This window comes from Mycobacterium sp. E2497, from assembly GCF_001668695.1.
In the GTDB taxonomy this organism is placed as follows: Bacteria; Actinomycetota; Actinomycetes; order Mycobacteriales; family Mycobacteriaceae; genus Mycobacterium.
Window position 1 is genome coordinate 1 of sequence record NZ_LZKD01000231.1, and the last position, 57,475, is coordinate 57,475.

Here is a 57,475-nt window from a genome sequence, read left to right on the forward strand (position 1 = left end):
TCGGTCTCGAAATTGGCCTCGGTGATTGCGGATACCCCAGGGCCGCCGTCACCGGCCGCCGGTGCGCCGCCGGCCGGCTGCTGCTGGGCCCGCTGCTTGAGGCCGGACAAGTCGACCGCACCGGCAAGCGCGGGGCCAATCGAGGGTCGCGGACGCGTCACGACGTCAAGTTTGGCATGCGCGTCGGCGACCGATCCACCCGGCCGGGTGGCGCCTCGGCGGACCGGAAATCAGTCCCGAGGGGCCTCGATCAGGATGTATGACGAAGATCACAAAAGTCCCCGCGTGGGCCGACCCAGCAACCTCGTTGAGAGTCGACCCACGCCGACGAAACCGGCTACTTCGCGTTTGCCCGCAGGATCAGGGCGTCGCCCTGACCACCCGCGCCGCACAGGGCGGCGACGCCGTAGCCGGAGCCCCGGCGGGCCAGTTCCAGCGCCACATGCAGTGTTATCCGCGCGCCCGACATGCCGATCGGATGCCCGACGGCGATCGCCCCGCCGTTGACGTTGACGATGTCGGGATCGAGGCCGAGTTCGCGGGTCGAAGCCAAAGCGACCGCCGCGAACGCCTCGTTAATCTCCACCACGTCGAGCTGGTCGGCGGAGATGCCCTCGCGGCCGAGCGCCTTCTTGATCGCGTTGGCCGGCTGCGACTGCAGGGTCGAGTCCGGTCCGGCCACGACGCCGTGTGCACCGATTTCTACCAGCCAGGTCAGCCCGAGCTCTTCCGCCTTGGCCTTGCTCATCACCACCACGGCCGCCGCCCCGTCGGAGATCTGAGACGCCGAACCGGCGGTGATGGTGCCGTCGCGACGGAATGCCGGCTTGAGGCCCGACAGGGACTCGACGGTGGTGTTGGCGCGGATCCCCTCGTCCTCGGTGAACTGCAGCGGATCACCCTTGCGCTGCGGAATGTTGACCGGCACCACTTCGTCGGCGAAGACGCCGTCCTTCCACGCCGCGGCCGCCTTCTGATGCGACCGCGCAGCGAACTCGTCCTGCTCCTCGCGAGTGAACTTGTCCACGTCATTGCGTTGCTCGGTGAGCGCGCCCATCGGCTGGTCGGTGAACACGTCGTGCAGGCCGTCGTAGGCCATGTGGTCCAGGACCGTGACGTCGCCGTACTTGTAGCCCGCCCGGCTGTCCATCAGCAAATGCGGCGCCTTGGTCATGGACTCCTGCCCGCCGGCCACCACCACGTCGAACTCCCCGGCGCGGATCAGCTGGTCGGCGAGCGCGATCGCGTCGATGCCGGACAGGCACATCTTGTTGATGGTCAGCGCCGGAACGTCCCAGCCGATGCCGGCCGCCACGGCCGCCTGGCGGGCCGGCATCTGGCCGGCCCCCGCCGTCAGCACCTGGCCCATGATCACGTACTCGACCGCGGAGGCGGGCACGTTGGCCTTCTCGAGCGCGCCTGCGATGGCAATGGCCCCCAGATCGCTGGCCGAGAAATCCTTCAACGAACCCATCAGCTTGCCGATCGGCGTCCGCGCTCCAGCAACGATCACCGAAGTCGTCATTACTCTCTCCTAAGGGCTACTAACGCTCCCCTGGACGGCCGATTTGGCCTCCCGGAGAAGCGCAATCTTTGCCGCCAGGTTACCTTTATGTGATGACGACCGATCAAGTTGACGCCCGTCAGGTCCTGGCCACCGCGCTGGTGACGGCGATCGATCACGTCGGCATCGCAGTCGCCGACCTGGACGCGGCCATCGCGTGGTATCACGACCACCTCGGCATGATCGTCGCACACGAGGAAGTCAACGAGGAGCAGGGAATCCGCGAGGCCATGCTGTCCGTGCCGGGCGCCCCGGCCGGTACCGCTCAGATCCAGTTGATGGCACCGATCGACGACTCCTCGACCATCGCCAAGTTCATCGACAAGCGCGGGCCCGGCATCCAACAGATGGCCGTCCGGGTGAGCGACCTCGACAGCGTGATCGAGCACCTGCGCTCTCAGGACATCCGGCTCCTCTACGATGCGCCCCGCCGCGGTACGGCAAACTCGCGGATCAACTTCATCCACCCCAAGGACGCCGGCGGCGTTCTCATCGAGTTGGTCGAACCGGCCACCTGAGGCTCAGCGGTCAGGACCACTTCCGGGTAGGCCCGCGCGTGGCGCGGTGGGTCCAGCACGAGGCATGCCAATGGCGTCGATCGTCGGCCCCTCCGAGGGTCGGATCAGTCGGCCAGACCACCAGATGAGCTGTGCCCGCGCGTATTTCGTGATCGCAACCGGGACAGCGGTAGGTCTTGACCGCTCGGACCGCCGCGACGGGACGCACCTCGTACTCGTGGCCGTCCGGCCCGGTCTCCACCCGGAGCGGCGCCGGCGGCGAAGGTGACGGGCGCCGCCGACGTGGCGGTGTACGACGCCGGGCCATGCCGCCAGCCTAGCCGCGAGGCTCAAAACAGCCGGTATTCGTCGCTGTCCATTCCGCGCATCTTGTCGTAATCCAATGTGATGCAACGGATCCCCCGGTCGGTGGCGAGCGTGCGCGCTTGCGGCTTGATCTGCTGGGCCGCGAACACCCCCTTCACCGGTGCCAGCACGCTGTCGCGATTGAGCAACTCGAGGTAGCGGGTGAGCTGCTCGACGCCGTCGATCTCCCCCCGCCGCTTGATCTCCACCGCGACGGAACCGCCCTGCTCGTCACGGCAGAGCAGGTCGACCGGCCCGATCGCGGTCATGTATTCGCGACGAACCAGCGTGTAACCCTCGCCGAGCAGTTGCACGTGCTCGGCGAGCAACGCCTGCAGGTGGGCTTCGACGCCGTCCTTGACCAAGCCGGGGTCAACGCCGAGGTCGTGGCTGGAGTCGTGCTCGACCACCTCGACCGTGATGCGCAACTGTTCGCCGGCCTTGTTCTGTACCACCCACACGGGCGCCGGATCACCGGCCTCCTCGCTGAGCCAGCAGGGCGGACTCATCCAGTTCAGCGGCTTGTAGGCGCGGTCGTCGGCGTGCACGCTGACCGAGCCGTCCGCCTTGAACAACAGCAACCTGCGCGCCGACGGAAGATGCGCGGTCAGCCGGCCGACGTAGTCCACAGTGCACTGGGCTATGACTAGACGCACCCGACTCACCTTAGAGCGTGGCCGACAAATTAGGCTGACGCCACCATGTCGGCCAACCAGAGCTTGGCAAAACGCATCGGCCGGGTGCTCGAGACGGTCACCCGTCAGAGCGGCCGGCTACCGGAGACCCCGGCGTACGGCTCCCTGCTGCTGGGCCGAGTCACCGAGAGCCAGCGACGGCGCCGCATCCGCATCCAGCTCATCCTGACCGTGCTGGTCCTTGGCGCCAACCTGATCGGTATCGTGGTGGCGCTGCTGCTGGTGATAGTCGCCATCCCGCAGCCAAGCATCTTCCACGACGCGCCTGCCTGGATTACGTTCGGGGTCTCACCGGCCTACATCGTGTTGGCCCTGGCGGTGGGCACCTATTGGATCACCCGCCGGACGGTGTTCTCGCTGCGCTGGGCGATCGAGGAGCGCTCGCCGAACGCGGAAGACGAGCGCAACACCTTCCTGGCCCCATGGCGGATCGCCCGCTTCGACCTCATCCTGTGGGGTGTCGGCGCGGTGGTCTACACAATGCTCTACGGCCTGGTCAACACGCTGTTCATCCCGCGGTTTCTCATCGCGGTGGGCATCTGCGGCATCTTGGTGGCCACCGCCAGCTATCTGATCGCCGAGTTCGCCCTGCGCCCCGTCGCAGCGCAGGCACTGGAGGCGGGGCCACCGCCACGACGTTTCTCGGCCGGGATCATGGGCCGGACGATGGTGGTCTGGTTCCTCGGGTCCGGCCTGCCCGTGCTCGGCATCGCCTTTCTCGCGGGCTTCCAGGCCCTGATGCGGAACCTGACCGAGACCGAGTTCGCGGTCGGCGTGTTGATCGTGTCGATGGCCACGGTGATCTTCGGTTGCCTCTTGATGTGGATCCTGGCCTGGCTCACCGCAACTCCGGTGCGCGTGGTCCGTACGGCATTGCGCCGCGTAGAGCGCGGTGATCTGCGGGGCGATCTCGTCGTTTTCGACGGCACCGAACTCGGTGAGCTCCAACGCGGTTTCAACGCGATGGTCGACGGGCTGCGCGAGCGCGAACGCGTCCGCGACCTCTTCGGACGGCACGTCGGGCGCGAGGTCGCCCTCGCCGCGGAACGCGAGCGGCCGCAGCTGGGCGGCGAAGAACGCCATGTCGCAGTCGTATTCATCGACATCGTCAGGTCTACCCAACTGGTGACCAGCCGGCCTCCGGCCGAAGTCGTTTCGGTGCTCAACCAATTTTTTGGCATCGTCGTCGAGGAAGTGGACCGACACTGCGGCCTGGTCAACAAGTTCGAGGGCGACGCGACGCTGGCCATCTTCGGAGCCCCCAATCATCTGGACCGTCCGGAAGACGAGGCGCTGGCCACCGCGCGCGCCATCGCCGAGCGGCTCGACAACGAAATGCCCGAGTGCCAGGCCGGTATCGGTGTGGCGGCGGGGCAAGTGGTCGCCGGCAACGTCGGCGCCAGGGAACGCTTCGAGTACACCGTGATCGGGGGGCCGGTCAACGAGGCGGCCCGCCTGTGCGAGCTGGCCAAGTCACACCCCGGCCGGCTGCTTGCGACGGCCGGCGCGCTGGAGGGCGCGAGCGAGAAGGAACGCGCCCGTTGGAGTTTGGGTGAGACCGTGACGCTTCGCGGACACGAGCGCCCCACCCGGTTGGCTTCGCCCGCCGACTCGCCTGCGTGACGCGATTGATTTTCGGCCCGAGTGGGTAACGGGATTAAGGACATCGCCCCTCATAGAGATTTGGTGTTGACATGCCCGGTAGTACAACAGCCCGCCGTGTTTCCCTCGCCGCGGGCGTCGCGGCGGCCATCGCCTTGAGTTCGCTGACAGCGGGTTGCGGCTCGAGCAACAACAAGAATCCGACGACGTCGACGGTCACCACCACGGTCACGACGCCGACCAGCGTCACCACGACCCCCCCGGCCGCGACCACTACTGCCGCCCCGGGTGGCGGGGGGCCCGAGACCGGGCCCGGCGGTGCCACGACCGCCGGACCGGGTGGGTCCGGCGCCGGCGCCGGACCCGGCGGGGCCAGCGCGGGTGTGCCGGGCGCGGGGGCATCTGCCGGCCCCGGCGGCGCGGGCGCCTGCGCCGGTGGCGTCTGCGTCGGGACCCCTCCCAGCCCGTAGGCCTCACGCGCTATGACGCCGGTCCCACCGGCGTCATAGCGCCATGGCGCAAGGCGGTGCCCGCGTAGGGCCTACGCGGGCACCCACGCACCACTCACGTCGTAGATCTGCGTCTGCGGTGCTCGTCCGGACAGGTCTCGTTCGGCCGCGCATACCACACGAGCCGATATAGTGCATCTTGCACGGTGTGCCAAAACCCTTCTGGGTCAATACATTTCCTCTATTGAGCGATAGAAGATCGTGAATTGACCCGCAGATCCACCCGCAACGATAGTTGCGACGGGCCAAGGCGTCGGCCGGGCGACCTGAGAAGGGTGCATCGTGACAACCAATGGACTGCTGGACCGTGCGAGGATCGTCGCAAGGCCGGGATGGAGCCGCTGGCTGGTTCCCCCCGCCGCGCTGTCGATCCATCTGGCCATCGGCTCGGTTTACGCGTGGAGCGTCTTCAAGATCCCGCTGGAGAAATCGCTACATGTCTCCGGTACGGCCAGCGCCATGCCCTTCACCATCGGCATCGTGATGCTGGGAGTGTCGGCTGCGGCTTTCGGCACCCGCGTCGACCACTACGGGCCCCGCTGGGCGATGTTCGTTGCCACCGTCTGCTTCTGCGGCGGGCTGCTGATTGCGGGATTGGGAGTTTCGGTCCGTCAGTACTGGATCGTCTTGTTGGGCTATGGCGTGGTTGGTGGCGTCGGGCTGGGTATCGGCTACATCTCTCCGGTGTCCACGTTGATCAAGTGGTTCCCCGACCGCCCGGGCATGGCCACCGGCCTGGCAATCATGGGCTTCGGCGGCGGAGCGCTGATCGCGTCGCCGTGGACCAACAGCCTTCTCGCCGCGTTCGGAAGAAACAGCAGTGCGGGTGTCGCCAAGACCTTCCTGGTGATGGGCTGCACCTACGCGGTGTTCATGTCGATGGGGTGCGTGCTGATCCGGGTGCCCGCACCCGGATGGGCGCCCAACGGCTGGAAACCCAAGCCGGACAAGACCGTATCGTCGGCCAGCGTCGCCGGCGTGGCGGCGGCGAACGCGATCAAGACGCCCCAGTTCTGGCTCTTGTGGGCGGTGCTGTGTTTCAACGTGACCGCCGGGATCGGCATTCTGGAGAAGGCGTCACCGATCTACCAGGACTTCTTTCCGGCCGCTCCCAGTGCGGCCGTGCTGGCTTCCGCGGCCGCCGGGTACGTCGCGCTGCTTTCGCTGGCCAACATGCTCGGCCGCATCGGCTGGTCATCGTTGTCGGACCTGGTGGGCCGCAAGGCGATCTACCGGCTCTATCTGGGCGGCGGCGCCCTTCTGTATCTGACGCTGCTCCTGACGACCAACTCCAACAAAATTGTGTTCCTGCTGTGCACGCTGCTGATCCTGTCGTTCTACGGCGCGGGGTTCTCGACGGTTCCTGCTTACCTGCGTGACCTGTTCGGCGTCTTCGAGGTCGGTGCCATCCACGGCAGGTTGTTGACCGCGTGGTCGGTTGCGGGCGTGTTAGGCCCACTCACCGTCAACGCGATTGCGGACTCGCAGAAGGCGGCCGGCAAACACGGCCCGGAGCTGTACACCGTGTCATTCGCGGTGATGATCGCCCTGTTGGTTCTCGGCGTGGTTTGCAACGAGCTGATCAGGCCGGTAGCCGAGAAACATTACCGGGAAGCATGGTCCGACGACACCTCGTCGGCAGCCGAGACGACGTCCCCCCGACAGCCCGAAAGGCAACCATGACCACACCGACGGCGGACACTCCCGGCCGGCGCGTCAGTCTCGTCCTCATACTCCCCTGGCTGTGGGTGGCCGTCCCGTTCGCGTACGGGGTCTGGCAGCTCTGCACCAAGATCACCCAGCTATTCAGCGTCTGACCACCCGAGCCGCGCCCGGGCCGCCAGCGCCCCGCACTACGATGTCGTTTTTCCGCCAGTTTTGTCAGTCGGTGGGTGTAAGTCTTGAAGCGTGCATGACGACCTCGAACGTTGCTACCGCGCCGTCCAGTCCAAGGACGCCCGGTTCGACGGCTGGTTCGTCACGGCGGTCCTGACCACCCGCATCTATTGCCGCCCCAGCTGCCCGGTGCGGCCGCCGTTCGCCCGCAACGTGCGGTTCTACCCGACCGCGGCGGCCGCTCAGCGCGCGGGGTTCCGGGCCTGCAAACGGTGCCGCCCCGACGCGTCGCCGGGTTCACCGGAATGGAACGTACGCGGCGACGTCGTCGCGCGGACGATGCGGCTCATCGCCGACGGCACGGTGGACCGCGAGGGTGTCGGCGGTCTGGCAGCCCACCTCGGCTATACCACCCGCCAGCTGGAGCGGCTGTTGCAGGCCGAAGTGGGTGCCGGCCCGCTCGCGCTGGCCCGCGCCCAGCGAGCGCAGACCGCTCGCCTGCTGATCGAGACCACGGCTTTGCCGTTCGGCGACGTCGCCTTCGCGTCGGGGTTTTCCAGCATCCGCCAGTTCAACGACACCGTGCGCCTGGTCTTCGAGAACACGCCGACGGAACTGCGCCGGCTGGCGGCCGCCCGGCCCGGGTCGGGCGCCGCTTCGGCGGGAACGGTGTGCCTTCGCCTGCCGGTTCGCACCCCGTTCGCCTACGAGGGAGTCTTCGGCCACTTGGCCGCCAGCACAGTGCCCGGTTGTGAGGAAGTTCGCGATGGCGCCTATCGACGCACCCTTCGCCTGCCGGTCGGCAGCGCCGTCGTCACGCTGACACCGGCCGTCGATCACGTCCGCTGCGTGCTCACGCTCGATGACTTTCGCGACCTCACAACGGCGATCGCCCGCTGCCGGCGGCTGCTCGATCTCGACGCCGATCCCGAAGCGGTGGACGAGGCGCTCGCCGGTGACCCCGGCCTGCGTCCCGCGATCGTAAAGGCACCCGGACAACGCATCCCCCGCACTGTCGACGAGGCCGAGCTGGCCGTGCGCGCGGTTCTGGGCCAACAGGTCTCGACCAAAGCGGCGAGCACGCACGCCGGCCGCCTGGTCGCCGCCTACGGGCACCCGATCGCGGACCCGGACGGCGGGTTGACGCATACTTTCCCGTCGGTGGAGCAGCTCGCCGAGATCGACCCGGTCCACTTGGCGGTCCCCAAAGCCCGCCAACGGACCCTGAGCGCATTGGTCGCCGGCCTCGCCGACGGCAGTATCGTCCTGGACAGCGGGAGCGACTGGGAAGCCTCCCGCAGGCAATTGCTGGATCTGCCCGGGGTAGGCCCCTGGACCGCAGAGGTGATTGCCATGCGCGGTCTCGGTGACCCAGATGCCTTCCCCGCCACCGACCTTGGCCTTCGCTCGGCCGCCAGACAGCTGGGCTTGCCGACGGACGAAGGGGCGCTGGTCACGCATGGCACCCGCTGGCGCCCCTGGCGCTCGTACGCGACCCAGTACCTTTGGACCACCCTCGAGCATCCGGTTAACCAATGGCCACCACAGGAGCCCCAAAAGGAGACAGCATGATCGAGTACCGCACCATCGAAAGCCCGGTCGGGCCGCTGACGTTGGCGGGACAGGACTCCGTTTTGACCATGCTTCGGATGGTCGACCAGACCTACGAACCCAGCCGGACCGGCTGGACACCGAACCCGGCCGCATTCCAAGAGGCCACCGAGCAACTCGACGCCTACTTCGCCGGCGAGCTGACCGACTTCGATTTCGAATTCGAGCTCCGCGGCTCCGATTTCCAGCGGCGAGTGTGGTCGGCGCTACAAACAATTCCATATGGCGAAACGAGGTCGTACGGAAAGATTGCGGACCAGATCGGAGCTCCCGGCTCCGCACGGGCGGTGGGGTTGGCCAACGGCCACAACCCCATTGCGATTGTCGTTCCCTGCCATCGAGTGATCGGCGCCAACGGCAGCCTCACCGGTTACGGCGGCGGCCTCGAGCGAAAGCAAACGTTGCTCGGGTTGGAGAGAAAACACGCATCCGCGAATGCGACTTTGACATTGTTCGACTAGAAATCGCCGGCGCCGTAAATGCAAAAACACCCCCGTCGCCGGGGGTGTTTTTGTGTATGTTCGGCGGTGTCCTACTTTTCCACCCGCATGGGCAGTATCATCGGCGCTGACAGGCTTAGCTTCCGGGTTCGGAATGGGACCGGGCGTTTCCCTGTCGCTGTGGCCGCCGTAACTCTATTTAAATTTGGTTTCGGTGGGGGGTGTGGTGTCCAAGTTTCCGCGGCTATTGCCGCTGGAAATGGAAAGTGGTTGCGATTGTGTGTTGGTAAGTTTTCGGCCGGTTAGTGCCAGTTCCCTGCACTCATTGCTGAGCTTCCAGGTCTGGCCTATCGATCCCGTGGTCTGCGGGGGGCCTTATCCCTCTAAAAGGGTGAGAAACCTGATCTTGGAGAAGGTTTCCCGCTTAGATGCTTTCAGCGGTTATCCTGTCCGAACGTGGCTATCCAGCGGTGCCCCTGGTGGGACAACTGGTATACCAGAGGTTCGTCCGTCCCGGTCCTCTCGTACTAGGGACAGGTTTCCTCAAGTTTCTGACGCGCGCGGCGGATAGAGACCGAACTGTCTCACGACGTTCTAAACCCAGCTCGCGTGCCGCTTTAATGGGCGAACAGCCCAACCCTTGGGACCTGCTCCAGCCCCAGGATGCGACGAGCCGACATCGAGGTGCCAAACCATCCCGTCGATATGGACTCTTGGGGAAGATCAGCCTGTTATCCCCGGGGTACCTTTTATCCGTTGAGCGACACCCCTTCCACTCGGGGGTGCCGGATCACTAGTCCCGACTTTCGTCCCTGCTTGACTTGTAAGTCTCGCAGTCAAGCTCCCTTGTGCACTTACACTCAACACCTGATTGCCGTCCAGGTTGAGGGAACCTTTGGGCGCCTCCGTTACATTTTAGGAGGCAACCGCCCCAGTTAAACTACCCGCCAGGCACTGTCCGTGAACCCGATAAGGGTTCGACGTTAGGTGTCCAATACGATCAGAGTGGTATTTCAACAACGACTCCGCCCCAACTGGCGTTGAGGTTTCACAGTCTCCCACCTATCCTACACAAACCGTACCGAACACCAATACCAAGTTGTAGTGAAGGTCCCGGGGTCTTTTCGTCCTGCCGCGCGTAACGAGCATCTTTACTCGTAGTGCAATTTCGCCGAGTCTATGGTTGAGACAGTTGGGAAGTCGTTACGCCATTCGTGCAGGTCGGAACTTACCCGACAAGGAATTTCGCTACCTTAGGATGGTTATAGTTACCACCGCCGTTTACTGGGGCTTAAATTCTCCGCTTCACCTTACGGTTAACGGGTCCTCTTAACCTTCCAGCACCGGGCAGGCGTCAGTCCGTATACATCGTCTTGCGACTTCGCACGGACCTGTGTTTTTAGTAAACAGTCGCTACCCACTGGTTTCTGCGGCCGAATCCCGCTCCCACCGCAAGGGTGTTCACAGTATTTCGGCCCCCCTTCTCCCGAAGTTACGGGGGCATTTTGCCGAGTTCCTTAACCATAGTTATCTCGTACGCCTTGGTATGCTCTACCTGACCACCTGTGTCGGTTTGGGGTACGGGCCGTGTGTGTGCTCGCTAGAGGCTTTTCTTGGCAGCAGAGGATCACCGAATTCGCCTCAATCGGCTATGCATCACCTCTCAGGATTAATGAGCGACGGATTTACCTATCGCTCTCCCTACGGGCTTGCCCCAGTATTACCACTGACTGGTACGGCTACCTTCCTGCGTCACCCCATTGCTTGACTACTACCAGCGAAGGTCCCACGCAGCCGGCGATCCTCGCACCCCGAAGGGATTGATAGACCACCATTTGGGTGGTTAGTACCGCTGATTCGTCAGGGACGCCCACACACGGGTACGGGAATATCAACCCGTTGTCCATCGACTACGCCTGTCGGCCTCGCCTTAGGTCCCGACTCACCCTGGGCGGACTGGCCTGGCCCAGGAACCCTTGGTCTTACGGCGGGCAAGGTTCTCACTTGCCTTATCGCTACTCATGCCTGCATTCTCACTCCCCCAAACTCCACCACACGGTTACCCGGTAGCTTCGCTGCATGGGGGACGCTCCCCTACCCAACCTTACGGTTGCCGCGGCTTCGGCGGTGTGCTTGAGCCCCGCTACATTATCGGCGCACAATCACTTGACCAGTGAGCTATTACGCACTCTTTCAAGGGTGGCTGCTTCTAAGCCAACCTCCTGGTTGTCTCTGCGACTGCACATCCTTTTCCACTTAGCACACGCTTAGGGGCCTTAGCCGGCGATCTGGGCTGTTTCCCTCTCGACGCACGGAGCTTATCCCCCGCCGTCTCACTGCCACGCTATACACCACGGCATTCGGAGTTTGGCTGACGTCAGTAACCTAGTAGGGCCCATCGGCCATCCAGTAGCTCTACCTCCGTGGTGAAACACGTAACGCTGCACCTAAATGCATTTCGGGGAGAACCAGCTATCACGGAGTTTGATTGGCCTTTCACCCCTACCCACAGCTCATCCCCTCAGTCTTCAACCTAAGTGGGTTCGGGCCTCCACGCGGTCTTACCCGCGCTTCACCCTGGCCATGGGTAGATCACTCCGCTTCGGGTCCAGAACACGCCACTACACCCCAAAGGGGATGCGCCCTATTCAGACTCGCTTTCGCTGCGGCTACCCCGCACGGGTTAACCTCGCGACGTGTCCCTGACTCGCAGGCTCATTCTTCAAAAGGCACGCCATCACCCCACAAGGAGGCTCTGACGGCTTGTAGGCACACGGTTTCAGGTACTATTTCACTCCCCTCCCGGGGTACTTTTCACCATTCCCTCACGGTACTAATCCGCTATCGGTCATCGAGAAGTATTTAGGCTTACCGGGTGGTCCCGGCAGATTCACAGCAGATTCCACGGGCCCGCTGCTACTCGGGTGTTGATACAAGGTAGGTGCCGGGTTTTCGCGTACCGGGCTTTCACCGTCTACGGCGGGCCGTCCCAGGCCACTTCCGCTAACCACGACACTTTCTGACTACCCCTCAGCCAGGTAGAGCTGAGACATATCAATCCCACAACCCCGCACACACAACCCCTACCCGGTTATCCATGCATGCGGTTTAGCCTGTTCCGCGTTCGCTCGCCACTACTAACGGAATCACAATTGTTTTCTTCTCCTACGGGTACTGAGATGTTTCACTTCCCCGCGTTACCTCCCGCACCCTATATATTCAGATGCGGGTAACACGACATCACTCGTGCTGGGTTTCCCCATTCGGAAATCCTCGGATCAATGCTCGGTTGACAGCTCCCCGAGGCATATCGCAGCCTCCCACGTCCTTCATCGGCTCTCGATGCCAAGGCATCCACCATGCGCCCTTAAACACTTACTTACACACAAAAACCAAAGAAGAAATTACACATTTCAACGAACACGCGACCGTTGCCGGCAACGCATCCGTTTAGATGCTCGCAACCACTATCCAATACTCAAACACCACACCCCACCACCAAGATGGAGGGACACCACACGGACTGGCCGAGTGTTGTCTCAGGGCCCAATAGTGTGTCTGGCAATCATTTGCTGTTGTGCACCCGGATCCCGCCCACTACAGGCGGAAACCCCTCACGGCTCGCACCCCACCAATTGGAGTGCTTTTCGTGGTGCTCCTTAGAAAGGAGGTGATCCAGCCGCACCTTCCGGTACGGCTACCTTGTTACGACTTCGTCCCAATCGCCGATCCCACCTTCGACAGCTCCCTCCCAAAGGGTTAGGCCACTGGCTTCGGGTGTTACCGACTTTCATGACGTGACGGGCGGTGTGTACAAGGCCCGGGAACGTATTCACCGCAGCGTTGCTGATCTGCGATTACTAGCGACTCCGACTTCACGGGGTCGAGTTGCAGACCCCGATCCGAACTGAGACCGGCTTTAAAAGGATTCGCTTAACCTTACGGCATCGCAGCCCTTTGTACCGGCCATTGTAGCATGTGTGAAGCCCTGGACATAAGGGGCATGATGACTTGACGTCATCCCCACCTTCCTCCGAGTTGACCCCGGCAGTCTCTCACGAGTCCCCGGCATTACCCGCTGGCAACATGAGACAAGGGTTGCGCTCGTTGCGGGACTTAACCCAACATCTCACGACACGAGCTGACGACAGCCATGCACCACCTGCACACAGGCCACAAGGGAACGCCTATCTCTAGACGCGTCCTGTGCATGTCAAACCCAGGTAAGGTTCTTCGCGTTGCATCGAATTAATCCACATGCTCCGCCGCTTGTGCGGGCCCCCGTCAATTCCTTTGAGTTTTAGCCTTGCGGCCGTACTCCCCAGGCGGGGTACTTAATGCGTTAGCTACGGCACGGATCCCAAGGAAGGAAACCCACACCTAGTACCCACCGTTTACGGCGTGGACTACCAGGGTATCTAATCCTGTTCGCTCCCCACGCTTTCGCTCCTCAGCGTCAGTTACTGCCCAGAGACCCGCCTTCGCCACCGGTGTTCCTCCTGATATCTGCGCATTCCACCGCTACACCAGGAATTCCAGTCTCCCCTGCAGTACTCTAGTCTGCCCGTATCGCCCGCACGCCGAGGGTTAAGCCCCCGGTTTTCACGAACAACGCGACAAACCACCTACGAGCTCTTTACGCCCAGTAATTCCGGACAACGCTCGCACCCTACGTATTACCGCGGCTGCTGGCACGTAGTTGGCCGGTGCTTCTTCTGCAGGTACCGTCACTTGCGCTTCGTCCCTGCTGAAAGAGGTTTACAACCCGAAGGCCGTCATCCCCCACGCGGCGTCGCTGCATCAGGCTTGCGCCCATTGTGCAATATTCCCCACTGCTGCCTCCCGTAGGAGTCTGGGCCGTATCTCAGTCCCAGTGTGGCCGGACACCCTCTCAGGCCGGCTACCCGTCGTCGCCTTGGTAGGCCATCACCCCACCAACAAGCTGATAGGCCGCGGGCCCATCCCACACCGCAAAAGCTTTCCACCACAAGGCATGCGCCAAGTGGTCCTATCCGGTATTAGACCCAGTTTCCCAGGCTTATCCCGAAGTGCAGGGCAGATTGCCCACGTGTTACTCACCCGTTCGCCACTCGAGTACCCCCGAAGGGGCCTTTCCGTTCGACTTGCATGTGTTAAGCACGCCGCCAGCGTTCGTCCTGAGCCAGGATCAAACTCTCCAAACAAAATCTCCTCGCGGACGAGGTGAATTCAAATCAGAGAAAATCTGACCTAACAAAAAGACACCAAATAACTGGCATCAAAAGTTGCCATACCCACACACGGGGAGTGCTAGGTATGGCCAAAAAACAACAACAAATAAAAAGACCAAACACACTATTGAGTTCTCAAACAACACTTGTTTCGCCCGTTTTGGGGCAACCCTGCCAGCTTAATACAAGTCCGGCAGCGAAGTCAACTCCCAGTTTTGGTCTTCCGGAGACCGTTTCGGGAGCAGCCGTGCAAGGCTAGTACCAATCCAGCGAGGGAGTCAAGGGCCCGGGGTGTCGGCCGCCTGGTGTGGCGACCGCCCCTGTGGGGCACTGACTTTGGTTACTCTACCCGCTCGATCTCCGCTCCCAAAATCGCCAGGTTCTCCACGAACAACGGGTAGCCCCGATCGATGTGGAAGACGTCGTGGACCTCGGTGTCACCGTCGGCGACGAGCCCCGCCAAAACCAGCCCCGCACCGGCCCGAATGTCCGAACACCACACCGGGGCGCTCGACAATTGCGGCAGGCCTCGCACGACTGCGTGGTGACCATCGGTGCGGGCGTCCGCGCCCAGCCGGATCATCTCTTCGACAAAGCGGAAACGGGCCTCGAAAACGTTCTCCGTGATCATCGAGGTGCCGTCGGCGATCGACGCCAGGGCGATCGCCATCGGCTGCAGATCCGTCGGGAACCCGGGGAACGGCAGGGTCGCCACGTTGACGGCCTTGGGCCGTTCGTACTGGGTGATCCGAAAGCTGTTGTCCGTCTGGGTGACGGTCGCGCCGGCGTCGTGCAGCTTGTGCAGCACCACCTGGAGGTGGGCCGGGTCGACGCCGGTCACCGAGATGTCTCCACGGGTCATCGCGGCGGCGATGCCCCAGGTGGCGGCAACGATGCGATCCCCGATCACCCGGTGCTCGGTCGGGTAGAGCCGTGGGACTCCGGTGATGGTCATGGTCGACGAGCCGGCACCTTCGACCTGCGCGCCCATCTGGTTCAACATGGTGCACAGGTCCACGACGTCGGGTTCGCGCGCCGCATTGTGGATCGTGGTGACGCCCTCGGCCAGCACGGCGGCCATCAGGATGTTCTCGGTGGCCCCCACCGAGGGAAACTCGAGCTGGATCTCCGCGCCGCGCAAGGTGTCGGCGTGGGCGACGACGCAACCGTGTTCGATGTTGCACTGGGCGCCCAGCTGCCGCAGGCCCGCCTGATGCATGTCCAGTGGACGGGAACCGATCGCGTCACCGCCCGGCAGCGCCACCCTGGCCCGCTTGCACCGGCCGACCAGCGGCCCGAGCACGCAGACCGACGCCCGGAACTGTCGCACCGCCGCGAAGTCGGCGTCGTATTTCGGCTCGTCGGGTGAGGTGATGCGGGCGACGTCGCCGTCGAGTTCGACGGTGGCGCCCAGGCCGCGCAAGACCTCTGCCATCAACGGCACATCGAGGATGTCGGGGCAGTTGGTGATGGTGCTGGTGCCCTCGGCCAGCAGCGTTGCCGCCATCAGCTTGAGCACGCTGTTCTTGGCGCCCCCCACTGCGACTTCGCCGGACAACCGGTTGCCGCCGGTCACCACGAATCGCTCAGCCACCCGCGTCAGTCTAGTGAAGCGGTATCGGGTTGTCAGTCAGCCCGCTTGGCGACGATGCGCTCCGCGGAGCGGAGCGAGGTGGGGGCGCCCCCAGCCGTGCAGCGACGAGGGGTCAGCCGAGGCTCGGCACCATCGCGAGCCGCAGTACCGTTTTGGTCATGGCGATACACCTGACCCGCATCTATACGCGAACCGGTGACGACGGCACGACGGGATTGAGTGATTTCTCGCGGGTCTCCAAGAACGACCCCCGACTGGTCGCCTACGCGGACTGCGACGAGGCCAACTCGGCGATCGGCGTCGCGATCGCCCTTGGTCAGCCCGACCAGGAGATCGCCGGTGTGTTGCGGCAGATCCAGAACGACCTGTTCGACGCCGGCGCGGACCTGTCGACACCGGTGGTGGAGAACCCCGAATATCCAGCCCTGCGGGTCACCCAGCCCTACATCGACCGGCTCGAGGGCTGGTGTGACAAATATAACGAGAACCTGACTGCGCTGAATTCCTTTGTGCTGCCGGGCGGTTCGCCGCTGTCGGCGCTGTTGCACGTCGCCCGCACCATCGTCCGCCGGGCGGAACGCTCGGCCTGGGCGGCGGTCGAGGCCGCGCCGCAGCAGGTCAACGTCCTCCCGGCGAAGTACTTGAACCGCCTGTCGGATCTGCTCTTCATCCTGGCGCGCGCGGCCAATCCCGACGGTGACGTGCTGTGGAAGCCCGGGGGCCAACCCGGCGGCGACGCGCCACCTCCCAGTTAGCCTGCGGGGCAAGGCCTAAACGCTGCGGCGGCGAGCGCGCGGTGACGGGCGCGATTCCAGCCAGGACAGGAACGCGGTCAACGCGCCCTTGTCGAGCGCGATCTCATAACCGGTCCGACGATCCTGCGTCGTGTCGCGCAGCTCCAGCACAACGATCTCGTCGGTCATGATGTCGAACTCGTCGCCGCGGGGTGCGCGGCGGGAGACGATCTCGACTCCCCTGCGGCTGAGTCGGCGATCGGGCCACAGCCGCAGGCTGGAGAGCCGGTAGAACGCGGCCTCACCGCCGCGGTAACGGATCACGCCGTGACGCCAGCCGTGACCCCCGACCGCGGGAATGTCTCGCATGATCCCCGCGGTGCCGCCCTGGCGCAGCTTCCACAACCGATAGCTCAACGCGACGACCGCGCCCGCCAGGACGACGACGAGCACGACCATGCCGATCATGGGCGCGCTCATCGGCGATTAGTCGATCGCGCCGACGGCGCGCAATCTGCCGCGCCCCCGCGCCGCGATGCGCGGGTCGTCGGACTCCGAATCCTCCCTCGCGGCGCTTTCGTCGATCTCCGACTCGAACGCGGCGGACTCGGCCAGAACGGTCACCGACTCCTCGGTGACCGACAGGAATCCACCTTCGATGGCGACGCGCAGATCGTCGTCACCCTCGCGTTCCACGCGCACCATCGCGTCGTCGACCAGCTGGGCGACGATCGGGATGTGCCGGGGCATGATGCCGATTTCGCCGACGGTGGTGCGGGTGAACAAAAACGTTGCCTCACCCGACCAGATCTTGCGGTCTACGGCAACTATCTCAACGTTCAATTCGGCCATGCCACAGAGCCTTTCAGAGCCTTTCGGTTACGCCTTTAGGAATCCAACTTGGCGCCGAAGCTTTCGGCTTTCTTGGCCAAGTCGTCCAGGCCGCCGATCAAGAAGAACGCCTGTTCCGGGATGTGGTCGAAGTCGCCCTTGGTCAGGCGGTCGAACGCCTCGATGGTCTCCTTCACCGGCACCGTCGAACCCGGCTGCCCGGTGAACTGCTCGGCCGCCATCATGTTCTGCGACAGGAACCGCTCGATGCGCCGGGCGCGCTGGACCAGCTGCTTGTCCTCCTCGGACAGCTCGTCGATACCGAGGATCGCGATGATGTCTTGAAGGTCCTTGTAGCGCTGCAGGATTCGGATGACTTCCTGCGCCACCCGGTAATGCTCGTCACCGACCACGCTGGGGTCGAGGATCGTCGAGCTCGATGCCAGCGGGTCCACCGCGGGGAAGATGCCTTTGGAGAACACCGAGCGCGACAGCTCGGTGGTGGCGTCCAGGTGCGCGAACGTGGTCGCCGGCGCAGGGTCGGTGTAGTCGTCGGCGGGCACGTAAACCGCCTGCATCGAGGTGATCGAGCGGCCTCGCGTCGAGGTGATGCGCTCCTGCAGCTCACCCATCTCGTCGGCCAGCGTGGGCTGGTATCCCACCGCGGAAGGCATACGGCCGAGCAGCGTCGATACCTCCGACCCGGCCTGGGTGAACCGGAAGATGTTGTCGATGAACAGCAGCACGTCCTGGCCTGCCTCGTCGCGGAACCACTCGGCCATCGTCAGGGCGGACAGGGCCACGCGCATACGGGTGCCGGGCGGCTCGTCCATCTGACCGAACACCAGCGCGGTGTCCTTGAGCACGTCGGCTTCCTTGAGCTCGACCCAGAGGTCGTTGCCCTCACGGGTGCGCTCGCCCACGCCGGCGAAAACCGAAGTACCACCGAAGTTTCGGGCGATACGGTTGATCATCTCCTGGATGAGCACCGTCTTGCCCACGCCGGCACCGCCGAACAGCGCGATCTTGCCGCCACGCACGTATGGCGTGAGCAGGTCGACGACCTTCAGACCAGTCTCGAGCATCTCGGTGCGGGGCTCGAGCTCTTCGAACGGCGGCGGCTTGCGGTGGATCGACCAGTGCTCGAAGTCCTCACCGTAGCCCGGCTCGTCCAGGCAGTCACCCAGCGCGTTGAAGACGTGACCCTTGACCTCCTGGCCGACCGGCACGGAGATCGGCTTGCCGCTGTCCGTCACCTCGACGCCGCGGACCAGCCCGTCGGTGGGCTGCAGCGAAATGGTGCGCACCAGGTTGTCGCCAAGGTGCTGTGCGACCTCCAGGGTGAGGGTCTTCTTGAGCTCCTCGAACGTGATCTCGGCGTTGAGCGCGTTGAACAGTTCAGGCACAGAACCGCGCGGGAACTCGACGTCGACCACGGGACCGGTGATTCGCACCACGCGGCCGCTGGTCTCGGAGTTCGTGGCCTTCTCGGCCTTTTCTGTCGTTGCAGTAGTAGCAGCCATTTATTTTCTCTTCCTCGTGTGCTACTTAGCGTCGGCGAGCGCATTTGCGCCGCCGACGATTTCGCTGATCTCTTGGGTGATCTGGGCCTGACGCTCGCGGTTGGCCATCAGCGTGAGCTCTTTGATCAGGTCGTCCGCGTTGTCGGTTGCCGACTTCATCGCTCGTTGGCGCGAAGCGAGCTCCGACGCCGCCGATTCGAGCAGCGCGGCGTAGACGCGGGTCGTCACGTAACGCGGCAGCAGCGACTCGAAAAGCGTTGTCGCGTCTGGCTCGAACGAATACAGGGTGCGCACTTCCGGCGGCTCCTCGACGTACTCGACCACCATGGGTGCGATCCGGTGAGCTACCGCCGCCTGCGACATCATCGACTTGAACTCCGAGTAGACGACGTGCAGTTCGTCGACGCCCTGGTCGTCCTGCGACTCGTCGCCCGTGCCCTTCATGAAGGCATCGACCAGGGTCGAAGCGATCTCGGCGGCGTTCTCGTACTGAGGTTGCTCGGAGAAGCCCGTCCACGAGTCGGTGATGTCCCAGTTGCGGAACTTGAAGTAGTTCAGCGCCTTCCGGCCGACCGTGTACACGACCGGCGTCTTGCCTTCCTCGCGCAGCAGTGAGAACAGCTCCTCAGATCGACGGAATATGCTGGAGTTGTAGGCGCCGCAGAGACCACGGTCGGAAGACACCACCAAGACGCCGGCCCGCTTGGGTTCTTCCCGCTCGACCAACAGGGGGTGATCCAGTGCGGCTTCGGACGACAGCGTGGTGAGCATCGCGGTGATCTGAAATGCGTAGGGCCTGGCGGCTTGCAGCCGGGCCTGCGCCTTTCCGATGCGCGATGTCGCGATCATCTCCTGGGCCTTGGTGATCTTCTTGATCGACCCCGCCGAGCGGATCCGGCCGCGTAATTCGCGAAGTGTGGCAGCCATTGGTTGCTACTTGTTCTCTTTCTTTGCCTTCTTCTCCGGCGCAGGCTTTTTCACCTTCACCGATTCCTTCCCGAGGTCTTCTTCGTCCAGCGGCTCGACGTGCTCGTCGGGCACGACCGATCCGCCGCCCGTGGCTGCGAAGCCCTTCTTGAAGTTGTTGATGATGTCGGTCAGCTGCTTTTCGGCCTCTTCGGGAAGCTTTCCGCTGTCGCGGACACCGGCCAGGAACTTCTCCTCGGACGCCCGCATGTGGTCGAGCAGCTCGGTTTCGAAACGCCTGACGTCCTCGACGGGCACGGAGTCCAGGTGACCTCCGGTACCCAGGAAGATCGAAACAACCTGCTCCTCAACCGGCATGGGCTGATACTGCGGTTGCTTGAGCAGTTCGACGAGCCGCTCACCGCGCTCCAGCTGCGCCTTGGAGGTGGCGTCCAGGTCGGAAGCGAAGGCCGCAAACGATTCCAGTTCGCGGTACTGGGACAGGTCCAGACGCAGCGAGCCTGCCACCTCCTTCATGGCCTTGATCTGTGCCGCACCACCCACGCGGGACACCGACACACCGACGTTGATGGCGGGCCGCACGCCCTGGTTGAACAGGTCGGACTCCAGGAAGCACTGCCCGTCGGTGATCGAGATGACGTTGGTCGGGATGTAGGCCGAGATGTCGTTGGCCTTGGTCTCGATGATCGGCAGGCCGGTCAGCGACCCACCCCCGAGTTCGTCGGAGAGCTTCGCGCAGCGCTCCAACAGCCGCGAGTGCAGGTAGAACACGTCTCCGGGGTAGGCCTCGCGGCCCGGCGGCCGACGCAGCAGCAGCGAGATCGCCCGGTACGCCTCGGCCTGCTTGCTCAGGTCGTCGAAGACGATCAGCACGTGCTTGCCGTCGTACATCCAGTGCTGGGCGATCGCCGAACCGGTGTATGGCGCAAGCCATTTGAAGCCTGCCGAGTCGGACGCCGGGGCCGCGACGATGGTGGTGTAGTCCATAGCGCCGCCCTCTTCGAGCGCTCGCCGGACCGACGCGATCGTGGTGCCCTTCTGACCGATGGCCACATACACGCAGCGGACCTGCTTTTTCTCGTCGCCGCTCTCCCAGTTCTCCCGCTGGTTGAGGATGGTGTCAACGCACACGGCGGTCTTGCCGGTCTTGCGGTCGCCGATGATCAGCTGCCGCTGGCCTCGACCGATCGGGGTCATCGCGTCGATGGCCTTGATGCCGGTCTGCAGCGGCTCGCTCACACTCTGCCGCTGCACCACCGAAGGCGCCTGGATCTCCAGCGCGCGGCGGATGTCGGTGTCGATGTCCCCCCGACCGTCGATGGGCTGGCCGAGCGGATTGACCACACGCCCCAGGAAGGCGTCGCCGACCGGGACGGACAGGACTTCCCCGGTGCGCTTGACCTGTTGGCCCTCTTCGATTTTCTCGAAGTCACCCAGGATCACCGCGCCGACGCTGTGTTCGTCGAGGTTCAGGGCGACGCCGAGAACCCCGCCGGGGAACTCGAGCAGCTCCTGCGTCATGACGGAGGGCAGGCCTTCGACGTGCGCGATGCCGTCCCCGGCCTCGACGACGGTACCGACCTCTTCGCGTGAGGTGTCGGAGGTGAAAGAGCCTACATACTCCTCGATGGCGCTTTGGATGTCATCAGCGGAGATTGTCAACTCGGCCATGGCTTTTCGTCTTCCTACTTGATCTTGGTTCGCGTGTGCTTGTGAATGGTTGGTGTCAGTCGGGCAGTTGCGCCTGGGCTGCGGCAAGGCGCGAAGCGAGTGTCCCGTCAATCACTTCGTCGGCCACGGAGATGAGCAGCCCGCCCAGCAGTTCGTCGGAGATCTGCAGCTGCACCGTCACCGGGTGGCCGTAGATGCGGCCGAGGACGTCGGTGAGGCGGGACCGCTGGGCATCGCTGAGCTCGGCCGCCGCACCGACCTGTGCGACGATCTCGCCGCGACGTGCCACGGCGACTTCCGCCAGGAACTGGACGGCCTCCTCGGCCGACTCGCCTCTGAGCAGTTGGACGGTCTGGGTCAGCAGCGCCTGCACGATCGGGTTGACTCTGTCGCTCGCGCTGTCAAGCACCTTGCGCAGCAGGCCGATTCGTCCTTCCACCGGGACGCCGTAGTCGCCCAGCAGGATGGCGAGCCGCGGCTGCGAGTCCAGGATGCGCGAGAACCGGAACAACTGCTCTTCGACTTCGTCGACCTTGTTCTCACGCTCGGCGACTTCCAGCAGCGCCTGCCGCGAGATGTGCTCGATGGCGGCGGCCAGGTCGGAGTTGGCCGACCAACGCTCCGAGACGGCCAGCCGCAACACGTCGAGAGTGGCGTCAGCGACCTTGCCGGAGACCAACCGCTCGATCAACCGGACCCGGGGCGCCGCGTCCTCGGCGGGCACAGTCAGATACCGGGTGACGACGATCTCCCGGTCGAGCATTTCGGCTACCGAGACAAGCTCGGCTGACAGATCGGAAAGGGCTTTGTTGTCAAGGCCTTTGGCGATGTCACTGAACCGCTCCGACAGCCCCGCCACCGCTGCGCGACTGGCGGAGCGCATCTTCGCCAGCAGCGGATATTGGACCTCCGCGGGCGCAGGGGCCATCGCTTCGAGGTCGTCCAGGAACCGATCGACGGTGGCCGATTGCTGCGCCGGCTCGGCGACGTAGTTGCGCACCAATTCGCCGGCCTGACGCACCGCTTCGTGGCCGAGCTCCAGGCGAAGCTGGCGGCTCAGTTGCGTACGCAGCAGGTCGACCTGGCGGCCGCCCTGTGCGGTGATGCGCTCGGACTCGACCGCGGATTGGGCCCGGAACTGCTCGGCGATGCGGCCAGCGTCCGTTTGGGCCTCCTCGACGAGCCGTTCGGCTTCGACCTTGGCGGATTCCACGGCCTTGCTGTGGGCCGTGGTCGACTCACTCAGCCGATCGGCCGCCGCCGCAGAGTCTTTCAACTGCTGGCGGACGGCGTCTTGACGAGCAGCCATCAGACGGCGCACCGGGGGCACGACGTACCGCACGACCAGGAAAACGATTGCCGCAAAACCGATCAACTGCCCGATGAAAGTCGACATACGCGCTTACCGCCCAGACTTACCGGTGGCCGCGGTGGCCGGAGCCACCTCTACACCGAGGATCCGGCTGGCCAGCGTCGCCGACATGGCCGCCACGTTGGCGCGCAGATCCAGCTCCACGGCGTCTCTCTCCCGCTTCAATTGCTCGGAGGCCATTTGCAACGTCGACAGCACCTGCTGCTCCGCACGGGCGCGCGCGTCTTCGACCAGCTTACGGCCCTCTGCGCGGGCATTGTCGCGCAACGACGACGCCTGAACCCGCGCTTCCGTCAGGGCTTCTTCGTAGTCGGCCTTGGCGGCGTCGAACTGCTCGCCGGCCTTCTTGTTGTCGGCGACCGTCTTGGCGACCATGGCGTCACGCTCGCGCAACACCCGCATGACGGGCGGCACGACGAACGTGCCGATGACGGCCAGCACGATCAAGAAGATCGCCAGCACGAAGAAGAAAGTGCCGTTCGGAACGAGGAAGTTGTTGCCTCCCTCGGCCAGCACCTGGCTGGACGCCAGAACGCTCAGGCTCGCGTCACCCATCACAGCGAATTAGGTGCCGACGGGTGTGGCGAAGACGAACAGCGCCATGAACGCCAGGTTGATGAAGTAGGCCGCCTCGACCAGACCGACGGTGATGAAGAACGGCGTGAACAGCCGGCCTTGTGCCTCGGGTTGCCGGGCGATGCCGGAGACCAGCGCGTTACCGGCGATACCGTCACCGATACCGGCGCCGATCGCGCCGCCGCCCATGATGAGTCCACCGCCGATGAGCGCAGCGGCAGCGACTTGGGGGTCCAGAGCCATTCTTATCCTCCTTGATAGCTGGTAGCGGTCTACCAGGCCTCTGTAATGGTGCGTGGGACAAAGCAATTCGTGATGGTCTCAGTCATGGTGTTCCTCGATCTCCATGGCTTGGCTGAAGTAGAGGATGGTCAAGATCGAGAAGATGAACGCCTGGATCGCCCCGACGAACAGGTCGAAGGCCTTCCAGATGGCGTTGGGTGCCCACATGATGTAGGGCGGGAAGAGCGCGATCAACGCGACCAGGATGCCGCCGGCGAAGATGTTGCCGAAAAGTCGGAGCGACAACGAGATCGGCTTGGCCAGTTCTTCGACGAGGTTGATCGGCGCCAGGAACGCAACGTGACCTTTGAGCACCGCGAGCGGGTGTCCGACGATGCCGCGGCGCCAGATGCCGGCCACGTGATAGCAGACGAAGACGAACAGGGCCAGCGCCAGGACGTAATTGATGTCGGCTGCGGCCGACTTCAGCAGCTCGGTGGTGTGCCCGGACTTGTCGGTGTACTGCAGCGGCAGCACGGACAGCCAGTTGGAGATCAGGATGAACACGAAGATCGTGACGGCCAGCGGCAACACGAACGGCGCGATCCGCATTCCGATCGCGCTTTCGATCTGGTCGCGCATCTGGACGGTGATGGCCTCCCAGAACAGCTGCACGCCGCTGGGGACGCCGGTGGAGGTGATCTTCGCGCGCAGGAAGAAGGCCAGCGCGAGCACGATCACCGCCGCGATCGCGGTGGACAGGATCGTGTCCGTGTTGACGGTCATGCCCAGCCACGTGGCGTGGGTGTGCTCGCCGACCTCGATGGCGGATTCGGCCAGGAACGTCGTCTCAGTCATCGTTGCTGTTCTTTCCTTCGGTTCCGTCCGATCCCGCGATCACGCCGCCTCCGTCCGCGGGATGCGCCTCGGCCCAGTCGCCGGCGCGCAGCTTCTTCCACACGGGAAGCGCCGTCGACGCCACCAACAAGACCTGGAAAAGCGCCAATCCGAACACGACGCCCAGGCCGGCGGGCCGGAAGACGTAGGCGATGATCAGCCCGATGACGGTGATGATGGCCAGCCGGGTGGCGGAGTTCAGCGCCATCGTGCTTTTCAGCGGATGCTCCTTCGCGGTGATCGACGCGACCGAACGACGCACCAAGAGGGCGTTGAGCAAACCGAGGAGCAACCCGACGCCGAAGAACACCCCGACCATCGGGTGACCGGTCATGCTGGCGACGATGACCGCCACCGCGGTGACGGCAATGCTGAGGACCAACAGGCGGACCGGGCGGAACGCAACAGAGGGAAACACCAACGGCGCGTCCTGCGCTGGTGTCGTCACTGCAGCACCTCAATCCCAAGTTGGTGGAGCGGGAGTCCCCCGACCGACTGATCGGTGGCCCGCCGAGCGTATCGCACGTCACAGTGGAATCGCCCAAGGGGTATCTCCCGGCGCGAGTCCTCAGCCGACCCGACCGGATCTGTGTCCGATGGACCGGCAATTTGTGCGGCTTTTTGGGGCTCTACCTGCACCGTACCATAGGGCGAGGCACCCCTACTACTAGCTGTCGTAGTCCTCGTCGTCGTACTCGTCGCGCCGGCGCATGAGGGGAATCGCCGTCGCGATGCCGGCGACCACGATGGCGCCCAGCATCACCGCCGCGGTGTGGCGGGGATTGAAGAAGATGGTGCTGGCCGCGCCGAACGCGACGATGCCCACCCAGAGGTAGATCAGCAACACCACTCGGCGGTGGGAGTGCCCGATCTGCAGCAACCGGTGATGCAGGTGCATCTTGTCGGGACTGAACGCGCTGCGGCCGGCGCGGGTGCGGCGCACGATCGCCAGCAGCAAATCGAGCATCGGCACGAACATGACGGCGACCACCAGCAGGAACGGCGACAGCAGCGCGAACACGTCGCGCGCGCCGTAGGCGTTTTGCGAGACGGGGCCGGCGGCGGTGGTGGAGGCCGCGGCGAGCATCAGGCCGATCAGCATCGAGCCGGAATCACCCATGAAGATCTTGGCGCGGTGGAAGTTGTGCGGCAGGAAGCCGAGACAGGCGCCCGCGAGCACCACGGAGATCACGGCGGGCGGATAGAAGAGGACATCGCCGCCGTGATCGCGCAGCAGTCCGACCGAGAACATGCAGATCGCCAGCGCGGTGATCAACCCGAGCCCGGCGGCCAGCCCGTCGAGCCCGTCGACGAAGTTCATCGCGTTGACGATGGAGACGGTCAACGCCAGCGTGAGCAGGATGGACGAGGCCTGGTCCAGCACGATGGTGCCGACGCCGCCGATCGGGATGTACAGGACGCTCCAGGCCACGCCCATGGTGACCAGCACGCTGGCCGCGGTGATCTGACCGGCGAACTTCGTCAGCGCGTCGAGCCCCCACCGATCGTCGATGAGGCCGATGCCCATGATGACCGCGCCGGCCACCAGCACCGCGGGCATACCGGTCGAGTAGACGAACCCGCGGGTGAGCGCCGGGAGCTGCGACGCCAGGAAGACGGCCGAGACGACGCCGAGAAACATCGCCAACCCACCCATACGCGGGGTGGGCGTCACGTGCACGTCGCGCTCCCGCGGATAGGCAACGGCACCGAGCCGGGTGGCGAGCACCCGCACCGGGCCGGTTGCGAAGTAGGTGATGATCGCCGCGGTCAACCCCACAAGTGCCAGCTCGCGCAGGGGGACTCCGGCGCCGCGGTCACCCAGGGCGAGCAAACCACTGGCAAGGTTCGCTAGGTCGCCGGCCGGGTCGCTGGACACGTCGAGACCGTACTGCACCAACCTGGCAACGGGGGAACCGCTCCGGTCAGGCTTGAGCAGTCAGGCTTTCGGGATCGACACCGAGCACTTCCGCGATTCGTTCGGCGCTCACCGGGCCGGGTCGCAGGATCCGCGGGGCGGGTCCGGTCAGGTCGACGATCGTGGAGGCCGCCCGCTGCTCGGCCGTCCCCGCGTCGAGATAGACGTCGACGAGATCGCCGAGTTGATTGCGGGCCTCGTCGGCGTCCACTGCGGGCGGACGGCCGGAGACGTTCGCGCTGGAAACGGCCATGGGCCCCACTTCGCGCAACAATTCGATCGCCACCGGGTGCAGCGGCATACGCAGCATCACGGTCCCGCGGGCGTCGCCGAGGTCCCATTGCAGCGACGGTGCCTGCGCCACCACCAGGCTCAGCGCGCCCGGCCAGAACGCGCGGATCAGGTCTCGGGCCCCGCCCGGCATGGTGTAGACCAGGCCCTCGATGGTGTGCCAGGAGCCGACCAGCACGCCGACCGGCATGTCGCGGCCCCGCCCCTTCGCCGATAGCAGGGCGGCGACCGCGGCGCTGTTGAACGCATCGGCGCCGATGCCGTAGACGGTGTCCGTCGGCATGACGACCAATCGGCCGCCCTTGAGCGCCCCCGCCGCCGAGGCGATCCCGCGCGAACGCTGGCTGGGGTCGGCGCAGTCGAACACTTCGGTCACACCCGACCCCGCTTTCTGCGGGCGGTGACGAACCGCGGCCGGCCGGCGAGGTCGCGCCGGGCCTCGACTTCATCGAAAAGCCCTGTCCTGCAGATCAATTCCACCGTTTGCGACGAGGTGGTGTCGTCATGCTCGACGGCGAAGATGCCGCCCGGGCGAAGCCAGCGGCCGGCCAGGGCGACGATGGGGGCGATCACCGCCATCCCGTCCGGTCCGCCGAACACCGCGTGATGCGGATCGTGTTGAGCGACTTCGGGTTCCACGTCTGCAGCATCGGGGACATAGGGCGGATTGGCCACCACCGCGTCGACCTCGCCGTCCAGGTCCGGCAGCAGCGCGGGCTCGGTGGCGTCGGCGCGGATGAATTCGACGGCGGTGCCGGCGGCGTTGCGCCGCGCGTATTGGAGGGCCACGTCGGAGTCGTCGATGCCGATGACCCGGGCATCGGGGCGCTCGTGGGCGAGCGCCACCGCCAATGCACCCGAACCAGTGCACAGGTCGACGATGACGGGCCGTGCCGGGAGGGGCTGTTGGGTGGCCCACGCGAGGAGCGCTTCGGTTTCCGGGCGCGGTAGGAAGACGCCCGGGCCGACGTGCAGCGTCAGCGGTCCGAACGCGGCCGTGCCGGTGAGGTGCTGCAACGGCACCCGTCGGGAACGCGCGGCCACGACGTCGCGGTAGCGATCGAGGAAATCGTCGCCGGCCGACTCGAGCAAGGCCAGCCGGCCGCGTTCGGTCCCGGTCAGGTGTGCGGCCAGCTCCTCGGCGTCCCAACGAGCGGAGTCGATCCCCGCCTCGGCCAGCGTCGCCGCAGCGGAGTCGATCGCGCGCCGCACCGCACTCATGCCTGCTGCAGCCGGGATTGTTTGTCGGCGGCGCTCAACGCATCGAACATCGCGTCGAGGTCGCCGTCGAGTACCTGATCGAGATTGTGTGCCTTGAAACCGATCCGGTGGTCGGTGATCCGGTTCTCCGGGAAGTTGTAGGTGCGAATCCGTTCGCTGCGGTCCACGGTCCGGATCTGGCTGGCCCGGTCGGCCGACGCGTCGGCCAGCGCCTGTTCCTCGGCCAGCGCTTGCAGCCGGGCGGCGAGCACCTGCAACGCACGCGCCTTGTTCTGCAGCTGCGAGCGTTCGTTCTGGCAGGTGACCACGATGCCGGTGGGTAGATGTGTGATCCGCACCGCGGAGTCGGTGGTGTTCACCCCCTGCCCGCCCTTGCCGGACGAGCGGTACACGTCGATGCGCAGATCCGACTCATCGATCTGCACCTCGCCCACTTCCTCGGGTTCGGGATAGACCAGGACCCCCGCGGCCGAAGTGTGAACGCGTCCTTGGGATTCCGTCACCGGGACGCGCTGCACCCGATGCACCCCGCCCTCGAACTTCATCCGGGACCACACGCCGTCGGGCGAGTCGCCCTTGCTGGCGATGGACAGCGTCGCATCCTTGTAGCCACCGAGGTCCGATGTCGTCTCATCCAGCACCGTCACCGTCCAGCCGTGCCGCTCGGCATAGCGGATGTACATCCTGGCCAGATCCGCCGCGAACAACGCCGATTCCTCGCCGCCCTCACCCGATTTGACTTCGAGCACGATGTCGTCGGGATCGTGCGGGTCGCGGGGGGCCAGCATGTCGGTCAGTTGGGTGTCCAGTTCGGCGACCCGTGATTCAAGCTCGGTGACCTCCGCGGCGAACGAGTCGTCGTCGTCGGCCAGCTCACGCGCGGCCTCCAGGTCGCCGCGCGCCGACTCCAGCTTGCGGTAGGTGGCGACGATGGGGGCCAACCGGGCGAAACGGCGGCCGGCTTTGCGCGCCTCGACGGGGTTGCTGTGCAGGTCGGGATCCGCCAGCCGTCGCTCGAGCTCGGCGTGCTCGGCCAGCAGCACATCAATCGTCTGCACCGGCTGCGTCACGTGTCACCTCCTGCCCGATCCGCTCCCGCTTTCTTACTGCCGCAAACGCAAACCGACGCCCGGCCTGTGCTCGCTCGCACAGTTCGGGCGTCGGCAACGCAGCTATTTGTCGGTGTTCTCCGCCGCGGCGCCTTTGCGCTTGCCGTAACGCTTCTCGAAGCGGGCCACCCGGCCGCCGCTGTCCAGAATCTTCTGCTTGCCGGTGTAGAACGGGTGGCACTGCGAGCACACCTCGACGACGATGTTGCCGCCGGCCTTGGTGCTGCGGGTCTGAAAAGTGTTCCCGCACCCGCAGTGCACGGTGGTCTCCGCGTAGGCGGGGTGAATGTCGGCTTTCATGCTGTCCTTTTCGGTCGTTTGCCCGCGACCCCCGTGCCTGGCGAACGTGAGCCGGTTCGGGGATAGTCGAGCGTCGATTATGCCAGGTCAACCGCTGTCTCCCCAAAACACCGAGTTGGGCCGTGGCATTCCCGGGAACCGGGGCCGGGCAGCGGCGTGATCGGCGGGTTGCCGGTTGCCGATCGCCGCGAGACATAAACCACGGCGAAACCCGCCGGCGGGTCGTGTACGTGGTTGATGTGTCGTGGCCAGACCAGCCCGGCCTAGGGGTGATCGGTCAGTCGTTGTCCATGGATCCGGGTGTGGTCTTGGAGACCTGCACCAGGAACTCGTAGTTCGTCTTCGTCTTGCGCAATTGCGACATCAGCAGGTCGATGGCCTGGTGGGAATCCAGACCTGACAGCACGCGGCGCAGCTTGTGCACGATGCCGAACTCGTCGGGCGACAGCAGCAGCTCGTCCTTGCGGGTGCCGGAGGGGTTGACGTCGACCGCCGGGAAGACCCGCCGCTCGGAGATCTTGCGGTCCAGCTTGAGCTCGGCATTACCGGTGCCCTTGAACTCCTCGAAGATGACCGTGTCACCGGTGGATCCGGTCTCGACCATCGCCGTGGCGATGATGGTCAGCGACCCGCCTTCCTCGATGTTTCGCGCGGCACCCAGGAATCGCTTCGGCGGGTACAGGGCGGTGGAGTCGACACCACCGGACAGGATCCGGCCCGATGCGGGCGACGCGTTGTTGTAGGCGCGGCCCAGACGGGTGATCGAGTCGAGCAGCACCACGACGTCCTTACCCTGCTCGACGAGGCGCTTGGCACGTTCGATGGCCAGCTCGGCGACTGCCGTGTGGTCCGTGGGCGGCCGGTCGAAGGTCGAGGCGATGACCTCGCCCTTGACGGAGCGCGTCATGTCGGTGACCTCCTCCGGGCGCTCGTCGACGAGCACGACCATGAGGTGGCATTCCGGGTTGTTCTTGGTGATCGCGTTGGCGATGTCCTGCAGGATCGTCGTCTTACCGGCCTTCGGCGGCGACACGATCAGGGCGCGCTGGCCCTTACCGATCGGCATGATCAGGTCGATGACCCGGGTGGTCAGCCGGTCGGGGGTGGTTTCCAGGCGAAGCCGCTGGTTGGGGTAGAGCGGCGTCAGCTTGCTGAAATCGGGCCGCTTTTTCGCGTCCTCGACCGGGCCACCGTTGACGCTGTCCAGGCGGACCAGCGGGTTGAACTTCTGGCGCTGGTTGGGCTGTTCGCCGTCCTTGGGCACGCGAACCGCGCCGGTCACCGCGTCGCCGCGGCGCAGGCCGTTCTTGCGCACCATGTTCATGGACACGTAGACGTCGTGCGGACCGGCCAGGTAACCGGAGGTGCGGACGAACGCGTAATTGTCGAGGACGTCAAGGATTCCGGCGACCGGTTGCACGACGTCGTCTTCGCGCAGTTCGGTGTCGCCGCCCTCGCCGGACCGCTCACCGCGCCGCCTCCGGTCGCGGTCGCGGAAGCGGCGACCACGCCTGCCCTGACGGCCCTCGCCGTCATCGTCCTGCTGGTTGGAGCCGCCACGAGATTGCTGGCCGCCCGAGCCTTGCTGGTCACCGCTTTGGTCACCGGCGTCTTGTCCGCGCTCGTCGTTTTGGGTCTCCCGCTTGCCGCCCTGACGTGCGTCATCGTCGCCGGTGGCCGCGCCCTCGCGGGTGCGTGAGCGCTCGCCATCGGTGTCGTCGGCGGTGCGGGCCGATCCCGGCTCGCGCGAGGCGCTGCGCCGCTCACGGCGGGGCGCCTCGGTCGAGGAACCGTTCTGTTGGTCCTGAGCGGTCGGCGCATCGGCGCCGGCGGCGTCGGATTTGCCGCCGTCCTCGGGGGCGGCCGGGGCGGACGTCCCGTTGGACTGTCCCCTGATTTCCTTTATGGCGGCGATGAGTTCGTTCTTGCGCATGCCCGACGTCCCCTTGACGCCGACCTGGTTAGCCAGCGCGCGCAGTTCGGGAAGCACCATGGTCGACAGAGAGCCAACCGGGGCATTGGTTTTGACGTCGGATGTGTCCGGGGTCACGGCGTTCGGCACGTCATTGTTGTCGGTGCTCGCGTCAGCCGTGAACAGGTCCGTATCGGTCACGGATTTCCTTTCTTCCCCCGTTGATCAGGTCATTCGGGGGGTTCGTTGCATTCAGCCAAATTTGCCGAGTGCACCCAATCATCGACTCTGCAACGGTGATCGCCTCAGTCGGCGGAGTAAGCGGCGAACCTCGTTCACGAGAAGAATTGGTGTTGTCCTAGCGGCAACGCAGTATTGATGCAGATGCAGATGCTGCAATTGCTGGACGGGTCCGAGGATAGCCCGCATCTTTGTCGGAAGCAAGCAAACCCTCCGGCCACGCTGTGGATCAACCGGGGACTGTGACTCCCGGGCTCCAGCGAACTCGTTCGCCGGCGGTCATCTCAGTGAGGGCAAATCCGTTCGCGGCCCCGTGCTCCACCACTTCCGCGGGCAACTCCGGCTCCGTGCTCAGGGCAATCAGTGCCGGGCCCGCCCCCGAAAGCGTCGCTGCCACGTTATTACGCCGCAGCAGCCGCAAATATTCCGCGGAGGCCGGCATCGCCGGCGCGCGCTGCGGTTGGTGCAGCAGATCCTCGGTGGCCGGCATGAGCAGGTCCGGGCGTTCGGTGAGCGCTACCACCAGCAGGGCCGCGCGGCTGACGTTGAACCGGGCATCGTCATGACTCACCTGAGCCGGCAGCAGCACCCGGGTCTCGGCGGTCAGGGAGCGTTCTTGGGGTATCGCGCAATACAGACGGATGTCGGGGTGGAGTCGCACCGACACCGCCGAGTAGCGCGGCCGCTCACCGGAGCGATCGATCCAGGAGACCACCGCACCGCCGAGCACCGCCGCGGCGGCGTTGTCGGGATGACCCTCGAACTCCGAGGACAGCTGGATCAGCTGCGCGTCGCTCAACGGCTTCGAATCCGCCTGCGTCACAAGGCCGTTCGCTGCCGCCAGGCCGCCTACCACGGCGGCTGCGGACGAGCCGAGGCCGCGGGAGTGCGGGATGGCGTTGCGGCAGCGGACCACCAGCCCCGCGGCGCGCACGCCCGCGGCGCGCAGCCCGCATTCGACGGCGCGGACCACCAGGTGTTCGGGACCGCGCGGCACCTGCTCGGCACTCTCCCCCTCGACCAGCACCACCAGGCCTGAATCCGTTGTCTCCACGACGATTTCGTCGCTGAGACTCAATGCCAGGCCGAGGCTGTCGAAACCGGGGCCGAGGTTGGCGCTGGAGGCCGACACCACGGCGCTCGCCACCAGCCCGGCGGGCAGCATCTGGGACGTCATTTCTCAGGCCAGCCCCAGCTTTTCGACGACCAGCACCGGGTCGACCGGCAGCGGGGACACGGTCGGCATATCCCTCAGCGCGGTGTCGGGATCCTTGAGGCCGTTGCCGGTGACCGTGCACACCACCGTCGAGCCGCGCGCCACCCAACCGTCGTCAACCGCCTTGAGCAGACCCGCGATGCTGGCCGCGGATGCGGGCTCGACGAAGACGCCTTCGCTCTCGGCCACCAGGTGGTAGGCGGCGAGGATCTCCTCGTCGGTGGCGGCCAGGAAGCGGCCGTTGGACTGCTGCTGCGCGTTCACCGCGGCGGCCCACGATGCGGGGGCACCGATGCGGATGGCGGTCGCGATCGTCTCGGGGTGGCGGACGGGGGCGCCGTGCACCAGTGGCGCCGCGCCGGCGGCCTGGGTGCCGAGCATGCGGGGCAGCTTGTCGATGACGCCGTCGTGGTGATATTCGGTGTAGCCCTTCCAGTACGCGGTGATGTTGCCCGCGTTACCCACCGGGAGGGCGTGCACGTCCGGCGCGGCACCCAGCGCGTCGACGATCTCGAACGCCGCCGTCTTCTGGCCCTCGATGCGCACCGGGTTGACCGAGTTGACCAACGCGATCGTCGGGAAGTCGGCGGCCATCTTGCGGGCCAGTTCCAGACAGTCGTCGAAGTTGCCGTCGATCTGAATGATCTTGGCGCCGTGCATGACCGCCTGCGCCAGCTTGCCCATCGCGATCTTGCCCTGCGGGATGAGCACCGCGCAGGTGATGCCGGCGCGGGCCGCGTACGCGGCCGCCGACGCCGAGGTATTGCCGGTCGACGCGCACAGCACGGCCTGCTGACCCCGCGCCAGCGCGTCGGTGACCGCCATGGTCATGCCGCGGTCCTTGAACGAGCCGGTCGGGTTGAGGCCCTCGACCTTGAGGTGCACCGTGCAGCCGGTCTTCTCCGAAAGACGCGTCGCCGCGATCAGCGGGGTGCCGCCCTCGAGGAGGGTGACCGGGGTCCAGTCGTCGCCCACCGGCAGCCGGTCGCGGTAGGCCGCGATCAATCCCGGCCACGGTTGGTGCACGGCGGTACGCGGAACGCTCATCGGCCGGTCTCTTCCAGCCGCAGCACGCTGGTGACGCCCTGCACGACATCGAGATCGGCCAGCGCGTCGACGGTTTCGGAGAGTGCGGCGTCGGTGGCGCTGTGGGTGACCACCACGACGCGGGCCCCCACCCGCCGCCCGCCTTCGTCGACCACGCCCTCCTGGCGGACCTCGGCGATGCTCACCTCGCGCTTGGCGAATTCGGCCGCCACCGTGGACAACACGCCGGGCTTGTCGGCGACGTTCATGCTGACGTAGTAGCGGGTGGAGATGAAACCCATTGGGGCGATGGGAAGCTGGGCGTACTTCGATTCTTTCGGCCCGCGGCTGCCCAACACCCGGTTGCGGGCGGCCATGACCAAGTCACCGGTGACCGCCGACGCGGTGGGCGCGCCGCCCGCGCCCTGACCGTAGAACATGAGCCGGCCGGCGGCCTTGGCCTCCACCACGACGGCGTTGAATGCCCCGTTGACCGTGGCCAACGGGTGCGACAGCGGCACCAGCGCCGGGTAGACGCGGGCCGAGACCCGCTCCTGTCCGTCGTCACTGGTGATGCGCTCGCAGATGGACAGCAGTTTGATGGTGCAACCCAGGGAGCGGGCGGAGGCGAAGTCGGCCGGCGTGATCTTGGTGATGCCCTCGCGATAGACGTCGTCGGCGGTCACCCGGGTGTGGAAGGCGATCGATGCCAGGATCGCGGCCTTGGCCGCGGCGTCGTAGCCCTCGACGTCGGCCGTGGGATCGGCCTCGGCGTACCCCAGCGCGCTCGCCTCTGCCAGGGCGGTGGCGTAGTCGGCGCCGGTGCTGTCCATCGCGGAGAGGATGTAGTTGGTGGTGCCGTTGACGATGCCGGCGACCCGCAGCACGGTGTCTCCCGCCAGCGACTGCGTGAGCGGGCGGATGACCGGGATGGCGCCCGCGACCGCCGCCTCGAAATACAGGTCGACGTGGGCGTTTTCGGCGGCCTGCGCCAATTCCCCGGTGGAGGTGGCCAACAGCGCCTTGTTCGCCGTGACGACGGACTTGCCGTGCTCGAGCGCGCGCAGGATCGCCTTGCGGGCCGGCTCCACCGGACCCATCAACTCCAGGACGATGTCGACGTCCTCGCGGGAGACGAGTTCCTCGATGTTGTCGGTGAGCAACTCGATCGGAACTCCTCGGTCGGCGGCCACCCGCCGCACTCCGATGCCGCGCAACACCAAGGGAGCACCGATACGCGCCGCGAGGTCCTCGGCGCTGTCCTCGATGATTCGGACAACTTCGCTGCCGACGTTGCCGAACCCGAGTACCGCTACGCCGACAGGCTTTTCGTCACGGGGCACAGTTCACCTCACTTCCAGACTCAGTAGGTCGTCCACCGTCTCGCGGCGCAGAATCAGGCGCGAGCGCCCCGCACGCACCGCCACCACGGCCGGCCGACAGACCATGTTGTAGCGGCTGGACAGTGAATAGCAGTACGCGCCGGTCGCGGCGACCCCGAGCAGGTCACCGGGGCGCAGGTCGTCGGGCACCCACGCGTCGCGCACCACGATGTCCCCGCTCTCGCAGTGCTTTCCGACGATCCGGGCCAGGGTCGCCGGCGCATCGCTGGCCCGCGACAGCAGCCGGGCGTCGTATTGGGCGTCGTAGAGCGCGGTGCGGATGTTGTCGCTCATGCCGCCGTCGACGCTGACATACCGGCGCTGGGCCGTGCTGCTCACGTCGACGTCCTTGACGGTGCCCACCTCGTACAGCGTGATGGTGCCCGGCCCGGCGATGGCACGCCCCGGCTCGACCACCAGCCTCGGAGTGGGCAGGCCCACGGCCGCCGACTCGTTGGCGACGATCGCCGTCAGCTTGGCCGCCAGCTCGGCCACCGGCGGCGGGTCGTCCGTGCCCAGGTACGAGATGCCCAGCCCGCCACCGAGATCCACGGTGGAGACCTGGCCCGTCTTGTCGATGCCGAATTCGTCGACGATTTGGTGCAGCAGCCCGATCACGCGGTGTGCGGCTACCTCGAAGCCGTCGACGTCGAAGATCTGCGAGCCGATGTGGCTGTGCAGCCCCACCAACCGCAGGTGGTCGGTGGCGAACACCCGGCGCACCGCGGCCATCGCCGCGCCGCTGGCCACCGACAGCCCGAACTTCTGGTCCTCGTGTGCGGTCGAGATGAACTCGTGCGTGTGCGCTTCGACCCCGACGGTGAGGCGGACGTAGACGTCCTGGACGACGCCGGCCTCCCCCGCGATCGTGTCGAGGCGCTCGATTTCGGTCATCGAGTCCAAGACGATATGCCCGACACCGGCTTTGACCGCCGCGGTCAGCTCCGCGACGGATTTGTTGTTGCCGTGGAACGTGATTCGCTCCGGCGGAAAGTCGGCGTGCAGCGCGACGGCGAGCTCGCCGCCGGTGGACACGTCCAGCGACAGGCCCTCCTCATCGACCCACCGGGCGATCTCGCTGCACAGGAAGGCCTTGGCCGCGTAGCACACGTTCTGCCCGCCGCCGAAGGCCGTCGCCAGTTCGCGGCACCGGGAACGGAAGTCGTCCTCGTCGACGACGAACAGCGGGGTCCCGTACTCCTGGGTGAGCTGGGTGACCGGTATTCCGGCGAGGTTGGCCACCCCGGTGTCGTCGCGAAGGATGTTGCGCGGCCAGACATTCGGCGCAAGCCGCAGCAGCTCGTCGGGCGATTGCGGCCGCGGCGTGCTATCGGGGTGCCGGGCGTCTTCGGCGTGCCGGGGGCCGGCGGGGTGCACGTTCACATTCGCTCCGGACCGGTGACACCGAGGATCGTCAGCCCGTTGGCGATGACCTGGCGGGTGGCCTCGCACAGCGCCAGGCGCGCGGCGTGCAGGTCGGTGGGCTGCTCGTCCCCCTGGGGCAGCACCCGGCACGAATCGTAGAACCGGTGGTAGTCGCCGGCCAGGTCTTCCAGGTAACGGCACACCCGATGCGGCTCCCGCAGGGACGCAGCGGTTTTCAGCACGCGGGGGAATTCCCCGATGCTGCGCAGCAGCGTTCCCTCCTTGTCGTGGCTGAGCAGCTCGAGGTGCCCCGTGTCGGGGACCAGGCCCAGTTCCGCGGCGTTGCGTGCCAGCGCCGACAGCCGCGCGTGCGCGTATTGCACGTAGTAAACCGGGTTTTCGTTCGACGCCGACGACCACAGCGCCAGGTCGATGTCGATCGGGGTGTCGACCGAGGAGCGGATCAGGCTGTAGCGCGCCGCGTCGACGCCGATCGCCTCCACCAGGTCGTCGAGCGTGATCACCGTTCCCGCCCGCTTGCTCATCCGGACCGGCGCGCCGTCGCGCACCAGGTTGACCATCTGCCCGATCAGCACCTCGACGTGAGCCGGGTCGTCACCGAATGCGGCGGCCACGGCCTTGAGCCGGGCGATGTATCCGTGGTGGTCGGCGCCGAGCATGTAGATGCACAGGTCGAAGCCGCGCTGCCGCTTGTCCAGGTAGTAGGCGATGTCGCCCGCGATGTAGGCCGGCTTACCGTCGCTCTTGATCACGACGCGGTCCTTGTCGTCCCCAAAAGAACTGGTGCGCAACCAGGTTGCGCCATCCTTCTCGTAGATGTTGCCGGTCTCGCGCAGCCGGGCGATGGCCTGATCGACGCGGCCGCTGGTGTGCATCGAGTCTTCGTGGGTGTAGACGTCGAAGTCGGTGCCGAACTCGTGCAGCGACTCCTTGATGTGGGTGAACATCAGGTCGACACCGATTTCGCGGAACGTCTCGTGCATCTCGGCTTCGGGCAGGCTCAGCGCGTCGGGCGCCTTGGCCAGCACCTGCGCGGCGATGTCGTTGATGTAGGCGCCCGCATAGCCGTCCTCGGGCGTCGGTTCGCCCTTGGCGGCGGCGATCAGCGAGTTGGCGAAGCGGTCGATCTGGGCGCCGTGGTCGTTGAAGTAGTACTCGCGCTCGACGTCGGCGCCCTGGGTGCTCAACAGCCGGCCCAACGCGTCGCCGACGGCGGCCCAGCGGGTGCCGCCGATGTGGATGGGCCCGGTGGGGTTGGCCGAGACGAATTCCAGGTTGATCTTGTGGCCGCCCAGCGCGTCGGAGTGACCGAACTCATCACCGGCGTCGATGACGTTGTTGATGATCACCGCCTGCGCCGACGCCTCGAGGCGCAGGTTGATGAATCCGGGCCCGGCCACTTCCGCCGAGGCGACGCCGTCGGCCTGTGCCAGCGCCTCTGCCAGCCAGCCGGCCAGTTCACGGGGGTTGGCGCCGACCTTCTTGCCCAGCTGAAGCGCCAGGTTGCTGGCGTAGTCGCCGTGCTCGGGATTGCGGGGCCGCTCCACGGTGACCGTCGCCGGCAAGGCGGCAGCGTCCAGCCCGCGCTCGGCCAACACCGCGGAGGCGGTGTTCCTGAGCAGCTCAGCGAGGTCAGCTGGGGTCACGAGCGTCCATCCTATTGGCTGAGGTGCCCGCGCCCCGAATCCGTTGCGGTGGTCGAGCGGTCACCGCGATGCGTTAGTCTGTCTGGGCCCACTGGCGCATCATGGTCTCCATGCGCCCCCGTAGCTCAGGGGATAGAGCGTCTGCCTCCGGAGCAGAAGGCCGCAGGTTCGAATCCTGCCGGGGGCACCAGTATTCGCGCAGGTCAGGCGGTATTTTCCGTTAGTCAGTTCGGCTAATGAAACGTTCACCGCGGATAAACCGGACTCAGATGGTGCATTTCAGCCCGACGTGGGCGGCGTGGTACCCGAGCCGGCGATAGAACGCCCGAGCCCTTTCGCGAGCCTCGTCTGTGGTCACCTGCGCCAGCTGTGCCCCGTGTGCTCGGCCGTAGTTGTGTGCCCACTCGACGAGTGCAGTACCAAGACCCTGTGCGCGTTCGGCTTTGGCGACCCGTAATCCCTCGATCTGCAGCCGGGTGGCGCCGCCGCGGGAAAGGCCGGGAATGATCGTCAATTGCACAGTCGCGACGACCATATCGGAACCGTTCAGGACGACTCCGAGATAGTTGGATCGGTCGCGAACGACGATGTCGTAGGCCGCCTCGTAGCGTTCGAGTTCGGCGGCTTCGCGATCCTGACCGAATTCGTCGTCGGAGAGCAGCTGGGCGATCACCCCCACGTGTTCGCGCGTCGCGCGCTGCACACGATATGTGCGGCCCGCTACCCGCAGCAGTCCTCGAACCGACGACTGCGCCAGTGCCTGTAGGCGCGCCACCAACAGGTCCAGCCACGCCCCCACATTGGTTCGGGCCTCCGCGGTATCCGGGTAGCGGCATCGCAGATGTAGCCCGGACTCGTCCTGGATGAACCAGAGCATGACGCCGTCGGTGTCAACGCTCGCGCTCACATACTGGGCGTCGAGTCCGACCGAGTCGATGCGCACCGGAAGTCTGCTTTGGTCCAGCCAGGAAATCGCGAACATGCCGGGCGCGACGGGCATTCCACCCCACGGAGCCAGTACGTCGGCCAGTGGCCAGGAACCAAGCTGCACAGCTTCTTTGACGGCGACGGCCGCGGCGTGCGGCTCGGCAACCGCTGACTCCAGGACCGAATTGGTGATGAACCAGCCCACCGAGTCGTGCCATTTGTCTTCAAATCGGCTGTGCACGGGGAAGACCGCGCGCAGCGGCGCCCCGGCCAACTCGCGGGTCACCGCAGTCATGGCGACCACAGCGAGTGCCAGCGTCGAGACACCGTCGTCGCGTGCCTGCGCGACGAACGCGGCGCCGTCATCGACATCGAACACGTCACGCACTTCAACGCGTTCCGGATGCGGCCCGGACTCACCCAACGGCAGCGGAAACCGTGGCATCACCCCACCGCTGTCGCTGATGATTTGTGCCCATCGCGCGCGCACGCGTTCCGGTGCCGCGGGACGGTCCAACAGTGCTTGGGTGTGCACGACAAATGCCGGCGGCGGCTGCAGCGACGACGTACGTCCGATCCGCGCGTCGGCGAGTATCGACAACAGGTCCCGGGCAATCACCAGCATCGACCACATGTCCACATGGGCGTGGTCGGCAGCGATCACCACCGTCAATCCGGCGGCAGTCTCCAGCACACACAATCGATGTGAGGGCCGCTGATAGGGCGAGCACGTCGCATTGAGAACTACTCGCAGTGCGTCGTTGACCGCCTGGCCCGGAGTGATCTCATGCTCTACCCACTTGCCTGGGCGAATATCGATCTCATTCAGCTGCGGATCGCCGTCCGCCCCGAGTGTGAAAGCCGTTCGAAGGGTGCCGTGGCGGGCGATCACAGCCAGCCACGCATCGGCCAACGATTGGCGGCTGACCCCCGCCGGCAACCGAATGGACAGCGCCATCCAGGAGCCGGGTCGTGCGCCCGCACCGACGTGTATGCGCTGGTCGAACGACACCGGGAGCTGATGCCGGCCGAGGTCAGACACCGACACGTCATAGCCCCATAGTCGTCCAAAGGGTAGCCGCAGGTGCGCCACGTTGGTCAGCCGCATGGCGGTACCCTAACGCCCCGGTTAGCCTGAATGCTCGGTCTGCGGGGTCGGCTCCGGGGCGAGCCGTCCGGTCGTGAGAAGAGTTGCGTGATGTCCACTTTCGTGGTTCCTGGAGCAGAGCTTGCGGTTGAACTGAGCGACGAAGGTGGTCATCCGGTAGTTCAACTGCACGGGCTTACCTCCAGCCGCGCGCGTGACCGGGTGCTCAATCTCGACCTCGGCAGGGGCCTCAGCGGGACCCGACTGCTGCGGTACGACGCACGCGGCCATGGCAAGTCGACTGGGCGCAAGGTCCCGGAGGATTACCGATGGGAAAGCCTTGCCGAGGATCTTCTGCAGCTGCTCGACAAATGGTTTCCCGGCGAACGAGTACACGGAGTCGGCCCGTCCATGGGTACCGGCACGCTGCTGCACGCGGCTGCCCGCGAGCCGGACCGCTTCGCCGGCCTCACGCTCATGGTGCCGGCTACCGCGTGGGAAACCCGGCCCGCGCAGGCGGCGATCTACCGGGTTGCGGCCGAATTGATCGAAACCGAGGGAGTCGGGGCATTCATCGCGTCGGCGCGTGGGGCGACTCCGCCGCCAGCCACGGTCGGCGCGCCCGAAACAGTTCCCGATGTGGCCGACGCGCTGCTGCCGTCACTGTTTCGAGGCGCGGCTCTCAGCGACCTGCCCGCTCGCGAAGCGGTCGCACGAATCGATGTGCCGACGACGATTCTGGCCTGGGTCGGCGACCCGGCGCATCCGATGTCGACAGCGGAATCGCTTGCCGCACTGATGCCGCGGTCGACGCTCACCGTGGCGCACAGCCCGGCCGATGTCGAGACCTGGCCCCGGATCCTGAGCCAAGACGTCGCCCGCAGAGGCTGACTTGTACGCGGAGCCACGTCGGCTCGTGCCTGGGCCTCGTCGACGTCTTGCATGGTGTAGGTGCCGCCGCGCTGACGTGCGGTTATGGACAACCTTCGCGTGGCTTGTTACTGCGCTTGAACGAGTCTTCCGGCGCGTTGACGCGCGGGGGCTGCCGCAACAGTCGTGAGTTTCAGGTCTTCGCTGACCTCGTCGAGCGCGCGGCCGCGGGGTTCCGGCAGCAGGAGTGTCGTCGCGATCGCCGCGATGTAGCAGCCGAACGCCAGCAGCGTCACCGCCCGCAACCCCTCCGCAGACAGGATGAGCGGCACCACAAGCGCTCCCCCGAATGCGCCGACCTTGGCGACACCCGACGACAGGCCGTGCAAGCTACTGCGGAAGGCGGTCGGGTAGGACTCGGCGGCCAGCAGCATGGTGGTGTAGTTCGGACCGAACGCGATGCCGAACAACGAGAGACCGAACACGATCCCGAAGGGCAGGACGGCGCTGCTCAGGGTGGGCACCACGGTGATCAGCAGCATGGCCAACGCACACAACCCGAAGCCGGCGATTTGGAGTCGACGCCGCGGCCATCGGTCGAGGACGAAGAGCCCGGCGATGGCGCCGACCAGGCTGAAGCACACGACGAGCACGGCGTTCAGCGCGATGTTGGACAGCGTGGAGCCGTGCGGGCTGATGGTCTTGATCAGCAGCGGCTGACTCACAGAGTTGCCGTACACCGCGACGTTGAAGAAGAACCAGCTTCCGGCGGTGCCCAGCAGGGTGATGAGCACCTTGCGGTTCGTCAACGCCAACCGCAGCCCACCGACCGGAACCTTAGAAACCGTTGCCGCACTGAACGTTTGATTGCCCGCTCCGGCGAACTTCTCGAAGTCCTGGCGCGCCCGACGCTCGTCGCCATGCTCGGCCGTCCAACGGGGCGACTCCGGCATGTGGCGACGCTGGTAGAGAACCAGCATCGACGGCAGTACACCCAGCCCGAGGATCAGTCGCCAGGCCAGGTCGTTGTCGACACCGACCGCGAGGACCAGCAGGCTCACCAGGTAGGCGCAGACCTGGCCGAACACATAGAACAGGAACGTCATGCCGACGAGTTGGCCACGGTTTCGCGCGTTGGCGTACTCGGTCATGATGACGCCGCTGGCCGGGTAGTCGCCGCCGATGCCCACCCCGAGGATCAGCCGGCCGACCAGCAACACCGTGAAGTTCGGGGCGAACGCCGACACCAGGGCCCCGATGATCATCAGCACGGCTTCGAGCCCGTACACGCGCCGGCGGCCGAAGCGGTCGCCGAGCCGGCCGAACACCATCGCGCCCACCGCGACCGCGAGAAGCGTCGAGCTGGTCAGCATCGAGACCTGACCGCTGCCGAGGTGGAACTGCGGTGCGGCCAGCAGCGTCACCGAGCCGATGACGTTGAGGTCATAGGAGTCGGTGAAGAATCCCGCCCCGGCCGTCGCCGCTGCCTTGAAGTGGAAGACGCCGAGTGGGGCGTCGTCGATGGACTTCCCGACGCTCTCGCTGCTGGCCACGTCAGTCATTGAGGCTCCGATTCCAAGCGCCGACTTGTCATTACAAGAACCCTCCGATAGAGGTTCAGCAGCTGTCAACACCGGAATGTTCTGGGCAGCAGATGTTCAGATTCCCTTAACCAACAGGCTGATTCGTAAGCAAAGCCCGGGCCGGAGCCCTCGCCACACATGTATAGTCAAGTCGTGGCAACCGCACTGCACGAGGTCATTGCCGACAGCCTGAGGGAACAGATCCGCCTCGGTGAACTGGTCGTGGGCGCGCCGCTGCCCTCGGAGTCTCGGCTGTGCGAACAGTGGAACGCGTCGCGCGGACCGGTGCGCCAAGCGCTGGCCACCCTGCGCGCCGAGGGCGTCATCGCCGGCGGGCGCGGCAAACCGCCGGTCGTGTGTTCCGCCGCGACCGGGCAGCCCTTCGACACGCTGCTGTCGTATTCGGCGTGGGCGCACTCGATCGGCCGTACGCCCGGGCAGCGGACCCTGGAGTTGGCGCTGCGGCGGGCCGACCAGCACGCCGCCTCGGTGCTACACGTCGACGTCGATGCGCCGGTCGTCGAGGTGTTGCGGCTGCGCTACCTCGACGACGAGCCCGCGATGCTCGAGCGCGCCGTATTCGTCGAGCACGTCGGTCGGCGCCTGTTCGACTTCGACTGCGATTCGGGATCCCTGTGGGCGTATCTACTTTCGCAGGGCGTGCAGTTCGCCCGGGCATCCCATGTGATCGACGCGGTGGCCGCCGACGCGCTGGACGCGCAGCACCTCGGTGTGCCCGAGGGAGTTCCGTTGCTGCGTCAGCAGCGAACGACGCGAAGCCCGTACGGCGAAATCCTCGAATACCACGACGACCGATACCTGCCGGGACTCGTCAGTTTCACCCTCGAAAACACGCTGGACGCGCGCTGCGCCCTGACGCGCAACGCCAATCCCTAAGGAGCCGAGCTCATGACGATCCTCCCGCCCGAGGTCGTGGTCCTGGACATGGCGGGCACCACGATCGACGACGGTCAGCAGGTCTACCGCGTGCTCGCTGAGACCGCGAGAGCGCACGGGGCATCGCCGTCGGAGGCCGAAATCGCCCGCTGGCACGGTGCCTCGAAGCACGAAGCGCTGCGCGAACTGCTCACCTCCCGCTCCGGCACGCCCCCGAGCGCGGGGGAGCTGGAAGTGGTGGTCACCGATTTCCATGCCCGGCTCAGCGCCGCCTACGCCGATCACCCGCCGTACCCGCTGCCGGGGGTCGTCGGCGCTCTGTCCACGTTGCGCGACCGTGGTGTAAAGGTCGCGCTGACAACGGGATTCGACCGCGTCATCGTCGAATCGCTGCTGTCGGCGCTGGGATGGATGGACGACGCGGTGGCGGATACCGTCGTCTGCGGCAGCGATGTGGCCGCCGGACGCCCCGCGCCCTACATGATCTTTCGGGCCATGGAACGGCTGGGCGTGACCGATGTGGCGCGCGTCCTGGTCGCCGGAGACACTCCCCGCGACCTCGAAGCCGGGACCAACTCCGGTGCCGCGATGGTGGTGGGCGTCCTTTCGGGAGCCAGCGACGCCGACGAACTCGGCGCCCACCGGCACACCCACCTGCTGCCGTCGGTGGCCGACCTGCCCGGCCTGCTCGGCGTGCTCCCGGTGGCGATGAGCGCTCCATGACCAGCGCAACCCTCGACCGGCGGATCGACACCACCGCCGCGGCAGTATGGCGCGGCGGTGACCGGATCACCGTCGAGCGCGTGGCGGTGCCGCCACTGGGCCCGGCCGACGTGCTCGTCCGGGTGCGCCTGGCCACCGTGTGCGGCAGCGACCGGCACACCGTCAGCGGCCGTCGCGTGCAACCGTGCCCGTCGATCCTTGGCCACGAGGCCGTCGGTGAGATCGTTGCCGTCGGACAAGCAGGCAGGCGCGACGTCGACGGCCATGACCTACACCCCGGGCAACGCGTCATCTGGTCGATCACGCTGCCCTGCCGAACCTGTGACCGCTGCCGCGCCGGGGTCACCGCCAAATGCCGCACAGTCCGCAAGGCCGGGCACGAGGCGCTCGACTCGGACTGGGCGTTGTCCGGCTCCTACGCCGAATATGTCTTTCTGCCAAGCAACTTGGCGATCGCGGTCGTCGACGACGACCTCAGTGACGCCGCCGCCGCTCCCGCCGCCTGCGCGACGGCGACGGTCATGGCGGTGATCGACCGCGCGGGGCCGCTGGCCGGCAAGCGGGTTAGCGTCGTAGGGGTCGGCATGCTCGGACTCAGCGCTGTCGCGGCTGCGGTCTCGGCCGGCGCATCGGCGGTCACGGCGATCGATCCCAGCACCGAAAGAAGGCAGCTGGCAAGGCAATTCGGCGCAACCGACGAGGCGCCATCGGCACACGACGTGGGAAGCTGCGACGTCTTGTTGGAGTTCTCCGGCTCATCGGCGGCCTTGCAGGCCGGATTAACCGCGTTGGACGGCCAGGGCGTCGCTGCCCTCGCCGGTTCCGTCGCGCCCAACGGCGCCATCGCGCTCGACCCCGAGCAAGTCGTTCGCCGGCAGCTGTCGATCTTCGGCGTGCACAATTACGAGCCGCGGCACCTCAGTGCGGCGCTGAGCTTTCTGCTCGCAACCCACGACCGGTTTCCGTGGGTGGAACTGGTTGCCCAGCCCCGGCCGCTCGCGGACGTCGCGAGCCTGCTCGTCGGCTGCCCCGGCCCCTCGCCGCGATATTCGGTCGCGCCCTAGGCCTTAACTCCGGACGAGAACGAATGCCTCGGCCTTTCGAGCATCGTCCGAGGCAGGTTAGATCATCGGCATGGGCGAACGCATCACTTTCCAGGGCTCCACGGGCGCGCAACTGGCCGGCGTCATCGAGGTGCCCGAGGGAGCGGTGCGCGGCTGGGGCGTGTTCGCGCACGGCTTCACGCTCGGCAAGGACTCGCCCGCCGCGGCGAGGATCTGCAAGCAACTGGCCGCCGACGGCATCGGCATGCTGCGCTTCGACGCGCTCGGCCTCGGCGGATCCGAGGGCGACTGGGGCGACGGGTCGTTCACCGTCAAGGTCCACGACATCGCCAAGGCGTGCGAATTCATGACAAGCCGCGGAACCCCGGCCGACATCCTGATCGGGCACTCGTGGGGCGGCGCGGCGGTGCTCGCCGCGGCTCGGCAATCGCCCGGAGTGCGGTCGGTGGTGACGGTCGCCGCACCGGTCGACCCGAGCCACGTCGAAAAGCATTACGACGCAGTCGTCGACCGCTGTCTGACCGAGGGCAGCGCCGAATGGATGGTCGGTGGACGCACGCTGACGCTCAAGCGGGCATTCGTCGAGGATGTTCGCCGGGCCCACCTGCGCGACAAGATCAGGGATTTGCGCCTGCCGCTGCTGATCCTGCACTCGCCCACCGACAACACGGTCGGCATCGAGAACGCGAGCGAGATCTTCCGCTTGGCCCGTCATCCCCGCAGCTTCGTCTCGCTGGAGGGGTCCGATCACTTTCTCACCGCTCGTGGCCAGGCGCACCGGGCGGGGCGGATCATCGGCGCCTGGGCCGACGCGTACCTGGGTGACAACAGCTACGTCAAGTAGGCACACCAGCCGATGCGATGCTCACCCGCCGACGCCGGGGGCACATTCGCCAAGCTCCCCGCGATCGCTGATGTCCAGGACTTCGACCTCGTACCTGTCCGACAACTCCTGGCCGAACGCCATGGCCTCCGGCCCTCCGTCGGTGTCGAGGAGTCCCAGCTCGACGATGCCGCCCACGCGCGCCCGGTACTCGGCACGGGGGCTGATCTTCATCGTCGGCGGCGGCCGGAACGGCAGCACGTCATGCAGGACAACCTTGCCGACAACCAGATACGACCACGGCGCATCCGTGACCTTCAGTTGCGGCGCCGCTCGCGAGGCCAGCTGCGCCACCCTCGGGAACCCGCGCGCCCGCGCGATCACATCCGCAACCTCGATATCGGCGTACCACCCGCACTCGCACTCCGGCGCCGGCGGCACGTGCGCCGGGTTGTAGCGGCATTCGGCGGCGGACCATTTCGTCGGCCAGGCCATTTCGCCGTAATAGGGGGATCTCAGCACATCCCCGGCCATTCCCGTCCAAAAGCGAAAGCCGACGGCGGTTTCCAGGCGGCCGAAACCGGGTGCGATCAGCCGGTCGTCCAGCCATTCGTGCAGCCCGGGCATCGCGGCCTCGATCGCTGCCAGGGCGTGCTCGAAGTCGGCGCCAAAGACCGGGTTCCGGACGTCCACGCACCTGAGCCGGGCATCGTCGACGCCACGCTCCCGCAACACCTCCACGTGTTCGCGGCCCAACGCCACCACCAGATCGGCGGCGAGATGCTCGGGGCCGACCAGCGCGGCCCGATGGCCCGCCGGGGCGGGATAACCACTCGCGGACAGCACCGAGCACGCTTGCTCATCGGCGGTGTCGCCCACCCACGCGAGCGTGCCCGCACTGGAGACCCGCACCACATCTTCCAGACCACGCTCCCGCAGCTGCTCGGCGAACAGCGCCGCGGCCATCACCGATCGAGCGCGGTTGAAACTGCATACGAACGCGACGTGCAGCCGAGGGTTACCCACCGTCCGCACCGCATCCCACGCAGCGCAGCGAGCTCATGGAAGTCCTTCAATCGAGGGTGACCGTTGTATGGGACTCGCCTCGAGCAGATTTGAGTCGGTCGCCAGCTTATCGGTGGGGTCCCGGGTCAGCCGCCCCGCTGTCGTGCCAGGACAAACGCCTCGATGTGGCGCGTACCGGCCCGCGCTTCGTACTTGCGCCAGCCCGGATACAGCTCAAGGCCTTTCGCCCAGATCTCGTCGCGCTCGCCGGGCGCGGCGAGCCGCGCGTTCGCGTGCCAGCTATCCCGGCCGATGGCCACCGTCGCTTCGGGGTGGGCCTTGAGGTTGTGGTACCAGGAGGGGTGCTTGGTGCCACCGAAGTTGGACGCGATGAGGGCCAGGCCGTCCGGGTGCGGGATTCCGTACACGGCGACGGTGCGCGGCTCACCGGATCTCGCGCCGGTGGTGGTGAGCATGACCACGGGGATGCCGGTCGCCAGCCCGGCGAAGCTGGTCCTGCCCCCGCTGACCCGGGTGATGAGCCGGTCGAGGTGGTGCGCGGTGGGACGCAGCAGCGCGACACCCACGGGTGTCGACGCGAAGCGCCGCATCATCCGGTGGAATGTGTTGGCATCGTCGAAGGACTGGCCGGGCATGGTGTCATTGTGACCCGAGCCTGGGCCGCGTAGGGCCTGTTCACGCGAGCCGAAAAACCAACGCCAATCCCGCCACAGGCGTCGCCCACGACACTAAGCTGCTGGTCGTGGGCAAGAACGTGTTAGCCAACGGCCGTGGGCGCTGGCTGGCGATCCTGGGCTCGCTCGCACTTGCGGCCGGCATGATCTACGCCCAAGACACGAAGCCGCGATGCTGCGCGCCGAACGCGCTGGCGGCGGCCCCCACGACCGCATCCGCCGCACCTACCAACGCCGCCGCGCCACTCATCGACAACCCGCACACCGCCACTCCCGCGGAAGTCGAGATGCTGGCCGCGAACGCGCCCGCCGCCGCCCAGCAGTTCCAGGTCGCGTTGCCCCGCGGCCTGGCCTCGGAGGACCGGCTCCAGGTCAAGACGATCTGGGCGGAGCGAGCCATCAGCGTGCTGTTTCCGCAGATCAAGACGATCTACGGGTACCGCGAAGACCCCTTGCCGTGGCACCCCAACGGGTTGGCGATCGACGTGATGATCCCGAACCACAACACCCCCGAGGGCATCGAGCTGGGCAACCAGATCGCCGGGTACGCCTTGGCGAACGCGAAGCGCTGGGGAATCAACCACGTGATCTGGCGGCAGAAGATCTATCCGGGCGTCGGAGGGGGAAGCTGGACCGCCGACCTCGGGTCGGAAACGCTCAACCACTACGACCACGTTCACATCGCCACCAACGGCGGCGGCTACCCCACCGGGCACGAGGTCTATTACATCGCCTCGATGACGCCCGCGCCCAACCAGTGACACGCGGGACGCGGCGGGTCCCCGCATTGCGTCATGGCCGTCGCAGCAGGAACAGGCTGTAGGCGGCGACGGACTGTGCGTCGGCGATCACTCCGGAACGGATCATCTGCTCGACGTCCTCGCGGTCGAACCAGGCACTGCGCAGGTCCTGTTCCTCGTGCTCGAGGTCCGGCTCGCCCTCGACGATTCCGGTGGCCAGGAACACCCACCCGCGCTGGCTCGTCATGCCCGGTGCGACGTCGAGCTGGCCGAGGACTTCGAACGACGTCGCACTCAATCCCGTTTCTTCGCGCAACTCACGCGCGGCCAGCTCGGAGGGGTCCGTGTCCGCCAAACCGGGTGCGGTTCCTTGCGGGAATTCCCAGCGTCGCGCCCCGAGCGGGTACCGAAACTGCTCGACCAGCCGGAAGCGGTCCCCGTCGAACGGCATCACGAGCGCATAGTCGGGTTTGTCCACCACACCGTAAATGCCGGGGCTGCCGTCCGGGCGACGGATGTCGTCTTCGCGGAGCACCATCCATTGGCTCCGGTAGACCTCGCGGGACGCGACGCATTCGATGAAGTGCACCCGCCCAGTATCACTGCCGGCCCACGACGCGTCCCGTTACGGGGCGGCCGTGAAGCGGTCGTACGTCCGGCGCAGTGCGCCGCGGTCGACGGAATGCAACACGCTGGTGAGAGCCCCGAAGACGTCGACGTGTCCGACGGTGGGATCCGCGGATTCGCCGCGGGTGTATTCCCAGGGCAGAGATCGTCCGCGGCGCAGCACCTCGCCGAGATACCACACCGCGCCGTCGAGGAACGGCGCATTGCGTTCCTCGTCCAGGAGCTGTTCGGGTGTCGGAGCCTTCTGAACGACCAGGTCTTCCAGCGCGTCGAGGGACGCCGGGGAGAAGTCCCAGACGGCATCGCCGCCGTAATGGCTTGCCCACACCGGGAATTGGGCACCCCGCTCGGCAAGCCAGCACCGCAGGTATTCGCCATTCGAAAACCGTTGTGTCGCTTGTCGTTTGGCCATGAAGCGGCGCTTGGTGGATTCTTCGACCCGGTCGCGCATCTCGGCCACCCAGCGGAGGTCCTCGACACGGTCCCGCCACTTCGCCAGTTCCTCTTGGGCGGCGACGGTAAGGGGGCTGTCGTCACCGAAGACCCGGGCTTCGTCGTCGGCCAGGGCTTGCCAGGTGGCGACCTTGTCCCGGTAGTCCTGGGGTTCGGACTCCCACAGCGCGATCGTGTGCCGCGCGATCAGCGTGTGGCGGTGGTCGTGCCCCAGCTTCTCTCGCATCACCTCGACCAGCGACTCGAGTTGGGCCATGGCGCCGGCGGCGTCCACCGATTCGCCGTGCCATTGCGCCAGTGACAACCGCATCCCCAGCGTGTCCTCGTGGTGCTCACCGAGCACCAAGCGCCGTGCGGCAAGGACGCGCTCACCCTCGGCGATGGCCCCCGGGTAGTCACCGAGCTCCTTGAGCTGGTGCGCCACCCGGTCCCTGGACGTCAGCACGGTCGGGTGCTCGGCGCCCAGCACGCCTTCTTCGTCGGCCAGCAGCTGCGACCATTCGGCCAGGGCGGCGCGCCCCTCGGGCTGCGGCCGGTCGGCGAACATGTGACGCGCCGTCAACGTGGTGATGTGGTTGCGCCCGAGCACCTCCTCGAGTTCGGGTACCAGCTGCTCGAGAGCGGCATAGGCCCCTGCCTGGTCTCCCATCTGCAGCTGCAGGTGCACCAGCGCGAGCTCCATGTCCAACACGTTGGGATGGCGCTCCCCCAGGATCGGCCGGCACAGCGCGACCAGCTCGTTCATCAGCGGCAAAGCCCCGGCGAAGTCGGCCGCGGCGATGCGCTCCGAGATGAGCCGGGTCAAGGCGGCAAGCGGCCCGGGCAGTTCCGGCTGCGTCATATCGTTATCGAATCTCGCGCGCGGCGCCGTGGCAATTCACCTCGCCTTCCCCGCCTCCGGTGTCGCGCTGGCATGAATCGGCACGGTGCCCGATAGTCATAGGAACAAAACGCCAACGTCAGCAGAGGTGGGGGTTATGCCGGACGCCCGGGAGCGGGGGTGACCATGCGCGGCCACATCATCGTCAGCGGTGACGACGCGCTGGCCACCACGATCGTCGAGGAGCTCAACACCGCCGGCATGCACATCGTCAAGGTCCGCACCGCCGGTGAGCTCGAAACCGTCGGGGTCACCCGCGCTCTCGCCGTGATCTGCGTCGGGGACGACGACGCGACCAACCTGGAAATCGCGCTGCTGGCACGCAAGGCCAACCCGGGCGTCCGGGTGGTGGCGCGGCTGGCCAATGACGTGCTGCGCACGGCGATGGCCGCGGACAAGCGCCCCGGGGCGATCCTGGACGTCGCCGACCTGGCGGCACCCTCGGTAGTCGAGGCGTGTCTGGCGCACACCGTGCACCCGTTCGAGGCGGCGGGCATCGAGTTCGTCGTCTCCGGCGCCGAGGCGCCGTACAGCGCGACGCTGCGCGAGATCTACGGCGACCTGGCGCCGGTGGCGGTGATCCACGGCGAGAACTGCGCCACCCCGGGAGAGGTCGTGTCCTGTCCGGGCCGCGACCTGCCGATCCACGCCGGCGACTGGACCGCGATGATCGGCACCGCCGACGAACTGGCCGCCCGCGGCATCAGGGTTCCGCGGCCCACGGTGACGCGATATCGCCTGACCCGGCTGCGCAGGGCGCTCGACGGCGCGCGCGCCCTGCGTGACGACGTCAACCCGATGTTCGCGAGGGCGTTGCTGGCGGCGGCGTGCCTGCTGATCGGGTCGACGGTGGTGCTGCGGTTCAGCTACCAGCCGCATCCGAAGATGACGTGGCTCGACGCGTTGTATTTCAGCACGGAGACGATCGCGACGGTGGGTTACGGCGACTTCAGCTTCCTGCAGCAGCCCACCTGGCTGCGGCTGTTCAGCATCATGCTGATGTTCGCCGGGGTGACGACCACCGCGCTTCTCGTCGCCTTCATCGCCGACCTGCTGCTATCGCGGCGTTTCGCCCATTCGGTCGGCCGCCGCCGGGCGCGCCACCTGCGCAATCACGTGATCGTCGTCGGGCTGGGTTCGTTCGGCAGCCGCGTGATCGCCGACTTGAGGTCGGCCGGGTACGACGTCGCGGTGATCGAGCGGGACGAGAACAACCGGTTTCTGTCGACGGCGGCCGACCTCGACGTGCCGGTGATCTTCGGCGACGCGACGCTGCGCCAGACGCTGGAGGCGGCGCGCGTCGACCACGCCCGCGCGGTGGCGGTGCTGACGCAGGACGACATGGTCAACATCGAGACCGGGATCGTGCTGCGCGAGATGCTCGGGCCCCGGGTGAAGCCCGAAGTCGTCCGGCCCGACGTTCCCCTGGTGCTCCGGGTCTATGACCGTGCGCTGGGGGCCGCGGTGGCGCAGCGGTTCGGCTTCGAAAACGTCCGGTCCACCGTCGAACTGGCCGCGCCATGGTTCATCGGCGCCGCGATGGGCCTGCAGGTGCTGGGCACCTTCTCCGTCGGGCAGCGCTCGTTCATGATCGGCGGGATGCACGTGGCGCCCGGCAGCGAGCTCGACGGGCTGAAGATGTTCGAACTGTCGACGCAGACGCGCGTCATTGCGATCACCCGCCAGGACGCGCCCGTCGAGCTCCACCCGCGCCGTGACGCCTGGCTGCGGGGCGGCGACACCGTCTACCTCGTCGGCCCGTACCGCGAGCTGCTGGCGACGCTGCGCAAGGGTCAGCCGCCCCAGCAGCCGGCGGCGGGCAACGACCAGCGCGCGTCGGCCTAACCCCTAGAGCCGGGCCGCCACGTCCGCCGCGCGGCTGAGCTGGTCGACGTCCGAGCTGGTCGGGATGAGCTGCACCTCGTCGGCGCCGATGGCCTCGAACTTGCGCAGCACCGCCAGCAGCTCGTCCTCGGTGCCGGCCCAGCCGGTCGTCGGCGCCATCGCGTCGACGTACTCCCCCGGTATCCAGTTCATGTACCGCCGCAGATGACGATGCACCTGGGCGCGAGCCTGCTCGGGTGAGCCGAACGCGAACCAGAACGACGTCACCAGGTGCGGTTTGCCCTTGCCCGCCCGCGCCCACGCGTCGCGCGCGACGTCGAACAGCTCGTTCTGCTTGGCGGCATCCAGGTCCAGGGTGGTCCCGGCGAGCCCGACGGCCCAGGACGCGGCGCTGCGGATGGTCTTCGGGCCGATGCTGCCCACCAACAGCGGCGGACCGCCGGGCTGCACCGGCGCGGGCCCGACCGGCAGGACCGAGTCGGTGAGCTTTTCGCCGGCCCACACCCGCTTCATCACGGCCACGCGCTCGGCCATGTCGCGAATGGTCTGCGTCGCCGGGTCGGCGCCGACGGCGTGGTAGTCCTCGTGCCTGCCGCCCACGCCGATGCCCACGCTCAGCCGCCCACCACAGAGCATGTCGCCGGTCGCCAGGGCCTTGGCCAGCATCACGGGGTCGTGCAGCTGCGGGACGATCACGGTCGTCAGGAGCCGCACCCGACGCGTCCAGGCGGCCAGCGCTCCCAGCAGGGTGAGGTTGTCCGGGTTGTCGAATGCGATGCGCTCACCCCAGCACAGCGATGAGAACGGGCCGGCGTCGATCCCGCGCGCCCAGCTCTCCAACACTTCCGCATCCAAGTCCGGCTCCATCACCGGCAGCGTCATCGCAATCCGCACGACGGCGATTCTGGCATGACAGTCAACATCCGGGCGGGCAAGTGGCAGCATGGAGCAGATGGGTTTCACCAGCAGTTCCATCGCGCACGTCCGCCTCACCGTCACCGATATCGAGCGGTCCCGTCAGTTCTATGAGAGCGTTTTCGGTTGGCCGGTGCTGCTGGAGGTGCCCGACAACGCCGACGAGGCCACCCGCAGCCAATTGAGCTTCCTGTTCGGTGGCGTCATCTACGACCTCGGCGGCACGCTGCTCGGACTGCGGCCCGTTGCCACCGACCGCTTCGACGAAGACCGCACCGGGCTCGACCACATCGCGTTCCGGGTCGCCAGCAAGGACGAATTGGATTCCGCCGCAGCCCATCTCGATGATCTGGGTGTCTCCCACGAACCTGTGAAGGACATCGGGCCGTCCTACATCCTGCAGTTCCGCGACCCCGACAACATCGCCCTCGAACTCACCGCACCGAAATAGGAGGAGCATGGCCATCAGTTTCAACCACACGATCGTCGCCTCCCGCGACAAGCGCGAGTCCGCGGAATTCCTCACCGAGTTGTTCGGACTGCCAGACCCAAAGCCGTTCGGCCACTTCATGGTTGTCCAGCTCGAGCACGGCGCCAGCCTGGACTATTCGGACGCCCCCGGCGGGACGGAGATTCCGCGGCAGCACTACGCCTTCCTGGTGTCCGAAGAGGAGTTCGACACGATCTACGGCAAGATCTCCTCGCGCGGACTGCAGCACTGGGCCGACCCGGGCGCCAACCGGCCCGGCGAGATCAACCATAGGGACGGCGGGCGCGGGGTGTACTTCCTGGACCCGTCGGGGCATGCCATGGAGATCCTGACCCGCCCCTACGGGTCGGGGGGCCAGCGGTAGTGGTTATTCGCCCCCACGCGGTGTGCCGTGCCGCACGCTCTCCTGCGTTCGGTAGTCCTCGGCGAACTGCGCCACGTGTCTGGGCAGGGCGTTAGCGGCGACGTCGGACAGCGTGGTTTCCTCCAGCACCGAGCGCATGCTGGCGCGCAGCGCCCGCCAGACGTCGGTGAGCGCCGCGGTGGGGCCCGAGTAGGGCAAGTCGCCCAGACCGATGTCGCGCACGCTGGCCAGTGGCCCGTCGATGCAGCGCAACACGTCGGCGATGCTGATCTCGTTGCCGGGCCGGGCCAGTTCGTAACCGCCCTCGCGGCCCCGATGGCTTCTCACCAGGCGGTCGGTGCGCAGGTTGGTCAGGATGTCGACGAGAAACTGCGGCGGTATGCCCTGCGCCTGGGCCAAGTCGTCGGTTTTCACCAACGTCCCGTGGGGGACCGTGGCGAGCTGGACCATGGCCCGCACCGCGTACTCCGCCTTCGCCGACATGCGCACTCTCAGGATTGTGCCACCCGATGTGCGAAATCCGGCGTAGCCGGGCGCGCTATCCGCGTGATTCGAGCAGATCGACGATGCTGCGTGCCTGCTCCTCGACGGTGCGGTCCGGCGTCAGCCGCAGGTCGGGGTTGGCCGGCGGCTGATACGGGCTGTCGATGCCGGTGAAGTGTGCGATCTCGCCCGCGCGGGCCTTGGCATAGAGCCCCTTGGGATCACGCTGCTCGCATTCTTCGATGGGGGTGTCGCAGAACACCTCGATGAAGTCGAACCCCGCGGCGGCGTGCACATTACGAGCCATCTCGCGCTGCTCGGTCAGCGGGCTGATGGCCGGCACCAGCACGACGTTGCCGCAGTCGGCGAGCAGAGCCGCCACATGCGCCAGCCGGCGCAGGTTCTCCGCGCGGTCGGCCATGCTGAAGCCCAGGTCGGCGTTCAAGCCGTGCCGCAGGTTGTCACCGTCGAGAACGTAAGCGGGGATGCCCTTTTCGAGCAGCATCTGCTCGACCAGCATCGCCACCGACGACTTGCCGGATCCGGACAGACCGGTGAACCATATGGTCCTGCCCCGCGGGCGGGCTTCGGCGACGGCCGATGACTTGTGCCGCACCGTGTTCGGGCTCGCCGTCTGCACCGAGACGTCACGCAGCACCATGCCCGCGGCGACGGTGCCGTTGGTGTGCGGGTCGATCAGGATGAACGAGCCCGTGCTGGCGTTGCGGGTGTACTCGTCGAGCAGCAAGGGCACCTGAGTGCGCAGCGAAATTCGACCAAGTTCGTTGAGCTGCAACGCGTTTGCAGTCTTGTCGCGGTGCAGGGTGTTCACGTCCAGCCGGTAGTCCAGCCCGGTCACCCGCGCGCGCGTGGTGCGGGTGGTGTGCTTGATGACGTATTCGCGGCCGGGCTCCAGCGTCGCGTCGTCGGCCATCCAGCACACGGTCGCGTCGAAATCCTGGGCGATCCGGGGCTGGTTGTTGCTGCGGGCGATGAGGTCACCGCGCGAGATGTCGATCTCGTCGGCAAGGCTGATCGACACGGCCATCGGCGGAAAGGCTTCTTCGACAGGACCGTTCGGCCCGTCGATCGCGGTGATCCGGGTGGTCTTGCCGATCGGCAGGACGACGACCTCGTCACCGGCACGCATGACCCCGCTGGCCACGGTGCCGGCATAGCTGCGGTGGTCCTGGTGTTCGCGGGTGTGCGGCCGGATGACGTACTGGACCGGGAATCGCACGTCGACCAGGTTGCGGTCGCCGGCGATGTAGACCTCCTCCAGGTGCGACAGCAGCGCCGGGCCCTCGTACCAGGGCGTCTGGTCCGACTTGGTCACCACGTTGTCGCCGTGCAACGCCGATAGCGGGATGGTGGCCACGTCGTGCACGTCCAGGCGCGCGGCGAACGCGTGGAATTCGTCCCGGATCGCCTCGAATTTGTCTCTGTCCCAGCCGATCAGGTCCATCTTGTTCACGGCGAGCACGATGTGCTGGATACCCAGCAACGAGGCCAGGAAGGCGTGCCGGCGGGACTGCTCCAGCAGGCCGTGGCGGGCATCGACGAGCACGATCACCAGTTGGGCGGTCGACGCGCCGGTCACCATGTTGCGGGTGTACTGGATGTGGCCCGGGGTGTCGGCGATGATGAATTTCCGCTTGGGAGTGGCGAAATAGCGGTAGGCGACGTCGATCGTGATGCCCTGCTCACGTTCGGCGCGCAAGCCGTCGGTCACCAGCGCCAGGTCGGTGTAGTCGTGACCACGATCCTTGGAGGTCTGTTCCACCGCGGCCCACTGGTCCTCCATGACGGCCTTGGAGTCGTAGAGCAGGCGCCCGATCAGGGTGGACTTGCCGTCGTCGACGGAACCCGCGGTGGCGAGGCGAAGCAGCGTGGTGGGTGTGGCCATCAGAAGTACCCCTGCCGTTTGCGGTCTTCCATGCCGGCTTCCGAGATTCGGTCGTCTGCCCTGGTGGCGCCGCGTTCGGTCAGCCGGGACACCGCGGTCTCGGCGATGACCTCCTCCACCGTCGAGGCTTCCGATTCCACGCATCCGGTGCAGGTGACGTCGCCGACGGTGCGGAAACGGACCGTCGTTTCGAACACCGGCTCGTCGTCGCGCGGTTGCATGTGCCGGTCGACGGCCAGCAGCATGCCGTCGCGGCGAAACACCTTGCGCCGGTGTGCGTAATAGATCGAGGGCAGCGCGATGTTCTCGGCACCGATGTAGGACCAGATGTCGAACTCGGTCCAGTTGGACAGCGGGAAGGCCCGGATGTGCTCGCCCTTGTGGTGCCGGCCGTTGTAGAGGTTCCACAGCTCGGGCCGCTGCGCCTTCGGGTCCCACTGGCCGAACTCGTCACGGAAGCTGAACACGCGTTCCTTGGCGCGCGCCTTCTCCTCGTCGCGGCGCGCTCCGCCGAACGCCGCGTCGAACTTGTTCTCCCGGATGGCGCGCAGCAGCGTCACGGTCTGGATCGGGTTGCGTCCCTGCTTGGGCTCGACTACGCGGCCGGCGTCGATGTCCTCCTGGACCGACGCGACGACCAGGCGGACCCCGTGCTCGGCGACCAGCTCGTCGCGGGTGGCGATCACCTCGTCGAAGTTGTGGCCGGTGTCGACGTGCATCACGGGGAACGGCAACCTCCCGGGCTTAAACGCCCGCAGTGCCAGGTGCAGCATG

The 57,475-nt window shown here is 66.4% G+C and carries 52 protein-coding genes, 1 tRNA gene, 3 rRNA genes and 1 pseudogene (1 of these 57 cut by a window edge); 18 read left to right on the forward strand and 39 right to left on the reverse strand.

The window, feature by feature from the left end; all coding sequences use genetic code 11:
- A pseudogene (locus A5713_RS29325) lies at positions 1–161 on the reverse strand (co-chaperone YbbN); the annotation flags it as partial.
- A 176-nt stretch (positions 162–337) separates the two neighbouring features.
- Positions 338–1,525, reverse strand: a complete 1,188-nt coding sequence (locus A5713_RS21335) for an acetyl-CoA C-acetyltransferase (RefSeq protein WP_067923014.1) — start codon at positions 1,523–1,525, stop codon at positions 338–340.
- Between the two features lie 89 nt (positions 1,526–1,614).
- Between A5713_RS21335 and mce the strand changes: the two genes are divergently transcribed.
- Positions 1,615–2,082: a methylmalonyl-CoA epimerase gene (gene mce / locus A5713_RS21340; RefSeq protein ID WP_197509205.1), complete on the forward strand. Its 468-nt coding sequence runs from the start codon at positions 1,615–1,617 to the stop codon at positions 2,080–2,082.
- A 10-nt stretch (positions 2,083–2,092) separates the two neighbouring features.
- Here mce and A5713_RS27840 read toward each other — a convergent pair whose 3' ends face one another.
- On the reverse strand, positions 2,093–2,389 hold the full coding sequence (locus tag A5713_RS27840; RefSeq protein WP_082973080.1) for a hypothetical protein: 297 nt from the start codon (positions 2,387–2,389) through the stop codon (positions 2,093–2,095).
- A gap of 22 nt (positions 2,390–2,411) precedes the next feature.
- Positions 2,412–3,083, reverse strand: coding sequence for an endonuclease NucS (gene nucS, locus A5713_RS21345; RefSeq protein WP_067923010.1), 672 nt, complete (start codon positions 3,081–3,083; stop codon positions 2,412–2,414).
- 45 nt (positions 3,084–3,128) lie between these two features.
- Here nucS and A5713_RS21350 point away from each other — a divergent pair, with 45 nt between their 5' ends.
- From A5713_RS21350 to A5713_RS21365, 6 genes are all read left to right on the forward strand, one after another.
- Entirely contained in the window at positions 3,129–4,745 is a 1,617-nt protein-coding gene (locus tag A5713_RS21350; protein WP_068098282.1) for an adenylate/guanylate cyclase domain-containing protein, read from the forward strand.
- Positions 4,746–4,816: 71 nt separating this feature from the next.
- On the forward strand, positions 4,817–5,194 hold the full coding sequence (locus tag A5713_RS27845; RefSeq protein WP_082973081.1) for a hypothetical protein: 378 nt from the start codon (positions 4,817–4,819) through the stop codon (positions 5,192–5,194).
- Positions 5,195–5,515: 321 nt separating this feature from the next.
- Positions 5,516–6,916 carry an OFA family MFS transporter gene (locus tag A5713_RS21355; RefSeq protein WP_067923006.1) on the forward strand — a complete coding sequence of 467 codons (1,401 nt, stop codon included), beginning with the start codon at positions 5,516–5,518 and terminating at the stop codon, positions 6,914–6,916.
- Positions 6,913–7,050: a hypothetical protein gene (locus tag A5713_RS28835; RefSeq protein WP_197516436.1), complete on the forward strand. Its 138-nt coding sequence runs from the start codon at positions 6,913–6,915 to the stop codon at positions 7,048–7,050. Before A5713_RS21355 ends, A5713_RS28835 begins: the two co-directional genes overlap by 4 nt.
- Positions 7,051–7,141: 91 nt before the next feature.
- On the forward strand, positions 7,142–8,641 hold the full coding sequence (locus A5713_RS21360) for a DNA-3-methyladenine glycosylase 2 family protein (RefSeq protein ID WP_068098283.1): 1,500 nt from the start codon (positions 7,142–7,144) through the stop codon (positions 8,639–8,641).
- Complete coding sequence (locus A5713_RS21365; protein ID WP_067923001.1) at positions 8,638–9,141, forward strand: methylated-DNA--[protein]-cysteine S-methyltransferase; 504 nt, start codon at positions 8,638–8,640, stop codon at positions 9,139–9,141. Before A5713_RS21360 ends, A5713_RS21365 begins: the two co-directional genes overlap by 4 nt.
- 58 nt (positions 9,142–9,199) lie before the next feature.
- Here the strand turns inward: A5713_RS21365 and rrf are convergent.
- The 4 genes from rrf to murA form a co-directional block, all read right to left on the reverse strand.
- A 5S ribosomal RNA gene (gene rrf / locus A5713_RS21370) occupies positions 9,200–9,312 on the reverse strand.
- A 90-nt stretch (positions 9,313–9,402) separates the two neighbouring features.
- Positions 9,403–12,501 (reverse strand): 23S ribosomal RNA (locus A5713_RS21375).
- Between the two features lie 282 nt (positions 12,502–12,783).
- A 16S ribosomal RNA gene (locus A5713_RS21380) occupies positions 12,784–14,303 on the reverse strand.
- The 16S, 23S and 5S rRNA genes sit together here, the layout of an rRNA operon.
- Before the next feature lie 367 nt (positions 14,304–14,670).
- A complete protein-coding gene (gene murA, locus A5713_RS21385) occupies positions 14,671–15,924 on the reverse strand; it encodes a UDP-N-acetylglucosamine 1-carboxyvinyltransferase (RefSeq protein WP_067924781.1) in 1,254 nt (417 codons plus the stop codon).
- A 158-nt stretch (positions 15,925–16,082) separates the two neighbouring features.
- Between murA and A5713_RS21390 the strand changes: the two genes are divergently transcribed.
- Entirely contained in the window at positions 16,083–16,679 is a 597-nt protein-coding gene (locus A5713_RS21390; RefSeq protein ID WP_068098284.1) for a cob(I)yrinic acid a,c-diamide adenosyltransferase, read from the forward strand.
- A 15-nt stretch (positions 16,680–16,694) separates the two neighbouring features.
- Here the strand turns inward: A5713_RS21390 and A5713_RS21395 are convergent, their stop codons facing one another.
- The 21 genes from A5713_RS21395 to argS all read right to left on the reverse strand — a co-directional run bounded on the left by A5713_RS21395 (position 16,695) and on the right by argS (position 38,324).
- The gene (locus A5713_RS21395) at positions 16,695–17,138 is read right to left on the reverse strand and encodes a DUF2550 domain-containing protein (protein WP_067924787.1); all 444 of its coding nucleotides are present in this window, start codon (positions 17,136–17,138) and stop codon (positions 16,695–16,697) included.
- Positions 17,139–17,144: 6 nt separating this feature from the next.
- A complete protein-coding gene (locus A5713_RS21400; protein WP_067924789.1) occupies positions 17,145–17,510 on the reverse strand; it encodes a F0F1 ATP synthase subunit epsilon in 366 nt (121 codons plus the stop codon).
- A 35-nt stretch (positions 17,511–17,545) separates the two neighbouring features.
- Positions 17,546–19,012, reverse strand: coding sequence for a F0F1 ATP synthase subunit beta (gene atpD / locus A5713_RS21405; protein WP_068098285.1), 1,467 nt, complete (start codon positions 19,010–19,012; stop codon positions 17,546–17,548).
- A gap of 21 nt (positions 19,013–19,033) precedes the next feature.
- The gene (locus A5713_RS21410; protein WP_068098286.1) at positions 19,034–19,939 is read right to left on the reverse strand and encodes a F0F1 ATP synthase subunit gamma; all 906 of its coding nucleotides are present in this window, start codon (positions 19,937–19,939) and stop codon (positions 19,034–19,036) included.
- A gap of 6 nt (positions 19,940–19,945) precedes the next feature.
- Entirely contained in the window at positions 19,946–21,610 is a 1,665-nt protein-coding gene (gene atpA, locus A5713_RS21415) for a F0F1 ATP synthase subunit alpha (RefSeq protein WP_068098287.1), read from the reverse strand.
- Positions 21,611–21,665: 55 nt separating this feature from the next.
- Positions 21,666–23,006, reverse strand: coding sequence for a F0F1 ATP synthase subunit B/delta (locus tag A5713_RS21420; RefSeq protein WP_068098288.1), 1,341 nt, complete (start codon positions 23,004–23,006; stop codon positions 21,666–21,668).
- 6 nt (positions 23,007–23,012) lie between these two features.
- On the reverse strand, positions 23,013–23,537 hold the full coding sequence (locus tag A5713_RS21425; RefSeq protein ID WP_068098289.1) for a F0F1 ATP synthase subunit B: 525 nt from the start codon (positions 23,535–23,537) through the stop codon (positions 23,013–23,015).
- A gap of 9 nt (positions 23,538–23,546) precedes the next feature.
- A complete protein-coding gene (locus tag A5713_RS21430; protein WP_024636915.1) occupies positions 23,547–23,795 on the reverse strand; it encodes a F0F1 ATP synthase subunit C in 249 nt (82 codons plus the stop codon).
- Between the two features lie 84 nt (positions 23,796–23,879).
- Positions 23,880–24,638: a F0F1 ATP synthase subunit A gene (gene atpB / locus A5713_RS21435; RefSeq protein WP_067920855.1), complete on the reverse strand. Its 759-nt coding sequence runs from the start codon at positions 24,636–24,638 to the stop codon at positions 23,880–23,882.
- Positions 24,631–25,125: an ATP synthase subunit I gene (locus A5713_RS21440; RefSeq protein ID WP_067920853.1), complete on the reverse strand. Its 495-nt coding sequence runs from the start codon at positions 25,123–25,125 to the stop codon at positions 24,631–24,633. Before A5713_RS21440 ends, atpB begins: the two co-directional genes overlap by 8 nt.
- Before the next feature lie 219 nt (positions 25,126–25,344).
- Positions 25,345–26,574: a glycosyltransferase family 4 protein gene (locus A5713_RS21445; RefSeq protein WP_068098290.1), complete on the reverse strand. Its 1,230-nt coding sequence runs from the start codon at positions 26,572–26,574 to the stop codon at positions 25,345–25,347.
- 28 nt (positions 26,575–26,602) lie between these two features.
- Positions 26,603–27,262 carry an L-threonylcarbamoyladenylate synthase gene (locus tag A5713_RS21450; RefSeq protein WP_068098291.1) on the reverse strand — a complete coding sequence of 220 codons (660 nt, stop codon included), beginning with the start codon at positions 27,260–27,262 and terminating at the stop codon, positions 26,603–26,605.
- Positions 27,259–28,107: a peptide chain release factor N(5)-glutamine methyltransferase gene (prmC, locus tag A5713_RS21455; protein ID WP_068098292.1), complete on the reverse strand. Its 849-nt coding sequence runs from the start codon at positions 28,105–28,107 to the stop codon at positions 27,259–27,261. Before prmC ends, A5713_RS21450 begins: the two co-directional genes overlap by 4 nt.
- Complete coding sequence (gene prfA / locus A5713_RS21460) at positions 28,104–29,177, reverse strand: peptide chain release factor 1 (RefSeq protein WP_068098293.1); 1,074 nt, start codon at positions 29,175–29,177, stop codon at positions 28,104–28,106. Before prfA ends, prmC begins: the two co-directional genes overlap by 4 nt.
- Before the next feature lie 102 nt (positions 29,178–29,279).
- The gene (rpmE, locus tag A5713_RS21465; protein WP_068098294.1) at positions 29,280–29,516 is read right to left on the reverse strand and encodes a 50S ribosomal protein L31; all 237 of its coding nucleotides are present in this window, start codon (positions 29,514–29,516) and stop codon (positions 29,280–29,282) included.
- Between the two features lie 277 nt (positions 29,517–29,793).
- A complete protein-coding gene (gene rho, locus A5713_RS21470; RefSeq protein ID WP_067920841.1) occupies positions 29,794–31,629 on the reverse strand; it encodes a transcription termination factor Rho in 1,836 nt (611 codons plus the stop codon).
- Between the two features lie 268 nt (positions 31,630–31,897).
- Positions 31,898–32,845 carry a homoserine kinase gene (gene thrB, locus A5713_RS21475; RefSeq protein WP_068098295.1) on the reverse strand — a complete coding sequence of 316 codons (948 nt, stop codon included), beginning with the start codon at positions 32,843–32,845 and terminating at the stop codon, positions 31,898–31,900.
- A 3-nt stretch (positions 32,846–32,848) separates the two neighbouring features.
- Complete coding sequence (gene thrC, locus A5713_RS21480) at positions 32,849–33,931, reverse strand: threonine synthase (RefSeq protein WP_067920837.1); 1,083 nt, start codon at positions 33,929–33,931, stop codon at positions 32,849–32,851.
- Positions 33,928–35,253, reverse strand: a complete 1,326-nt coding sequence (locus A5713_RS21485; protein WP_068098296.1) for a homoserine dehydrogenase — start codon at positions 35,251–35,253, stop codon at positions 33,928–33,930. Before A5713_RS21485 ends, thrC begins: the two co-directional genes overlap by 4 nt.
- 3 nt (positions 35,254–35,256) lie before the next feature.
- Entirely contained in the window at positions 35,257–36,675 is a 1,419-nt protein-coding gene (lysA, locus tag A5713_RS21490; RefSeq protein WP_068098297.1) for a diaminopimelate decarboxylase, read from the reverse strand.
- Positions 36,672–38,324, reverse strand: coding sequence for an arginine--tRNA ligase (argS, locus tag A5713_RS21495; RefSeq protein WP_068098298.1), 1,653 nt, complete (start codon positions 38,322–38,324; stop codon positions 36,672–36,674). Before argS ends, lysA begins: the two co-directional genes overlap by 4 nt.
- Positions 38,325–38,438: 114 nt before the next feature.
- Here argS and A5713_RS21500 point away from each other — a divergent pair.
- Positions 38,439–38,514 (forward strand) — tRNA-Arg (locus A5713_RS21500).
- A 75-nt stretch (positions 38,515–38,589) separates the two neighbouring features.
- Here A5713_RS21500 and A5713_RS21505 read toward each other — a convergent pair.
- Positions 38,590–40,359, reverse strand: a complete 1,770-nt coding sequence (locus tag A5713_RS21505) for a GNAT family N-acetyltransferase (protein ID WP_068098299.1) — start codon at positions 40,357–40,359, stop codon at positions 38,590–38,592.
- Between the two features lie 90 nt (positions 40,360–40,449).
- Between A5713_RS21505 and A5713_RS21510 the strand changes: the two genes are divergently transcribed.
- The gene (locus A5713_RS21510; protein ID WP_068098300.1) at positions 40,450–41,229 is read left to right on the forward strand and encodes an alpha/beta fold hydrolase; all 780 of its coding nucleotides are present in this window, start codon (positions 40,450–40,452) and stop codon (positions 41,227–41,229) included.
- Positions 41,230–41,336: 107 nt separating this feature from the next.
- Here the strand turns inward: A5713_RS21510 and A5713_RS21515 are convergent, their stop codons facing one another.
- Complete coding sequence (locus tag A5713_RS21515; RefSeq protein WP_068098301.1) at positions 41,337–42,770, reverse strand: MFS transporter; 1,434 nt, start codon at positions 42,768–42,770, stop codon at positions 41,337–41,339.
- Positions 42,771–42,944: 174 nt separating this feature from the next.
- On the opposite strand from A5713_RS21515, the gene A5713_RS21520 reads away from it, so the two are divergent.
- The 4 genes from A5713_RS21520 to A5713_RS21535 all read left to right on the forward strand — a co-directional run bounded on the left by A5713_RS21520 (position 42,945) and on the right by A5713_RS21535 (position 46,319).
- Entirely contained in the window at positions 42,945–43,688 is a 744-nt protein-coding gene (locus tag A5713_RS21520; RefSeq protein WP_082973083.1) for a GntR family transcriptional regulator, read from the forward strand.
- Between the two features lie 12 nt (positions 43,689–43,700).
- A complete protein-coding gene (locus A5713_RS21525) occupies positions 43,701–44,411 on the forward strand; it encodes a phosphonatase-like hydrolase (RefSeq protein ID WP_068098303.1) in 711 nt (236 codons plus the stop codon).
- The gene (locus tag A5713_RS21530) at positions 44,408–45,475 is read left to right on the forward strand and encodes a zinc-binding dehydrogenase (RefSeq protein ID WP_068098304.1); all 1,068 of its coding nucleotides are present in this window, start codon (positions 44,408–44,410) and stop codon (positions 45,473–45,475) included. Before A5713_RS21525 ends, A5713_RS21530 begins: the two co-directional genes overlap by 4 nt.
- A gap of 70 nt (positions 45,476–45,545) precedes the next feature.
- Positions 45,546–46,319, forward strand: coding sequence for a S9 family peptidase (locus A5713_RS21535; protein WP_067927934.1), 774 nt, complete (start codon positions 45,546–45,548; stop codon positions 46,317–46,319).
- A gap of 21 nt (positions 46,320–46,340) precedes the next feature.
- Here A5713_RS21535 and A5713_RS29765 read toward each other — a convergent pair whose 3' ends face one another.
- On the reverse strand, positions 46,341–47,324 hold the full coding sequence (locus A5713_RS29765) for a hypothetical protein (protein ID WP_156751973.1): 984 nt from the start codon (positions 47,322–47,324) through the stop codon (positions 46,341–46,343).
- A gap of 125 nt (positions 47,325–47,449) precedes the next feature.
- On the reverse strand, positions 47,450–47,959 hold the full coding sequence (locus A5713_RS21545) for a nitroreductase family deazaflavin-dependent oxidoreductase (protein ID WP_068098306.1): 510 nt from the start codon (positions 47,957–47,959) through the stop codon (positions 47,450–47,452).
- A gap of 107 nt (positions 47,960–48,066) precedes the next feature.
- On the opposite strand from A5713_RS21545, the gene A5713_RS21550 reads away from it, so the two are divergent.
- Positions 48,067–48,759 carry a glycoside hydrolase gene (locus A5713_RS21550; RefSeq protein WP_068098307.1) on the forward strand — a complete coding sequence of 231 codons (693 nt, stop codon included), beginning with the start codon at positions 48,067–48,069 and terminating at the stop codon, positions 48,757–48,759.
- Between the two features lie 31 nt (positions 48,760–48,790).
- Here the strand turns inward: A5713_RS21550 and A5713_RS21555 are convergent, their stop codons facing one another.
- Complete coding sequence (locus A5713_RS21555) at positions 48,791–49,276, reverse strand: NUDIX hydrolase (RefSeq protein ID WP_231980581.1); 486 nt, start codon at positions 49,274–49,276, stop codon at positions 48,791–48,793.
- Between the two features lie 87 nt (positions 49,277–49,363).
- Entirely contained in the window at positions 49,364–50,659 is a 1,296-nt protein-coding gene (locus A5713_RS28475) for a tetratricopeptide repeat protein (RefSeq protein ID WP_068098308.1), read from the reverse strand.
- 165 nt (positions 50,660–50,824) lie between these two features.
- Here A5713_RS28475 and A5713_RS21565 point away from each other — a divergent pair, with 165 nt between their 5' ends.
- Positions 50,825–52,543, forward strand: coding sequence for an NAD-binding protein (locus A5713_RS21565; protein ID WP_068098318.1), 1,719 nt, complete (start codon positions 50,825–50,827; stop codon positions 52,541–52,543).
- A 3-nt stretch (positions 52,544–52,546) separates the two neighbouring features.
- Here the strand turns inward: A5713_RS21565 and A5713_RS21570 are convergent, their stop codons facing one another.
- On the reverse strand, positions 52,547–53,425 hold the full coding sequence (locus A5713_RS21570; RefSeq protein ID WP_068098309.1) for an LLM class flavin-dependent oxidoreductase: 879 nt from the start codon (positions 53,423–53,425) through the stop codon (positions 52,547–52,549).
- A gap of 70 nt (positions 53,426–53,495) precedes the next feature.
- Here A5713_RS21570 and A5713_RS21575 point away from each other — a divergent pair, with 70 nt between their 5' ends.
- Both A5713_RS21575 and A5713_RS21580 read left to right on the forward strand, forming a co-directional pair.
- The gene (locus A5713_RS21575) at positions 53,496–53,909 is read left to right on the forward strand and encodes a VOC family protein (protein WP_067927967.1); all 414 of its coding nucleotides are present in this window, start codon (positions 53,496–53,498) and stop codon (positions 53,907–53,909) included.
- Between the two features lie 7 nt (positions 53,910–53,916).
- Positions 53,917–54,312 (forward strand): VOC family protein, encoded by a 396-nt coding sequence (locus tag A5713_RS21580; protein WP_067927915.1) that lies wholly within the window; start codon positions 53,917–53,919, stop codon positions 54,310–54,312.
- Positions 54,313–54,315: 3 nt separating this feature from the next.
- On the opposite strand, the gene A5713_RS21585 is transcribed toward A5713_RS21580, so the two are convergent.
- The 3 genes in view from A5713_RS21585 to cysD are tightly spaced (at most 49 nt apart) and all read right to left on the reverse strand, a layout consistent with a single transcriptional unit that may run on beyond the window.
- Entirely contained in the window at positions 54,316–54,801 is a 486-nt protein-coding gene (locus A5713_RS21585) for an RrF2 family transcriptional regulator (protein ID WP_067927913.1), read from the reverse strand.
- A 49-nt stretch (positions 54,802–54,850) separates the two neighbouring features.
- Complete coding sequence (gene cysC / locus A5713_RS21590; protein ID WP_068098310.1) at positions 54,851–56,701, reverse strand: adenylyl-sulfate kinase; 1,851 nt, start codon at positions 56,699–56,701, stop codon at positions 54,851–54,853.
- Positions 56,701–57,475 carry the 3' portion of a sulfate adenylyltransferase subunit CysD gene (gene cysD / locus A5713_RS21595; RefSeq protein WP_067927909.1) on the reverse strand. It continues 155 nt past the right edge of the window, so the window shows 775 of its 930 coding nt (coding positions 156–930); its start codon lies off the right edge, out of view; it ends in the stop codon at positions 56,701–56,703. Before cysD ends, cysC begins: the two co-directional genes overlap by 1 nt.

Excerpts from the sequence above, each read along its gene's own strand:
- A5713_RS21335 (WP_067923014.1), bottom strand. The coding sequence starts at position 1,525 with ATGACGACTTCGGTGATCGTTGCTGGAGCGCGGACGCCGATCGGCAAG.
- A5713_RS27840 (WP_082973080.1), bottom strand. The coding sequence starts at position 2,389 with ATGGCCCGGCGTCGTACACCGCCACGTCGGCGGCGCCCGTCACCTTCG.
- A5713_RS21350 (WP_068098282.1), top strand. The coding sequence starts at position 3,129 with ATGTCGGCCAACCAGAGCTTGGCAAAACGCATCGGCCGGGTGCTCGAG.
- A5713_RS27845 (WP_082973081.1), top strand. The coding sequence starts at position 4,817 with ATGCCCGGTAGTACAACAGCCCGCCGTGTTTCCCTCGCCGCGGGCGTC.
- A5713_RS28835 (WP_197516436.1), top strand. The coding sequence starts at position 6,913 with ATGACCACACCGACGGCGGACACTCCCGGCCGGCGCGTCAGTCTCGTC.
- A5713_RS21365 (WP_067923001.1), top strand. The coding sequence starts at position 8,638 with ATGATCGAGTACCGCACCATCGAAAGCCCGGTCGGGCCGCTGACGTTG.
- A5713_RS21390 (WP_068098284.1), top strand. The coding sequence starts at position 16,083 with ATGGCGATACACCTGACCCGCATCTATACGCGAACCGGTGACGACGGC.
- A5713_RS21395 (WP_067924787.1), bottom strand. The coding sequence starts at position 17,138 with ATGAGCGCGCCCATGATCGGCATGGTCGTGCTCGTCGTCGTCCTGGCG.
- A5713_RS21400 (WP_067924789.1), bottom strand. The coding sequence starts at position 17,510 with ATGGCCGAATTGAACGTTGAGATAGTTGCCGTAGACCGCAAGATCTGG.
- atpD (WP_068098285.1), bottom strand. The coding sequence starts at position 19,012 with ATGGCTGCTACTACTGCAACGACAGAAAAGGCCGAGAAGGCCACGAAC.
- A5713_RS21410 (WP_068098286.1), bottom strand. The coding sequence starts at position 19,939 with ATGGCTGCCACACTTCGCGAATTACGCGGCCGGATCCGCTCGGCGGGG.
- atpA (WP_068098287.1), bottom strand. The coding sequence starts at position 21,610 with ATGGCCGAGTTGACAATCTCCGCTGATGACATCCAAAGCGCCATCGAG.
- A5713_RS21420 (WP_068098288.1), bottom strand. The coding sequence starts at position 23,006 with ATGTCGACTTTCATCGGGCAGTTGATCGGTTTTGCGGCAATCGTTTTC.
- A5713_RS21425 (WP_068098289.1), bottom strand. The coding sequence starts at position 23,537 with ATGGGTGACGCGAGCCTGAGCGTTCTGGCGTCCAGCCAGGTGCTGGCC.
- atpB (WP_067920855.1), bottom strand. The coding sequence starts at position 24,638 with ATGACTGAGACGACGTTCCTGGCCGAATCCGCCATCGAGGTCGGCGAG.
- prmC (WP_068098292.1), bottom strand. The coding sequence starts at position 28,107 with ATGAGTGCGGTGCGGCGCGCGATCGACTCCGCTGCGGCGACGCTGGCC.
- rpmE (WP_068098294.1), bottom strand. The coding sequence starts at position 29,516 with ATGAAAGCCGACATTCACCCCGCCTACGCGGAGACCACCGTGCACTGC.
- thrB (WP_068098295.1), bottom strand. The coding sequence starts at position 32,845 with ATGACGTCCCAGATGCTGCCCGCCGGGCTGGTGGCGAGCGCCGTGGTG.
- thrC (WP_067920837.1), bottom strand. The coding sequence starts at position 33,931 with ATGAGCGTTCCGCGTACCGCCGTGCACCAACCGTGGCCGGGATTGATC.
- A5713_RS21505 (WP_068098299.1), bottom strand. The coding sequence starts at position 40,359 with ATGCGGCTGACCAACGTGGCGCACCTGCGGCTACCCTTTGGACGACTA.
- A5713_RS21510 (WP_068098300.1), top strand. The coding sequence starts at position 40,450 with ATGTCCACTTTCGTGGTTCCTGGAGCAGAGCTTGCGGTTGAACTGAGC.
- A5713_RS21515 (WP_068098301.1), bottom strand. The coding sequence starts at position 42,770 with ATGACTGACGTGGCCAGCAGCGAGAGCGTCGGGAAGTCCATCGACGAC.
- A5713_RS21525 (WP_068098303.1), top strand. The coding sequence starts at position 43,701 with ATGACGATCCTCCCGCCCGAGGTCGTGGTCCTGGACATGGCGGGCACC.
- A5713_RS21530 (WP_068098304.1), top strand. The coding sequence starts at position 44,408 with ATGACCAGCGCAACCCTCGACCGGCGGATCGACACCACCGCCGCGGCA.
- A5713_RS21535 (WP_067927934.1), top strand. The coding sequence starts at position 45,546 with ATGGGCGAACGCATCACTTTCCAGGGCTCCACGGGCGCGCAACTGGCC.
- A5713_RS21545 (WP_068098306.1), bottom strand. The coding sequence starts at position 47,959 with ATGCCCGGCCAGTCCTTCGACGATGCCAACACATTCCACCGGATGATG.
- A5713_RS21555 (WP_231980581.1), bottom strand. The coding sequence starts at position 49,276 with ATGGTGCTCCGCGAAGACGACATCCGTCGCCCGGACGGCAGCCCCGGC.
- A5713_RS28475 (WP_068098308.1), bottom strand. The coding sequence starts at position 50,659 with ATGACGCAGCCGGAACTGCCCGGGCCGCTTGCCGCCTTGACCCGGCTC.
- A5713_RS21565 (WP_068098318.1), top strand. The coding sequence starts at position 50,825 with ATGCGCGGCCACATCATCGTCAGCGGTGACGACGCGCTGGCCACCACG.
- A5713_RS21570 (WP_068098309.1), bottom strand. The coding sequence starts at position 53,425 with ATGACGCTGCCGGTGATGGAGCCGGACTTGGATGCGGAAGTGTTGGAG.
- A5713_RS21575 (WP_067927967.1), top strand. The coding sequence starts at position 53,496 with ATGGGTTTCACCAGCAGTTCCATCGCGCACGTCCGCCTCACCGTCACC.
- A5713_RS21580 (WP_067927915.1), top strand. The coding sequence starts at position 53,917 with ATGGCCATCAGTTTCAACCACACGATCGTCGCCTCCCGCGACAAGCGC.
- cysC (WP_068098310.1), bottom strand. The coding sequence starts at position 56,701 with ATGGCCACACCCACCACGCTGCTTCGCCTCGCCACCGCGGGTTCCGTC.